The following is a 45,365-nucleotide window of genomic DNA, read 5'->3' on the forward strand; positions in this document are numbered from 1 at the left end:
AAAGAATTCATAGAAATACTCACCAGACACAAAGACCGGCCTATGGAAGAAATCAAAGATCTGCTCAGGATAGAAGCCTGTCAGGCACCTCAGCGCCAATCTGTCTATGAGCCTCTGGCCGCACAGGTAGAAGAATACCAGGCCCTCTTTGCCTAGAAAGCGAGTATGAAATGAACATTGAAGCTTACGCCAAAAGGCTGCGCCTGCCTTTTATCCGCCAGAACTATAAGGAACTGGCTGCCCAGGCGAGAGAAGATCACCTTGATTACGAAGAATTTCTGGAAAAGGTCCTCAAAGGCGAAACGATCAGCCGCAATGAAAACTGTATTCAGAAGCGGATCCAGCTGGCGCATTTCCCAAATCGGATGTCTCTGGAAGACTTTCAAACGGAACATTTGAGAATCGAAATCCAGCAGAAAGTAAAAGAGCTCTCAAGTCTGGACTTTATAAAAAATGGAGAAAACGTAATCCTGATTGGAAATCCAGGAACGGGAAAAAGTGCCTTGTCTATCTGTCTGGGTATGGAAGCCTGTCTGAACAATATGAGCGTTCTGTTTATCGGGGTGTCCGATCTGTTGATCGAGATCCGTGAAGCCATGAGCCAGAACCAGCTGCTTCGATATAAGAAACGTTTTGAAAGTTTTGACCTCGTGATATTGGACGAACTTGGATACTGCTCATTCGATCAGAAATCTGGTGAGATTCTGTTTAACTTGATTTCGAGTCGCAATGGCAAGAAGTCCTTGATCGTCACAAGCAATCTGGAGCTCAACCGCTGGAGCGAGATTTTCAAAGATGAAGTACTGACGTCAGCGATGATTGATCGACTGGCTTATAAGGCCTACATGATCAATATGACCGGCCAGAGTTACAGGCTTCGTGAAACCAAGAAATGGGTTGAAGAAAAATCAGGCGGAAAAAATCAGAAAAAGCGCGTCACCCCCCTAGGGGGTGAAGGGAGAAGGAACTGCTCTGGAAAGAGCAGTCTTCTATAACCCAAAGTGGACCAGTTTTCAATTGACAAAAACAGCTCCTTCTGCTCATAGCGGATTTCAACTTTTTCAATGCCATCCATCAGCTTTTTGGTCAGCCGGACGTATTCGCCCTCGCTCCGGCTTCGGCTTCTGGCTGCCTTTTGAACATAATCTTCGCAAAGAAGCGTACGAAGCGTATGTTCGAACATGCGAATTTCCTTGATCTGAAACCGTTCTTTGGCCTGTCGGTCCGGCGAGTCGTCCGCATTCAGTTCCAGAATGCGCTTTACCGTATCGTAGGATGCGGTCACAATCGACGGAAAATCGACGATATGAAGCGTATCGGCGGTGAGGAGGTACTGAAAGTTCAGAGGCCGAAAGCGCGCCTGTTCGATCCGGGCCGGACTGAAAATAGGATCTTTCCCCAGGAATTCTCGGACATCTTCCGTATGCAGAGAAGAGGGAAGCAAAATGTGAATTTTCCATGCGCCCTGGGAAATCAGCGTTTCGGCTATGTGCTGATCTTCGGGTTTAAAGATCGGGGGTTCGTCCAGTTTCTCAATCAGACGGAAGACGAAATTGCGCATGTAGGAAACTGCCAGCGCATTGGCCGCTCCGATGACCATCGGTGCCGTCACATCGGTCGTCTGTTCAATGTAATCGTGGATTCCGTCGATCGAACGATTCGTCCGTTCAATGATTTCATGAATCCGTTTTGCGGTCAGCTCCATCTCCTCCGTGTTCCAGGGATCAAACCGAAAAGCCGGCAGTGCGATTCCTCCGTTTACACCGGACAGATCTTCGGGCAGACGGACCGATTCGTCACTGAGCAGGATGACTTTTTCCGGACCGAGGGCCATGACACAGAGACCGATCTCAAAGAGCACGTTGTCCCGCATCGTCTTTTCCCGGATTTCTTCGCCGTTTCGAATGAGTGTCGTTTCATCATGCCCTTCGCAGATCAGAATGGCGTAGTCAAACGACGGAATCTTTTTGATGAGCATCGGCAGAAGCGCGATCTGCTCTTCGTTTACGGCCTGCGCGAACAGATCCCTCCATTCGCTGACCTGATAGTCATATTCTTCCAGGCGGTATTTCAAATGCTGAAGAATACCGCTTTTTTCGGAAAGACCGCTTGAAAACAGAACAATAGAAATGCCGTTCGCAGAATTTGTCATCTTTCCTCCCCGTCTATGCCTTTTCTTCTTTGGACTGTCCTAAAATAGGAATACATTCCCATACAAAAGGCCTGCCTTTATTATAAAGAGATTCCCGGAAGGAAAATCCAGAGGAGGAAAACGGGTACGTTTGCGTGTGCAGTCGGGATTCTTTCCTCACTTTTGCGTCCAGTATTCGGGGTACACCAGACGGCCAGAAAACATGGAGCAGGCCAGAACCCGTATAAAAAGCTAGACACTCATCTAGCTGGAAATCCACATAGAAAGAAGGAAAGAACAGAATATGATCACTTCAAAACCGATGACGCTTGCCGAAGTTTCCGGTATTGTGCTGGAACAGCTGCCCAAAGGCATTCTTCTGACGACGCAGGATGGCGATGTTCGCGATACCATGACGATCGGCTGGGGCGGCCTGGGAACCAACTGGGGAATGGATGTCTTCACCGTGTATGTGCGGGAAAGCCGCTTTACCAAAACGCTTCTCGATGCCAACCCCGTCTTTACGATCAGCTGCCCGATGCCCGGCATGGATGTCCGGTCGATTTTAGGCTTCTGCGGAACGAAATCCGGCCGGGACGTAGACAAGTTCGAAGCCTGCCATCTCCACACCGTTCCGGGCGAGGAAGTGTGTACACCGGCGATTCTGGAGTTGCCGCTGACGATTGAGTGTCAGGTGCTTTACGCCCAGAAGGAAGATCCGGCCAGCATTCCTTCCGAAATCCGGAAGCACTATTATCCAGAAGGGGACAATCATACAATCTATATCGCACACATTAAAGCGGTTTATCTCCTGCAGAACGACGAACAGTAAAACGGGTCTTCCGCGCGATACTGCACATTTCCATATACAGACAGACAAAGGCGGATCCTCCAGATAAAGGGAGGATCCGCCTTGATTTGTAAATTGAACGTTATTCGGCAAGTCCGGGAAGAAAAGGATCGGACTGCGGATTCATGGACGCAGCCAGTTCGCACCAGTCGCCAAGCCGTCTGGAAATGCCGGTAAAAAACGGGTCTGGCGGCGTATTTTCGGGACGGTGATGTTTCAGCATGTGTGCAGCTAGAGAAGCGATCTCGTCGTTTGTACGGGCGTAGCAGGCATAGCCGTGACGTTCGAAAAACTCCGCGTTCTGTGTTTCACATCCTGGAATCGCAAACGCAAGCAGCAGCGGCGTTCCGGAAGCGGCCGCTTCGGTAATGGAAAGGCCGCCTGGTTTCGTAATAAACAGATCCGCCAGCTGCAAGTACTGAAAAATGTTTTTCGTAAAGGCCACCGGGGAAATGGATGGATCGTTGAACTTTTCGATGCGGCGATACAGTTTCCGGTTGTTGCCGCAAAGCACGAGAATGTGCAGATCCGGCTGGTCTTCAAGCAGCGGCTGCAGGGAAATGAGCATGGGCCAGAGACCTTTAATGCCCATCGATCCGCCGCCGACTAAAACGTAGCGTCTGGAAGGACTCAGCCCTAATGCCTTGCAGGCTTTATCCCGGCTGGTGCGCAGATCGAACTTGCGATCGACGGGAATGCCGCAGGGGATCATGCGGGAGTGATCGACGCCTTCCTGAAAGAAGGTCTCCACCAGATCGGGATGGGGAATGGTCATCCAGTCCGTCTGAACGTCGCTTTCAAAGGGAATGCACGTATAGTCGGTGGGAATCATTACGCTAGGCGGAACGTGCAGACCATGGTTTTTCAGCCAGGTGAGCATGAGTCCCGGATACGGATGCGAACACAGGATAAGATCGACTGGATGTTCGCTCAGCCAGCGATGCAAAGCCAGAGCGGTCTTTTTCTGGACCGCCAGAACGGGATTGGGCAGGCTGAAGTTTCGCTCGCCTTCTTCGTACAGGCGGCCGAGCTGATAGACGGCGCCAAAGAGATGCGGCGAAAGCTGCACCATGGAAACGTAGGCGCTGCCGACGCGCCTGGCCATCTGCGGCGAGCGCAAAGAATACGGGTCGAAGAAATGTACGGTCCAGCCGCGCGCCGTGAGTTCGTGGACCATAGCGTGTGCGGCGGAATTGTGACCGCCGCCGGTCGAACAGGACAGAATCAGCGCTTCCATAAAAAGCTTACCTCCATATCCGGCCGGGCTTCTTTGGACAGGCCGAGTCTTGCGAGTACAGAAACTGAAGTCAGAGCCGCTCCACCGACTAAAACGGAAGCGGCCTGCAAAGCCAGACACATGGGGGCGTAAAGAATAAAGACAAGCCCCGTCATGTAGAAATTCGGACGAATTCGAATGACCAGCGTAAAGGTCAGAAAAAGCACGATTAAAGCCAGCGTGGGCAGAAAGCTCACCTGACCGGCCCATACGCCAAGGGCGGAGCCAAATGTGGCGGCGATGCCTTTACCGCCGCGAAAACGATAGAAAATGGGGAACAGGTGTCCAAAGACCGGCGCCCACATGACCAGCATCAGACTGCAGGGGATCAGGGCGCATTCTGGCGTGCGGGTGTACAGATAAACCGGAAGGAAGGCTTTGCCCAGATCGCCGAGCAGAACGAACAGACCGCACCAGAACCCGCCTTTTTCAAAGGCGTTGAAGGTGCCGGGATTGCCGTCCTCGGTTCCCAGGGTGGCGTCTTTTTTCGAAAACAGTGCCGAGTAAAGGTGAATATAGAGAATGCTCCCGGAAAGATAACCGAACAGCAGATAGGCGAATAGTGTCATCATGATTCTCTATATTATATCGAAAAGCCCTTCAGGACCTTTCAATCATGCCAAACGATTTTGTGAGATTGCCTATCGCATTGGATTTACAAAAAAGTTACGCACGAAAAAGGAGAAGCCAAAAGCTTCTCCATCAAAAAATCGCATAAAAAAAGCGGAGCGTTAGCTCCGCGATTGATCAAATGGCGCCTGAAACAAGACTCGAACTTGTGACCTGCCGGTTAACAGCCGGATGCTCTACCGACTGAGCTATTCAGGCATTTGATCTTGGCTCATCAGCGGCTTTTTCAACCCGCTCCCTGAGCGCAAAGATAATTTATCATTTTCCCCTAACCCCGTCAACAAATTTCATTCAAAAAATTTTAAATTCAGATTTAAAAGTATATGTGGGTCAATCAAAAACCGGAAAAATCCGATGGGTATAAGGGATTTCGCCATAAACGCTCCTCAGAACAAACCAGAAAAAAGTTTTCCACAAGGTCCGGATAAAACAGAAATGAGGCTCTCTGGACTCTATACGGGCATCCAAATGCAGAAGAAAATTTCAAAAAATGGAAATTTTCTCCCGAGAAACGCGTTCCACTTCAGAAAAAAAAGCCGATCCGGGCGGTTCAGGAACAAAATCCGGCTGCAAAACCAGACGCTTGAACCGTCTGCAGCACCGAGAGGAACAATGCAAGCGTTAAACCGAACCTCAGCAGAAAGGGAACAGGCTTCAAAGTTCGGTCGCTTTGGGAATGCGATAAGATGATCAGTGTATTTTGATATTGGATCCATCGCCTTAACCCCCATGCGTTTTTCTGGAATGGCTGCACATAGAATGAACCGCGAGAAGCAATACCAGAGAAGCAATACCAGAGAAGCAAAATGGGAAAAACAAAACGGGAAAAGCTGTGCAGAAAACACGGCGGGAGGCGACAGGCAAAACAGTACGTGATGGAACAGAAGCCGTACGGGACGAAATAAACGAAACAAACAGCACGAGATAATACAAGAAGGCAGGGGGAAAGTATGTTCACAAACACAGACAGCACAAAAATGAAGGATGCAAAGACTTTAAGCGAGACGTCTTCTCTTTTGAACAATTTGAAAGAGATCCAGACACTCGCTGCATCCTTGCCCGCAGACCGTCCCGATCCGTCGCGGATTCGGGCCGTTATTATGGATATGGATGGCACGCTGCTCAACGCGAAAGAAGAAATCTCCCCCAAAACCCGTGCGTATCTCATTGGGCTGGAACAGGCGGGCATCCGTCTGATTCTGGCTTCAGGGCGCAGCTATAAGCGGCTTCTTCGCTATGCGAACGATTTGAGAATGGACGAATACGGAGGACTGCTCATTGAAGTGGACGGCGTCGCTCTATACGATCTCTCTGCAAAGGAACGTACCAAATACCACGAGATGTCTTCGGAAGAAATCCGGGAGATCTACACGTGGCTGATCGGACAGAACGCGGAAAGCCAGGCCGTATTTGACGACGGCATGTTTGTCTATTTTTCTCCGGCGATACGGGAACATAAAATTTTGCTGCGCGGGGAAAATCATCTGGATGACGACTATCCCTGGACGGCAGGGCCATGGAAATGGCTGGCGGACATGCGCGACGGCTATCCGGAAATTCATTACGTAAAAAGCGCCGAGGAAATTTTCAAGCCCGTCAACAAGCTGCAGATCATGCAGGAAGAACAGCCGCTGATCGAACTCTTCGAACGGATGCAGGCGCGCTTTGGCGATCGGTTTTCGATTTATCGAACGACGCCGCGTCAGCTTGAAGTGCTGCCTCTGGGCTTTTCGAAAGGCGAAGGCCTTCGCCGGCTGATGGAACGGGAAGGCTGGCAAAGCGATCAGGTCATCGCGTTTGGCGATGGGGAAAATGACGTCTCCATGTTTGAAACCGTGCCTTTTTCCTTTGCGATGGGCAATGCGAAAGACTTCGTAAAACAGCAGGCGTGGGCTGTAACGGATTCCAATACGCAGGACGGAATTCGAAAAGCGCTTATGGCGCTCGGCCTGCCCGCAAACACGAAAGCCCATACCAAAAAATGAAAGCGAACTCTGCGTCTGCGCACGCAAATCGGCTTTGTTTTAAGCCTTTTTGAATTGTGTACTTCCCGATCGGAGTAAACGCGGACAAATCATTTGAACGATCGAGAACGACACGTTCGAAGATTTCGTGGGGTATAATATTCCGGCTTAGCCTTCCTGCCGGACAGTTCTGGCAGAGTGGAAAAGACGGTCGGCAATTTCAAAACGGAAAGAAGGAATTACATGAATCTGGTAACGGTCATCATTATGTCTGCGGCACTTGCCATGGACGCCTTCGCTGTTTCGATTTGTAAAGGTCTGGCCACAAAGCATGCCGACGGGAAAGTCATGCTCGCCTGCGCCTTGTGGTTTGGTCTGTTTCAGGGCCTCATGCCGGCTCTTGGCTACTTCTTCGGCGCGATGATTGTCGGCGCCGTACAGTCGTTCTCGAGCTGGATCGCCTTTGGCCTGCTGGCCTTCATCGGGATCAATATGATCCGTGAATCCGGAAAGGAAGAAGATACCGATTCTTCCATTGAAACCGGAGAAATGTTCATGCTGGCGATTGCGACGTCGATCGACGCGCTCGCTGTCGGCGTTTCCTTTTCGATGACGCCGGTAGAAATCGTCGCCGCATGGCCGGTCTGGGCGAATGCGATGCTTGCCTGTGTGATCATCGCGATTGTCACCGGAATCTTCTGCGCCTTCGGCGTATGGCTCGGTTCCGCCGCCGGAAGTCACTTCCAGAAAAAAGCCAAAATTGCGGGCGGTCTGGTTCTGATTCTGATCGGCATACACATTCTGCTTTCTTCTTACGGAATTCTCTGATCGCTTCGCAGGACCTCGTCCGACGGGCATCCAGGCGGAAGAAGAGGCAATTTGAAAAGAGAGTAGAAAGTTAAGAGCGTTGAAATGGCAGAACGGAAACACCGCAGGCGCGGCAAACCGAAATCTGCCGTTTTTACGTCGTATGACAGTACATACAACAGTACATACGACAGACCTGCGTCCAAACCGGAGCATGGTTTTTAAGAAAGGGTATCTATGGCTTATTTATGGCTTATCGTCGGCTTCGTCCTGCTGATTAAGGGCGCCGACCTGTTTGTGGACGGCGCAAGTGCCGCCGCACTGAAAATGAAAGTTTCGCCGGTTATTGTCGGTCTGACGATCGTCGCACTGGGCACCTCGCTTCCCGAAGCGTCCGTGTCCATTTCGGCGTCCATTGCCAACAGCAACGCTCTGGCAATTTCCAACGTACTGGGATCGAATATCTTCAATACGCTCGTCGTGGTCGGCGCCAGCGCGGCAATTACCCCGTTTGTCATCCATAAAACGGTTCTTCGCCGGGATATGGGGGTCAACATTTTCTGCTCGCTGCTTCTGCTTCTCTTCCTTCTCGGAGGAAACCTCAGCCGCGTAGAAGGCATTCTTCTTCTGATCATCCTGGCGATTTATCTTTACGTGCTGATCCGGGACGCGAAAAAGAACCCGGTCGAAGAAGACAGCAATGAAAAGCAGATGCCGACCTGGAAAATTCCGGTTCTGCTTCTGATCGGCATTGCGGCCATCGTTCTTGGCGGCGACATCACCGTCGACAGCGCCAAGGAGATCGCGGCGAGTCTGGGCATGTCCGAAAACCTGATCGGTCTGACCGTCGTTTCGGTCGGAACGTCGCTGCCGGAACTGGTTACTTCCGTGACCGCGGCGAAAAAAGGCGAAAGCGGCCTTTCGATCGGGAACGCCATCGGCTCCAACATTCTCAACATTCTTTTCATTCTCGGCGCTTCCGCGACGATCTCGCCGCTTAGTGCAGACATGTTTAACGTGATCGATTCCGCCATTCTTCTGGCCGTCGCCATCGGAATGTTCGCACTGTGCTGGTTCTCTCCAAAACTCAATCGAACCAAAGGCATCTGCATGATCCTGGTTTACTGCTGTTTTGTGGCCTATACCATCCTGCGCTGATCCATTCTTCTCGTTTTGCATCGAATGAAATCGAGATCCTGCTACAATTTCTGGTAAAGCAGGATCTTTTTTTCGCTCCGCACTTCGGTGTCTGAAGGAAAAGACATCATGCAGCAGCGGCCTAAAAATACAGGCGCCAGTACGGCTATCCTGCATCAGAGGAGAATTTTCCATGAAATTTGATAAAGTACTCGAAAATCGTCGAGCAATCCGCCGCTATAAAAACGAACCGATCGACCATGAGGACATCCGCAGAGTTCTCAAGGCCGCCATTCTTGCGCCAAGCTGGAAAAATTCGCAGTGCCCGCGCTGGTATGTGGTCACCAACGATCAGCTGCTCGCAGAGCTCCGGGAAAACGGTCTTCCGGCTTTTAACGCGAAAAACACGGAAAACGCCCCGTGCCTGATCGTCGTATGCTATGAACCGCGAAAAAGCGGCATGGGCAATGACGGCGAATACGCCAATGCGATCGGGGAAGGCTGGAGCTGCTTTGACTGCGGCCTCGCGGTAGAAAACCTCTGCCTCGAAGCGAAGCGTCTCGATCTCGGAACGCTCATCATGGGGATTTACAACGAACAGGCCATTCGTCAGGCGCTCTCTATTCCAGGAGAGCTCAAAATCATGTGCGTCGTCGCTTTAGGAAAACCGGATATCGATCCGGAAATGCCAAAGCGAAACAAGCTGAAGGATGTCGCTGTCTTCAAGGACTGATTCCTCCCGGACACTTAATCCTGCCCATTCCAGCCGCTGAATCCGCTCGTTCTACAGAAAACACACCAGCAGAAAACACAAATGGACAAGGCAGCCCGCGCGGAACGCTTCTCGTTTGGCACGGAACGGCTTTGTCCTTTTTCGTGTTCTGCGCTTTCTGGATCTGAGCTTTTTTCCTTTCTTTTTCATGATCAGGTGCTGTCCAGGCTTTGTGTGCGTCGTTTCAAACAGGGATAGGGAATAGACGAGATTCCCGCTACAATAGAATGCACAGGCCCGCAGAACCCTTTAACCGGAGAAAGGAGGCGAGGAGCGCGTGAAGAAACAGAACGTTCTGAAACGGACCGCCCAGTCGATTCGTCATTTTTTTGAACATATCCATTCGTATTGGGAACTCTGGAAAAATCGAAGAGAGTACGGGGCGATTGAGTCCAACGCGACGATTCGAGAAATTCACGCGTTTGATCGCGTTAAGCCGGGCGATCTCGTCTACTGTGAAATGCCCATGAGCGACTGGGCACTTGCGGATGTCCCCAAAGGCCATCGCTGCCGTCCTTACCTGATTCTGGCCAAAACCGAAGACGGCCTGATCGGCTGTCCTTCCTCGCACAAGCGCCGAAAGAAAATTTCCAGCTGGGTCCAGATGGAACTGAAACCGGAAGATTACGATCAGTTCATGCTGTTTGGATCCCGTTACCACGCGCAGGGCAGCACGTTTGTGGATCTGAGCCACTGGGAGGAAATCCCGGCGCGTAAAGTGCTCTCTCTTTCCACCAGCCTGAAAGAATCGGATCGACGCATTGCCGATCGAATTCTGCGCATGGTCGGCACTCGAAAAGTCAGCACGCAGAAAAGAAAAGGAAGTCCGAAAGAGGAAGAAACCGTCTGGCAGATTTCCGCGCGTCCCCAGTCCAGAATTCCAGGGGATATTGTTTCGCTTTCTTCCGGGGAGCCGTTTCTGATCAGTACGGTGGATCAGGATACAGCCTGGGGCTATCGGCTTTCTTCCCCCAGACAGTCTCAGCCCGATTCCAAGGTGCTTTCCGTCGAGAGCATCAATCATTACTTCTTCCCGTTCGCGTCCCTTCAAAAAGAGAAGCTCGAGCAGCCGGAGCAGTATCCGCTGATCAGCTTCTGCAAAACCTCTACGCTCCTGCAGAAAGAAAAGGAGCTCAAAGCGCGCAAGGCACAGGACGAGCAGAACGAAAACCCGGCTCGCAAAAAGACCGGTGCGGCTCCCGCGTTTGCCCGCAAGGAACGAATCCGGATCACCCGTCAGTGCGGCGGGATCTTTCAGGATTTCTTCAGCGAAAACGAATACGTGTACATGTGGACGTATAAGCAGAGCGAAAAGTATCTGGATCTCGACGAGTTTTATGACGGCAACGTGGTGATTCGTGAAATCGAACGAAATCGTCTGACCGAACTGGGAATGCTCATTGCGGACGACATTTTTGAAGAAGTACTCGATACGCTTGTAAAGCGCCGCTCACTCAGTGAAGACGAGGCACAGCTGCTGCGCGAAAACTTCTACAATCCGCCAGAAGCCGAAGAAGAGGCGCCAGCGGATTTAACCGACCTGACGGAAGAGAAAACGGAAGATGGCGTAACGGAAGAGCCAGGGATAGCGCAGGCCGAAGCACAGGAGATTCCAGAACCAGAGACAAATCCAGATCCGGATACGCAGACCAAACCGCAGCCAGACAATAAGATATGAAAAAACGGACAGATCGCAGAGATCTGTCCGTTTTGATTTAATGCGTTTGTCTTTGGCGACGGGTTTCTAGAGCATCGCTCTCTGACTGCGTTTCAGGAAAAACTTTGGATCCGCCGGCGTGAGCGAGGAAATCTCAAAGGTCAGCGCACTGTTCGCTTTGTGGCCGAGCGTCTGATAAAACGTTCCGCGGGCCGCATAGGCGGTACCGTTTGAGGATGTCGTGCTTTGCGGAGCTACATCCGGGGTGTCCGTTGGCGGAACCTGCGTTCCAGGATCATTGCCCGGATCATCTGGCGGCGTGCCTGGATCCGTTGGCGGGGTCGGAATGCTGGGATCATCGCCCGGATTCTGACCTGGAGGCGTCTGATTGCCGGGATCCTGATTGCCGGGATCATCAATTGGAAGATCCGGATCTTCGGAAGGTACTTCGGATTCTACATCCGGTACGCAGGCGTTGTTGTTGAGCTTATAGCCGTCCGGGCAGGAGCAGGCTCCGTTATCAAAGGAACCGCCGCTGGCGAGGCAGGCTTTACGGTTGGCTTCAAGAAGCTGGTTGGTGTAGCTGTCGCCGGCATCCGGATCGCCTTTTTCAAGGAATTCGGTTTTGATCAGACCGCCTTTGTAGTCGGAAATCTGATCCGGACGCTCGATTTCATGGTAGTTGCCGTTTGGCGCCAGGTAATCGAGCATGTAGCGGTTGATGTGGAAGGCCGGTGCGGCTTCGAGTTCGGTCCAGCCCATGTAGTAGCCCTGCATGAAGTAGGCAGGCAGATAGCCGGACCATGTCGCAATCGAATACGTTGAGGTGTAGCCGATGGACCATTCGTCTTTCATAACTCCGGCCGGGATGCCGTACTGGGCCCCTTCTTCTTCCCAGGAGGATGTACCGGATTTCGCGTAGGCCACATAATCCGGGCTGCCGAGGATTTCGTTGTAGTTCTGATAGCCGCCGTAAACAACTTCCTTGAGCAGCGTGCTCATCATGTAGGCGGCCTGTGTGGAAATCAGTTCGTATTCAGTCGAATCGCCGCTGATTTCCATGTTGTCGGAACGGCGGATGATTCGTCGGATCCGGTGCGCGTTGATTCGGGTACCCTGGTTGGCAAACATCGAGTACGCCGAAGCCATCTGGGTAGGGGAAGCGTACATGTCGGCACCGCCGATCGAATACTGCGGGGCGAAGAGTTCGGCGGTTCGCTCATCGAAGCCGAGCTTCTTACAGAAGTCTACCCAGTAATCCGTACCGGTCGCGTCGACAAGATCGATCATCGCTGCGGCGGCGGTGGTGTTTTTCGAAACGCCCAGCGCTCTGGCCAGCGACATTTTCCCATCGTATTTTCCGTCGGAGTTTCGCAGGTTGGATCCGCTGTGCCAGTAGTCTTCCGGTTTGTCGTCCACGATATGGGCGGTTGACCAGCCGAGAATATCAAAGGTTGAGCTGTAGGCGAGCAGCGGCTTCATGGCGGAACCCGGCTGACGGGTGTTCATGGAGTTGTCCTGCTTAACCGATACCGAATCGGAATGGTAATGACGGCCGGCACCGACGGCGATAATTTCACCGGTGCTGTTGTTGATGATCGTCGTACCGAAGTCCATCATCTCGTTCGGGAAGGCGACGACTTCGCCGTTCATGATCTTATCGAGCTCGCTTTGCGCGCCCTGATTCAGAGCGGTGTAAATGTCCATCGGGATAATGGCCGGGTCCTGACCGGTCAGGCTCTGTGCTTCCTGAATGACCTGGTCAATGTAGGCCTGGTTCGGGTCAACGGAAATGGTTTCGTGATAGTTCAGCGCGAACGCCAGATCTGCGTTCTTTTCGAGGTTGTATTCCTCTTCGGTGATGTAGCCGTGGTTGAGCATCAGCTGAAGCGTCGTGTTTCTTCGCTCCTGTCCGGCGGCGAGATGGTCGATCGTATCGGTTTCATCCGACGCGTTGTGGATGTTGTTGAGCGGGTTGTTGGTAAACGGCGCGTTGATGCTTCCGGCAAGGAAGGCGGCTTCGCCAAGGTTCAGCTGCGAGACATCCTTATCGAAGTAGTAGCGCGCGGCTTTCTGTATACCTCGTGTGTTGTTTCCGGAACCAAACCAGATTCGGTTCAGGTAGAACTCCATAATGTCTTCCTTGTCGATGGTCTGTTCCGCAATGAGAGCCAGGTAGATTTCCTGGATCTTCAGCTTGATTTTATCGAGGGTGGAAAGCGAACCTTTTTCCGCTTCCAGCTTGGCTTCCTGGTTTTTGGTGAAGGCGTTGTCGATCATCTGCATGGTCAGTGTCGAACCGCCCTGGCCAAGACTTCCGCTCTGCAGGTTGGAAAGAGCGGCTGCCGTGAAACGCGGAAGGTCAAAACCGTTATGAGTAAAGAAACGGGAATCCTCTACCGCCAGGAAGGCGTCGATGACATTTTGCGAAAGCTGATCGTACGTAATGTCGTCGCGGATTTCGGAACCAAATTCATAAAACATGTTTCCGGAATCATCAAAGATTCGGGAGTTGGATAATGTGGACAAGCCGTCCTTGGAAAAGCGCATGCCTTCCGGGTCGTTAATAATATTGACGAGCACGAAGAAGACCGAAACGCATCCGACCAGAAACAGGGTCAGAACGGCGATCGCGATCTTGTTCCAGGCATCGAGCGTCTTTCGCGGCTTGCCAGTAGGGCGGGCGGAAGGTTGGCGCCCGTGTTGCTGCTGTGCCATTTTCTATTTGTCTCCTTTCAAAGGGGTTTCCATATAATAAGCTGCATATTTCTCGTCGACTGCAGACAGGTAGTCGACTCTTGGATAAAGTCCTTCTTTAAGCAGAATCCCATTCTGTTCAAACCATGAAACAGGAATGGATTTCGCCTGCGTCTGCTGGTGTGCGGCGATCAGATCGCCGGCATCGACCAGATACGTTTGCATCAGACTTGTAAAGCGTACAATAAAAAAACCGATCCCGCCCTGTTCCTGAACACGCTGAAGGTGTTCAATCTGATGTTCCTGGACGAGATATTTAGGAAAGCTTGTACGGTTCTGCGTCTGTTTGGCTTCAAAGTCTACGTATCTTCCTCGATAGAGACCGTTGTAGTCGGTCGTGGAGGGCGTTCGATAGTAGGCTTCCGTGATTTTCGCACGGCCCCGGCTGGGGTAGTCCACATGGACGACCTGTACAGGGGTCGGCTTTTTATAGATCAGGGCCCGCTTCATCTCCCGGTAGTACAGATTGGAAGCGTTGAGATCGTCTTCCAGACTGGACCCCCGGTCTGCATGGTTGTCGCTCATGCGGCGCACGCCCTGCGCCTTGTGCATTCCGGCGGGATATTTTATCTGACTCATCGTCTGAATTATATAGAAAAACCATGGCGCTTTCAACGAACCAGACGGCTCGTCCCGTTCCATGCAAAAAGACATATTCAGGATATTCCCGCTTTATTTAAAGGATATTAAGTGTTTGTTTTCGTTTTCTTAAATTCGGCTTTCACGAGCGTAAGACGATGGAGTCACATATTGTGAAATTATACTATAAAATCACAAGAAAGGAACCTTAAGGATTGAGGTGTTTCTTTTCATTTGATATAATGACAAACGCAATGGAGGAAGTTCACATGGCATTCAGATTAACCGCCCAGCAGATTTACGATAAGGAATTCCCGTCCAAGGAAAAAGGCTACGACGCCGATCAGGTTGACTCGTTCCTGGACGATATTATTGAAGATTATCAGGATTTTGATGATCAGAGCAGAGAACTCTCCTCCGCACTGATTCATTCCAACGAACGCGTGGTCCAGCTTGAACAGGAAAACAAGGACCAGGCCGCAAAACTCGCCGACCTTCAGGAACAGCTGAAGGCGCTCACGGAACAGGTGGCAAACCTGACCGCGGAAAACGAAGCGCTCTCCAGCCAGGCCCAGGAAGCCAAAGAGCAGGCGGAAGCCAGCGCCAAGGCGCTTGAAGAAGCTAAAGCGGCAGCCGAAGAAGAAAAAGAAGAAGAGAAAGCCGAACCGCTCACGCTCGAAGAGCGCGTAGCCCGTCTGGAAGCGGCTGTATTCGCTTCGCACTAATTTTAATTTTAATCGATTCTTTGAATCGACAAATGGTTCTGAACAGAACGACGCAGCTGCTGGCAGCCTGACTGCCAGAGGAAAGTCCATGCTCGCACAGTCTGCGATGACTGTAGTGTTTGTGCCAGCCGAATCAATAAGACTGGGGTGTTCGCAAGAACATACGGCTGTACGGAAGCCTAAAAAAGGAATCCTCCTTTCATGGCCGACGTCTTTAAAAGTGCCACAGAGACGAAGCTTTTTCGGAAACGAAAAAGGTGGAACGGGTAAACCCCTCAAGCGAGAAACCCAAATTTGGTAGGGGAACTGTCCGAGGCCAACTGAAGCCAGAGACAGATGCGTACGCATAGATAAATTGCTGCGGCTTTTTGCTTTCGCGAAAAGAACAGAACATGGCTTATGACTTTTGCTCAGACGTTTGTACGTCCGGATTCGTCCGGGCGTTTTTTTATGCCTTCTGCATCGAACAAAGAAAAAGGCCAGAACGGATCGGGAAGATCCGTCCTGGCTGTCTGCAGACCATGGGTAAGTTTGAAACGCCGGGTCTGCCGATACCGTTTTTCTAAACGTGGAAGGAAACTCGTTTGGACAGCGCGCGAACGAGCAGCGGAACGAGAATCAGATCGACGATCAGGGTCGGAATCATATAGGAAGACTGATAGACGATGGATCCCCACCAGGTAACGCCGTAGAAGACAACGCCGGAAATGGTCGAGGACAGAAAGCGGATCAGGTTGGTGATCAGCACACCGGAATAAAAGTACTTCCAGTTTGGGAACAGGCATGCGATGCCGTACACGGAAAAGGCGATGAAATAATCGAGCAGAAACTGTGTAAAGCCCAGAATATACATCTGTCCGGTAACAAACTGAATCAGAACCGAAAGCATGGCGGTAATCAGACCAAGCTGCCAGCCGAGATGATAGCTGGCCAGAAGAAGCGCGATAGTTCCCAGACCGAGCGTTCCGCCCTGCGGCATACGGAAGAGCGGCAGGGTATTGCTCAGGTAGTCGAGAACAAAAAACAGCGCCAGATACATGGCCATGTAGGCGATGCTTCGGGTGGTAAATTTGCTGTCCTTGCGGACACTCGTTTTTGAACGATCAGACATTTTCGTTTTCTCCTTTTTATACGCAGAAGAAAGCCGGATTTTCATGACTGCACGCCGTTCGTGCACCAGAGAGCGAAATACCAGAAGAAGGCTGAACGCTTTTCCTTTGCGCCTGAAAAGAATTCTCTTCCTTATTCTGGACCATTCAATCGAGCAGCGAACGAACAGACGTATTGTAATACGCAAAGAGGACGGGCGCCTGAAATTGGACACGTTCGCATTCAATTCTTCCTTTTCTCTGTGCGTTTTCCTTCTCTATGCGTTTTCCTTCGTTTACACTGCCGCTTTTCGGCCGAATCGAAACGCTTCCCCTCGTCTGAGTTATTATTTTTGGCTCATTTTCACTAGAAAAATGGTTCGATGAAAAATTTTGTGGAATTTGGGATTCTTGGTTGATGGGTTTCTTGAAGCATCGATGATCTTAAGAAAGAAATACCCATCATCCTTGAAACCATAAGCCTGTCGTCTGACGGTCTTGATCTTGTTATTGATTCCTTCAATCTTTTCTGAAGATATCCCGTAAATGGCATGCGAAAGGATCCCTTCATAATGGTTCTCGCTGAGTCGCGCAAACCATTTAAAGTGCTTGTTTTTCGTTCCTTTGCACGTGTCAATCAGTGAATTCAGCAGCTGCGCCATCTCCTCTGGATCTGAGCGTTTGAAGGCTCTTTCCAGCTGGTCTTTTACCAGATCGCAGGTCATGAAGAGAGAGTTCACCTTGAGCAGTTCGTTATACCGTTTGACAAAACCTGTTTTGGCAAGAACTGGCTTTAACCCAAACAAGGTGTTCTCGCCACCCATCATGGCTCCAGCCTTCCCTTTTGCATCTTTGGAAGCCAGCGTTGCCTTAGAAGACATCAGAATATACTTCGACCCTTTGAGAAGCCTGGCCTGCACGATTTCACCGCTTGCGATCAGCTCTCTCTCTGAGCATCCTTCCGGACTTCAGAGACCACTTTATCGTTAAAATTCTTAACGATATGAAAATAGTCAAATACGATAGAAATCCATGGGCATCGATCTTGAAATGCTTCCTGAAAATCAGAGTTCATGTCACAGGCAACAGCTTGAACATGACTCATCCATTCAATACCCGCATGATCAATAAAATCGTATACGACCTGTTTCTACTTGCCTCTGGCAATCCAAAGAACATGGCCGGTTTCCAGATCGATGATATGGGTGGCGTATTTATGGCCGTTATGAAGCTTGAATTCATCGATAGCCAGATATCGACTGCAGGTATCGGTTTTCTTCAGCACTGGTCCGAGTTCCGTCTGATCCGTATAAAGCCTGCTCAGCCTGGCTTTATCAATCTCGCCAACGAGATGAGCTCCGACACCAGTCCGCTCAGCGATTTCCTTCAGGGTATAGCGGCCGCTTGCCAGCAGATCTTCAATGTACGATTCGAGAGCTGTAGTAATCGTATGCTTCTGTGCTCTGAATGGAATAGATCGCATTTGTGTATGATGGCCGTTCTCGCAGAAGAGGCGCTGAACCTTCACGGTGACATGGATATAAGTCAAGCCAAAGGGAAGGTGGCGTAGTGTGATTGAACGAGATGATTTGATGTGCATCTTCTGACCGCAAACGGGGCAGATTCGTTCTTCATCAGTGACTTCACAGAGTACTCCGTCACACTGATAGATGGAATGATTTCCGGAAGCATCGATCCGGGAATAAACACCTGACTGGGTAAAGCCCGGCAGCGATGAGGGAATGAAAAGCAGACCGTTATTCGATTCATTGGAAACTTGAAAAGCAGCTGAAGAGTTAGTAGAGTACATACGGGATCTCCTGTATCTGGTAGTCTTGATCGACTTTTCCAGCTTACGGAAGACCCTTTTTATTTTCTATATGAAGACATTGGCTCGGAGGATCCCACAAATATTTTCGTAGAGCCATTATTTTTCGGAGGTGCGAATCATGTCTTCAGGAATCATGGATGGATCAAACATGACCTTGGAATGGTTGTTCCAGATCAGCTCGCGGTTTAGGAGATAACCGTCAGCATCGCAGACTTCCTTATAAATTTTGCTGATGCGGTAATAGGTATCGCCTTCTTTTTCAAAATGATGATCGTCTTCCGTGATGCGATAAGTCTGATCAAATGGATGGATGCTGCGAAGTTCCGCCGTCAGGGTGTCGTCCGGGCAGATGATCACCAGCTGGAAATCCGCATCCGTTTCGTTTTTGAAACGGTAGTCCACATAGTTGTAGGCAACCGAGGTTCCGTTGGCCATGGGAATGCGATGGTCGAGATCGCACGCCAGCGCATCGGAATGCTGGTGGAATTCGGTAATGGTTAAAGGACTGCGTAAAACCGCGTTGCAGATCACGTTGGCCAGATTGCACAGACCGCCGCCCACATCCACGATCAGACGGTTGTCCTTAATGACACGTCCTTCACGGTAGCCTTTCTTACGAGAAATGGAACCGACGGTTTTCCAGAAGGAGAAGGTTTCGCCTGGATGAATGATCATGCCGGTCAGCTTGCTGGAAGCGATGTGGACATTGACTGCTTTGTTTTCCTGCGTGACGGGATCGATTCCCGGTCCCTTTTTCATCATGGGAACGGAATAGGAAGCCACCACATACGGAAGCGGTTCCTCCTGCCGTGTTCTGGAGATGGTTTCTTTCGAGACCAGGTCCTGTATGTTACGAACCAGAATGCCTTTGTTTACCGACAGCTGCCATAAAAACGGATAGCGTTCGGAAAGAGGTCTGCGCTCACTCATGCCTGTTCTCCTTTCTTCAGACGGATATGACCTAGCCGATGATCGTATCGGCCGTTTTGAAACAGTTTCAGAAGAGCGGCTTCTACATAGCGGGTTTTTCCGATCTTCTGTCCCGGAACGGTAATGTAGTGGACCAGAATACTGGGGATACCTGCACCATTGGCACAGACAATATCCTTGAAAATCTGATCGCCGATGACTACGGCCTGATCCGCCTTCAGATTCAGCATCTCCAGGGACTTCCGGCAGGCAGCGGGATCGGGCTTGCCCGCTTCGGCAACGTATGGCGAATCGATATTTTTCAGAAAATCCAGAATACGCTCTTCGCTGTTATCCGAGAGGATCAGCGTCTGAAAGCCGAGCTGATGCAGTCTGGCAAACAGCCCGTCCACTTCGGGTGTGGATGGAGCGCCATGATGAACGAGCGTATTGTCGAGATCAAAAATCAGCCCGCGAATGCCCTGAGCGTAGAGCTTTTCATAATCGATCGCAAAAACCGAGGGGACGTATTCATACGGATAATACTTTTCTAGCATGTCGTCTCCTTTTTCGTTTCAGCCGCCCTGTCTTCTGCAGATTTGTCTTTCGCTGCCGGGCGTGCCGTATCCCCAGTATTCTCCGTGTTTGTCAAAGGCGTCTGCATATACTGGCAGACCGTTTCAATCTGCTCATTGATCGGGCCGCCAAAATGATTTTCGAAAAAGGCGCTGCCGATCGTAAAGGCCCAGGGCCTGCAAGCGCGCAGCGTGTCGAGACGGCCATAATCGTTAATGCTTCCCGCAACGCATACCGGAAGCGGGCAATGGGCGACGAATTCACGAATCAGCAAGTCTGCATCTTCGGGACTTCGATAGCCAAGCAGATCGATGCCGTCCACGCCGGCTTCGGCCAGGGCTCTGGCTTCTTCAAGCATCTCCAGGGCGCTTCCATATAAAATGGAAGGCCGCTCTTCCACTCTTCCGACAAAAGGCATGTACTTCAGACCCGCTTTTTTGCAGATGGCGTGAATGGCCGGCGAGTACTTCGTACCCATCATCATTTCAAAGCCGCATTCCACGGCAAGAAGGGCGCCTTCGAGTCCTTCTTCTTCGCTGTAGGCGACGACTTCAAGCGCCGTGTGCTTGCCGCAGTCTTTCATGCGATGACACAGTGCCTTCATCTGTTCAAGCGGCAGCGGTTCTTCTTTAAAGCCAAACCATGCCGCGGGGCTGTTTCTGCACTGTTCAAAGACAGCCTCTGCGTCGGGAATGGTCAAATCGTTATGCGTAAGCATGACAATCAGCTGGGGAAAATCTTCCATTCAGGAGCTCCTTTCTGCGTTGAGACGGATTCAGATCCGTATCCATAAATCTATAGAACGGTCAGCCGCTGGAATCGAGAAGATCCCGATCCCATAGGCTTTAGACAACCGGTTTTAGACAATAGGGGTAGACAAAATGGAAAAAAACAGGCTCTTTGTACAGATGAAAAATGTATAGAACCTCTTACAATCTTCAAAAATAAATCATTTTTCCAGCCCTGTACAGAAAGAGCTCCTGCAAAAACCAGGGATCGTCTTGGGATCAAGCAGGAAAGAACCATTCAGAAGAGCTTTCTCTATCGGGAAATACGCGATTTTCGGGGATCCGCTTACGTTTTGGAAAGTCAGTTCAGCCGCATCTTTAAACGGCAGGAGACAGAGCCAGACAAGGAACCCAAACTTGGGATCTTCTCGCCGCCAATCGAAGCGCTGCAGTCGAAGAATAGACAATTTTGACGATCAAGATAAATTGGATTGGACCTCGCATATTTTGATGTTTCTTCTTTCCAGCGCACGAGCGATTCAGCGCGCTCTGTCCGGGACGTTTGTAAGGTGGTATGGTATTAGGGCAAAAAGAGGACACCGGCTGATTTTGGGCTTGCGTACGCTTGAATATCGACAGAAATCGGTCGAAATCAAAGCGGAGCACAGCCGCTCAGAAAAGCTTTTCTGTGTCTTCTTTTCAAACTGAGTTATGGAAAATACAAATTGATTTTCAGAAATCGGGATAGATTTGTCCGTTTTTTTTGACGCTTTTAAACGGACGCTCAAAGGGGTCAGCAAAAGAGGCTAAAACGGATCGCACAGCGCATGGAAGCGTTTCGGTTTTCCAAATTTGTCTCTTCGAGATCCGTCCAGAATCTGTCCGGGTCTGATCAATATCCTTTTGGTGTTGGAATCGAGTTCGAATCGCCGCTTTGCCCGAAACGAAATCCAATTTGTATAGAACAGAAAAATACGGCAGTCCGACCAGGATTCTTTTCCGGCATCCGGAAAACTGGACGGCGGATCCGTTTTGAACAGGAAGGGTACTATGGTTTTTTCCAGTCTGTTATTCGTCTTTGCTTTTCTCTCGATCAGCATGGGCATTTACTTGTGCGTTCCCAAACGCTATCAGAATACCGTTCTGCTCGTATCGTCACTGATCTTCTATTCCTGGGGCGGTCCGATGTATCTTCTCCTTTTATTAGGAGAAACCGCGATCAGCTGGGTGTGCGCCCTGCGAATCGGAAATCTCAAAAGCAAAAAGAAAAAGAAATTCTGGATGACGGTGGAATGCGTCGCCCTGCTCGGGCTGCTCGCCATTTTCAAATACACCGGCTTTATCGGCTCTACTATGCAGGCGCTCACCGGCTTTCCAGAACACGTCGCGCAAATCGTTTTGCCGATCGGCATTTCCTTTTATACGTTCCAGCTTCTGTCCTATGTCATTGATGTGTACCGCGGAGAAGTGAAGGCTCAGCGAAACTACGCGCGCCTGCTTCTGTATTCTTCGCTGTTTCATCAGTGCATCGCCGGACCGATCGTTCGCTACAAAACCGTAGCCGATGAAATCGAACATCGTTCCGTCACGATGAACGATGTGTACGCCGGCATTCGCCGCTTCAGCATCGGTCTGGCCAAAAAAGCCATTCTTGCCAACGGCATCGCACAGGTCGCCGATCAGCTGATGTCTACCAACGCGCAGACGCTGGCCGCAACGCCGGTGCTTGGCGTCTGGATCGGCGCGCTGGCCTTTACGCTCCAGCTGTATCTCGACTTTTCCGCCTATTCCGACATGGCGATCGGCATGGGCCGCATGGTCGGTTTCCATTATCTGGAAAACTTCAACTATCCGTACATGGCCGTTACCGTTCAGGATTTCTGGAGACGCTGGCACATTTCCCTGTCTTCGTTCTTCCGGGATTATGTGTACATCCCGCTTGGCGGAAGCCGCGGCGGTACTCTCATTTACGTACGCAATATGATCGTCGTCTGGTTTCTGACCGGTCTGTGGCATGGTGCCTCCTGGAACTATGTTCTGTGGGGCCTTTACTACCTCTGCTTCCTGCTGCTCGAACGCTTTGTCATTCGTCAGCGGATTCCCAACGGCTGGAACCGCCTGTATACCTTATCCGTAGTCCTCTTAGGAACGGTGATCTTCCGCTTTGAAGATGCGAACACGCTGCTTCTGGCATTCAAAGGTCTGTTTGGACTGAACGGTGCCGGCTTCTTCAGCTGGTCCGTATGGTCCGTCTTCCTTTCCAATATTTTCCTCATCGCCGCCTGCATGATTGGATGCACGACGCTGAGCGTCTGGATCGAACGTCTGTTTTCGGTTTGGGCCAGCAATAATTCCGTCGGCTTCGCCCTCTATTCCATTGAACAGGTCGCTCTGCCGCTGTTCCTGCTTGCTATATCCGTGCTTGCGCTTATCGGCAACGCCTATAACCCGTTCCTGTATTTCCAGTTCTGATCCGTTAACCCAAGTCGTGTGAAGCGGTCTTTCCGCTTCCTAGAAAGATTGATATGAAAAAACGATTTTCCAGAAAGCAGCGAAAAATTCTTTATTATTCGAGAGCGCTGGCGGTGGCCCTGTTCTGTCTTTGCATGGCCATCGGGACGATCAACGGACTGCTGCTGCCGCTGCGTCCCAATACTTCCGCGATCGAAAAGCGCGATCTGACCCCGTTTCCGACGTTCAGCCTGACCTCCTTTATGGATGGATCCTGGTTTTCGCAGATTTCCACGTGGTACGCGGACAGCTATCCTGGCCGCGAAAAGCTCGTTGCGATGAACAACGACCTTCAGAAGCTCAAAGGCATTCCGCAAAACGAGATGGTCATTGGCGGCAATGTCACTGCCGATGAGATCGGCGGCAAGGAAAAAGCCAGTTCCAGCGCCGCGAGCAGCGAACAGGGACAGTCCGCCGACAGCCAGTTTGAAAAGCGCACTGAAGCGCCGGAAACCAATCAGCTGGCCGCCGATATTGAAGACTCCATCATGGAAGGTCTGCTGATTAAAGACGGCGGCGCCTATGGCGGCTTCTACTTTGTACAGGAAGCCTGCGATACGTATACTTCCGCTCTCAACCGCGCAGCGGAGGAGCTGAAAGGGATCACCAACGTCTACTCGATTCTCGCTCCGGTAAACGCCTCGATCATGCTCGATGACGAAACGTACAAAAAGCTCTCCGGTTCCGATGCCAAACAGGGCATTGAATACTTCTATTCCCGCTACAACGATCTGGTCAAACCCGTTGGCACGTACGACATCCTGAAGGAACATTCTTCCGAACCGCTCTATTTCCGTACCGACCATCACTGGACACAGCTTGGCGCCTATTATGCCTATCTCAACTTCTGCAAAGTCAAAGGGATCGAGCCTGTGAACAAGGATGAACTCGAACGTCTCGAATACTATCCGTTCACCGGTTCCTATACCGGCATGGTGCCGACCGCTACGTTCACACCCGATACGTTTGAAGCCTGGGTGCCCAAAGGCGGCAACACCATGAAAGTATTCACCGGCGACTTTGGCAACCCCAACAGCGATCAGTACTACGATGCGCAAGTCGTAAATACGTCCGAAGCCATCGACCAGTACAACCATTACATGCGCTTTATCGCCGGCGACCAGCCCTTCATTGAAATCGACAACAACGAAATCAACGACGGCAGTTCCGCCCTGGTCATCTCCGAATCCTACGGATGTGCGTTCGTCCCCTGGATCGTCAACAACTACGACAAAGTCTATGCGATGGATGAACGCTATGCGGAAGGCAACTTTGTAACCTTCTGCAAGGAAAACAACATCACCGATCTGATCGTCGTCAACAACATCCAGCTGGCCAACACCACCACACTGGCAGCTGCCATCGACGAAAAGCTCCACTAATTTTCAAAATAGCGAAAGGCCAGTCCGAATCAAAACGGACTGGCCTTTTTCAAGGGTCGAGTTTGTATTTGGCTCAAAGCGGCTGAACCGGATGAGAGAAGTCTGCGAAGAGTCTCTCCAAAAACAGAAAAAATGGATTTCTTGTCAATCCGGATTGGCTGTATCCCTTAGTTTTCCGCAGGAGCGGCTTCTGGATTCTCCACTGGCATTTCAGTTTCCGCAGATGGAGTTTCGCCCTCCATAGGCTGATCCGTACCGGACTGCGCATCTTCTGCAGGTGCGTCGGTTTGAGAAGAGGCATCGCTTTGCAAACTGGATGTGAGCAGCGGCGCCTGCGCTGGAGCATTGTCGTCGGCTTTGGAGCCGGAGACGAGCGTGAAGTAAGAATATTCGACGGGGGAATTGATTTTGGCGGGAACATCCACGCAGCCGATGCCGCTGGAAATGGTGTACGGGAAAGAAAGCTTCTGAGACTTGGATCGGTTGATCTGGGTGCTGCCTTCCACCGTCCGGTAATTGCCGAAAATCGGCCATTTCACCTGCGATCCGTGGGAGTTTCCGCAAAGCGCAAGATCGGGACGAAGCGAAGAATTTTGTACCGCAAGCAAATTGTCGGGGAAGTGGGAAAGCATCAGACAATACGTGTCGCCGGGAATGGTGGACGCAATCGCTTCCGGGTCGGGCTGCAGGCCCAGACCGGCGAGGCGAATGCCGCTGCCCGAACCGTTGGAAAGAAGAACCGAAGCGTTGTCGAGCATTTCGACCTGGCTTCGACCGTAGACGTCATTGACTTCGAGAAGACGGTTCATGGACGTCTGATCCTGTTCGCCATAGACGGCGAATTTTCCGCTCGGCGCTTCGACGCGGCTGATCCAGTTCACCATCTGATCGCGCATTTCACCGCTGACTTCCGCATTTTTCGAGAAGAGATCGCCGCCGATCAGCAGAACGTCCGGATCCAGAGAGGCGATTTCATCAAAGAGTTTATCGCCTTTTTCAACGGGGAAATTCTCGCCGTATTCGATGTCACTCAGATAGACGATCGAAAGCTGGTTCAGAGAGGCGGGAATTTTCGTCGAACGGATTTGCGAAAAGTTCGAGTGCACCTGGTAGGGGGCAACGAAAATGCCGTTGTAAAGGGTCAGGGTCAGGCAGGTCATGCAGAATACGGCAATGCCGATCACCCACATGGAAATTGTCAGCCACAAAGGCTGTCTTCTTTTTCGGGAATGTACGCGATGCGCGGTTCGTCTGGCCATAATCCTGCTCCTTTCGCCTAAAAAATGGGTTCATGGACAATCTATTATAAATCATTGGCTTCCATAGAGATATCCTCTTTCTTTTTCGAGCAGTGTTCCCGCGGGCGGCGCGTGACCGGCTGGACTAGACGGACCGGGACCGGGATTCCTGCTCCAGATCGAAACGATGCGGAGAAGAAAAGCTTCAGAGGTATGGAAAAGGCGGTCTGTGCAGACCGCCTGGTAAAAATCAGAATGAATTTGTGGATCGGCTAAAACCGAGGGCTGGATTCTCTCGATCAGCTGTTTTCCTGCGAAGCCGGTTTGGCGGCGGGTGCAGGTTTGTTTTCCGCCGATCTGGATCCGTGCACTGCGGCATGGGTCTGGGTATGACCGGCGTTTTTTCTGGCCTGCTGTCTTGCACGATGCTGCGCGGCGAGTTCTTCCATGGCTTTCTTGGAGTTCAGAATAACCGGAATAACGATCGGGTTGCGGTGCGTCTTTTTATAGAGGAAAGGCTCCAGAGAAGAACGGATGCAGTTTTTGATGTCCGCGAACGTCGTTCTTTCTTTCAGTCGGGCCTGCAGGTTGGTCGAAACGATGAATTCGGCTTCCTTGAGCAGCGCCTGCGCGTCTTTCAGGAAGACGAAGCCGCGGCTGACGATAACAGGTCTTGCCAGCAGCTTGTTGGCGCTGGAATCGATCGGAACGATGACAGCCACCAGACCGTTGTCGGCCAGGATGCGGCGGTCTTTGAGAACCGCGGTAGAAAGACCGGAAATGTCGTTGCCGTCGACGTAAATGTCGTCACCCTGGTAACGCCAGTCGGACTGGATCACTTCGTGGTTGCGCAGCAGCAGAACGTCGCCGTTGGCGCAGACGAAAATGTTCGATTCCGGAATGCCAAGTTCCATGGCGGACTGACGATGCTGCATTAACATTTTGTGTTCGCCGTGAATCGGCATGAAGTAACGCGGCTTGATCAGCTGCATCATCAGCTTCTGCTCCTGCTTGGACGCGTGGCCGGTCGTATGCAGGTTGTTGAGCACGGATTTGTTCAGAACCGTTGCGCCGGAGCGGAACAGCTTGTCGACAATCTTGTTTACGGAAGCGTCGTTGCCTGGAATCGGGTTGGACGAGAAGACGACGGTATCGGTCGGTTTCAGGTGAATGAAGCGGTGGGTACCGTTGACGATGCGGCTGAGCGCGGCGAGCGGTTCGCCCTGGCTTCCGGTGCAGAGAATGCAGATTTTGTTATCGGGGGTGGTGCGCAGTTCTTCTGGAGACAGAAGATCTTCGTTGCGGATTTTGATAACACCCATTTTGCGTCCGATGTCGACTACATTTTCCATCGAGCGGCCAAAGACAGCCACTTTGCGTCCGGTTTTGAGCGCGGCTTCAATAATCTGAGCCACACGGTAAACGTTGGATGCGAACGTCGCGACGATCATACGGTGCGGTGTGCTGGCCATAATGCGCAGAATTTCGTTGGAAACGTCCTTTTCCGAAATGGAGAAGCCGTCGACGCCAGAGTTGGTGGAATCCGACATGAGCAGATCCGGCTTGAGCGCGCCGATGTACGCCATTTTCTGGTAGTCCGCGTTCTGACCGATCGGGGTCAGGTCGAACTTGAAGTCGCCGGTGTGAACGATCGTGCCGTTTGGCGTGGTGATCATGACGCCGAGCGAATCCGGAATGGAGTGGATCGTGTTGAAGAAGCCGATGTTGAAGTACTTGGTCTTGATGGCCGAGTTTTCGTTGATTTCAATAATTGGAACTTTCGGCGCGTCCTTGTGTTCGGAAAGCTTTTTCTCAATGAGGGCTTTCGCGAAGCGCGGTGCGTAAATGGCATCGATGTTGACTTGCTTGATCAGAAAGGGAATGCCGCCGATATGGTCTTCGTGACCGTGGGTAATGACAAGGATTTTTCGCTTGTTATTATTGCGGATGAGGTGGTGATAATCCGGGATGACGTAGTCAACGCCTAACAGATCATCATCCGGGAACAGGACGCCGCAGTCGACGATGGCGATTTCATTGCCCTGTTCGTAGCAGTACATGTTCTTGCCGACTTCGCCCAGTCCGCCAAGCGCGTAAATCTGCGTATCCGTCGGGAGAACTTTCGTTCGAGTGGACGGACTGCCGATGGCGGGGACAGGGGAGTGGACAAAAGGCTTGCCGACACCTTTTGAATTGCGGCTGTTTCCGGAATGGCCGGAAGATTTGTGATGCGCCGGATTATTCGATCGGGGCGCAGAAGTGCTGCGGGGTGCCGGTTTCTTCTGCGCTGCAGGCGCCTTTGGGGCGCGTTCTGCAGAAGAAGGAGCAGCCGCAGTTGACGTGTTGTTAACTGGTTTTTCGTTCATTGGAATGGTAGAACAGATCCTTTCTAAAACGGGGCTAAGTCTTAGCCGTCAGGGGGAGTATTCGAAGGTTCTGCGCTCCAGCCGGTTTCATTCACTCTGGTATCCATAAAATATGGAAACCAAAAGAAAGGACGAAAGGGCAGGGCAGCAGCCGGAAAAGAAAGGAAAAGATTTCCCGTCTGCTTAAAAAGACGGGAGGATTCGATCCTGATCAACTGGGGTGAATACTGAAAATGCGCAGGCAGGGGGTTCAGTCCTGCAGGCGTGCGCGCAGCGTGCGGGCAGGGAAGAGGGGTTCTCTTCAGTATGCCGCTTCTTATCTTCTATTTTAGCATAAGGGCAGCCGCTTGCCGGACTGACGAAAGATTTACTAAAAGAAGAAAAGCGTTTTTGGATTCCTCTTCTTATCGCCTGTTTGATCGCCGGTTCTTTCATCTTCCTAAACGGTTTTTTTCCAGACCATATTTCCGATCCGGTCTTCCTGTTTTCCCACGCAGAAAGAAACCGGTCCGGCCGGTCTTCTGGAAATCTTTGGATATTGTTGCACAGAATCATTGCTTTTATAGAATTATCGCTCACGATCCGGACAGGAAAGACAACCTGAAGTGTTTTTCGACAAGGGCTGTTATGAAATGGATGTTCTCGCATGCAAAGACGCTGCCTCCCCGTCGGTCCAGAAAAAGCCAGAAAGAGGGAATTTGCAGTCGAGCACAGTGCCCGTAAGGGGAGAGGAAGGAGAAAGTAAGGAGGACGGCGGCAATGAAAAAAGAGTACTCTGATCGACAGAATACTCCTGGAAAAGACGGTTTTCGAAATTTGACGGGCTCTGCATCGGCGCGGAGGCTTCATCGTTTCTGTTTAACTTATTCCACAACGGTATAGGCTGCCGGTGCGGGATCGTTTAAATGATCGTAGTAGAGAATGCCCGACAGATGATCGATTTCGTGCTGGAGCACGATCGCCGCATAACCGGTTGCCTGAATGACCACGTTGCGGTCGGTGAGCAGATCGTAGCCGCGCACTTTGACCCGGTCGTAGCGGAAGATTTTTCCTGGATGGGCTTCCGGCACGGACAGGCATCCTTCGCCGTCCGGCAGACACGTCATCATCTTGGAGCGGGAAATGATTTTTGGATTGGCGAGCGCCCATTCGAGGGTCGTGCCGTCATCCGCGTCGACGACAACGGCGATCATTTTCTTGGGAACGCCGACCTGAATGGCCGCAATGCCGACAGCGGGCGAGAGATTGTTTTTCTCGCACAGTTCTTCATCCTGACTGTCTTTTACGTAGCGATGCATCGCGAATAACAGTTCGCGGTCTTCCTCGCTGAGCGGAAGCTCGACATCCGCCGACAGCGAGCGGATTTCGGGCTGATCATCGTGAATAATGGAATCATTGGAAAGTACCATATTTATGCCCTCCGTTTCCTAAACGGTATTCTAATGGTTTTCTATGGCCCTTTCAAATGCGCAAGAGCCGGTGTCCTGACGGTATGATAAAATGAAAGTCCATTTAAGGGGGAGTAACTCCAATGAATTCAACAACGGTTTCCCCATCTTCTGCCAAAGGCAGAAAAAAGGGGAAGTTTGATATAAAAGACTGGCTCGTACCCGCCGGCGGCAGCGATCGCTGGCTGATGGGAGCCGTTATTGTTCTGATGATTTTTGGATCCATGATGGTCCTCAGTTCCAAACAGGGAACGACCGTGGGCATGACGCGTTCCTACGTTCAGGAAATCCTCAAACAGATTGGATTTGTGGTCGTATCCTGGGGAGCTATGGTCTTCATCTCCCGCAAGTTTGACTGGATGAAGCTCTTCAATGCCAAAACGCAAATATTTCTGTGTCTGTTCTATATCCTCCTGCTGTTTGCGGTTCAGCTTGTCGGTATTGACGTGAACGGTTCGAAGGCGTGGCTTCGTCTTGGGCCTCTCACGATACAGCCATCGGAATTTGGCAAGCCGCTGCTCATTTTGCTTCTGGCGTCTTCTGCACGAAACGCCGGGAAAAAACATTCGGAACCCATTCCGTTTGGACAGCGATTCTTTCTGCCGCTTTTTCTGCTTCTGATCAGTGTGTTCTTTATCGGGGGCGCGCAGAAAGACTTTGGTTCGCTGATCATCACGCTGGGCATCGGTCTGGTCGGCCTGCTGGCGACGGCGGATGCGGATCTGACGAAAGTACAGCGCTATATCGTGATCTTTCTGTTTGTGGTGCTTCTTCTGCTGCTCGTCGGCATTTACTTTTCGGACTGGTTTGTGACGCTGTTTCGAAACGTCCCGCTGCTTCGCCACATCGCCGTTCGAATCGAGAATATGAAAAATCCTTATATCAATATTCATTTTGAAGGGTATCAGCCGGCCAACGCGCTGTATTCTCTGGGCGATGCCGGATTTTTCGGCCGCGGCTTTGGCGGTTCGGTTCGTAAATACGGCTTTCTGACGCAGGCGGAATCCGACTACATCCTCGCGATTGTCATTGAAGAGTTCGGCTTTTTCGGTCTGCTTCTGATTACGGTCTGCTACTGCATTCTTCTGTGGCGTCTGCTCCACTGGGCTCTGGCGACCGCAAAGCCGCAGTTTAAAGTCATGCTGCTGTGCTCGGCAGCGTATTTCCTGCTCCACTTCTTCATCAACATCGGCGGCGTCAGCACGCTGATTCCAATGACCGGCGTGCCGCTGCTCTTTATTTCGGCCGGCGGTTCCGCTCTGCTTGCGGTCGGTATTGTACTCGGTCTCGATTTTTACGCGATCAGTCAGATTCAGATCGAACAGGAAATCGAAGCGCAAAAAGAAGCCGAACAGGCCGCGCTTGCAGCCCGCGCGCTCGAAGACGATCTGCAGCTGCAGGCGATGATAGGTATGGGCGAGACAGCTGGACAGGAATTTGCGTACACTGAGCCGGAACGCACGAGCGGCGTGCTTCACGCGCGTTCGGTACGACGGAGTGTCACGCACGATTCGCCTGCGGCGAAAACCGGAACTTCAAGAGGAAGAAACGCGGGAACACGCAGCCGGAAAAAGAGAACGCGCTAGGCAGGGCGCAATCTGTGCTCGGCACGAGACGGTGAGCGGCGCAGCCGCAGCGCCATTTAGACAAAAATTAATAGATACGAAAATCGAATAGAAGATAAGCAACTCGAATCGATAAGAAGGCGGTCTGGGAAAATCATTCCAGACCCCGGAAAGGATACGCGTATGATCGGAGCCTTTGCCGGATCGTTTGATCCGCCTACCGTAGGGCATGAAGATACGATTCGCCGCGCCGCGGCGGTTTTTGAAGAAGTGATCGTTCTGGTCGCTTCCAACTCCCTCAAGCACAATCTGCTCGAACCCGAACGGCGCGTGGAACTGCTCAAAGCCATTTGCGCGGATCTGAAAAATGTCCGTGTTGAGCTCTGCCCCGGACTGACGGTGGAGAGCGCCAAAGCAGCGGGGGCCAATGTGCTGATCCGCTCGATGCGCAATCCTTCCGATTACGAAGGGGAAGCGGCCAACGCCTGGGCCAACACAAAACTGGATTCAGGAATGGACACCGTCTTTCTGCTTGGCGATCCGGCGTATTCGATGATTTCCTCGACGACGGTGCGCGAGTTTCTGAAATACCATCAGAGCATTGAATCGATGGTTCCGCGCTGCGTATTCGAAGCACTTCAGCCCGAACTGGCGCATTCGCAATCGGCCAATTCGGACCTCCAGATCGGATAGAAACCGCCGGACAAATCGGGGTACAAAAACGAGGTCCATTTGTCCTCCGACAAAATGGGCGTGCAAGCTGCAGGCTTTCGCACTTTGCGATGCGCCTCAAAACTCGCTACACTCAGTTCAGTGCCTTCTGTTCTTTCTGTTTTTTCCATTAAAATTGAAATGAATCTTCACAGCGGTCCATGATCGCTGTTTCTTCCTGTCGGCCGTGCATGCAGCCGGCAGATTTTTCGAAAGCACCTATTGTATAAAGAAGAAACTTTGTGCATTTTACAAAATCCCAAAATAAAATATGCCGCACAAATATGCGGCTTGACTGAAAGGAGCATCCCGAATGAGAACACTGACCGACTGGGTTCGAGAACGCGGCTATGAACCGCACAATCTGAAACTCTACTATGAGGCGTGTACGCATTCCTCGTATATCAACGAAAACGACACCGATGTCGAATGCAACGAACGTCTGGAATTCATGGGCGATGCGGTGCTGCAGATCTGGAGCTCCGATACGCTGTTCAACATGGTTCCGCCGCTCAACGAAGGAAAAATGTCGATGATCCGCGCGCAGACCGTCTGCGAAAGCGCGCTCGCCCGTCTGAACAAGCAGCTGGGCTGGTACGAATTTCTTCGCCTCGGTCATGGCGAAGAGAAAAACGGTGGCCGCCATAAACCGTCCATTCTCGCGGACCAGTTTGAAGCCTGCATGGGCGCCATTTACCTCGATCTTGGCTACGATGCGGCCAAGGATATTCTCGATGAATACATGAAGCCGCTCATTACGGCGAAGAAGCCGGATGATGTCACCGACTTCAAGACACAGCTGCAGGAATATGTGCAGACCGATAATAACCGCCAGACGATTCAGTATCGTCTGCTCGAAGAAAGCGGACCGTCCAACGCTCCGAAATTCCGCATGGGCGTGTTCCTGGATGACATCTGCATGGGCGAAGGCGAAAGCAGTTCGAAAAAGCGCGCAGAACAGAAAGCGGCCAAAGAAGCGCTTGGAAAGCTGGCCTGCTGATGGGAGTGCGCGTCCTTGAACTGCTGGGGGATGTCGCGTTCGAAGAAGAACTTGGATCGTTTCTGGAACAGGCGTCGCTCTGCAAGACGCCCTGCTTCCATTCGAAGACAAAAAAACTGGAAATGTACTGGAAGGTGGATCGAATTCCGCCTTTCCGTCTTTACAGCGCTGTCGTCCACGATCTGAAGCTCGCTTTGCATACCGATATTTTCCTTGGCTTTGAACCCGAATCGAGCGAAGTCAATCTCGTGCTGATGGAACCGTATCTGCGCGATCTCGTTTCCAGAAACCGCGATCTGAAAGTTTTCGGCGACCATACGCCGTCCATGAAAGAAGACGGCACGCTTTCCTATACCGTCTACACGCCGGATGCGCAGGACGCCATCGAAGCCAGTAAGGCGACGCTCGAAGACGAACTCAAAAAGATCGGCTTTTCGTGCGCCGTTGAAGGGGTTTTGCGCGAGCGGACGTACGAAGAAGAAGCCGTCCCCAGCGTAGCGGTCCAGATGCCCGCGCATAAACCGCAGCCCCGTCCGGAAACTCCCCAGAACGGTGGCAAGTCATCCTGGCGCCGCCGCCCGGCCTCTCAGGCGGAAAAAGTCGCGATCCGTGAACTCGAAGAAGGCATGGATAACGTGGCGATCGAAGGCCGCGTGTTCGCCGTCGAAGTGCGTGAACTCAAAGGCGGCTCCAAACTGCTCGAGCTGTATTTGTCCGACGATGACGACGCCATGTTCTGCAAGACGTTTGAAAGCCGCTCGATGACGCTCGAGATGATGGAGTCGTATCACGTCGGCCAGTATCTGCGCATCGTCGGCTCGCTCGCTTACGACAACTACAAGCACGGCATGGCGTTCCGGATCCGCACGATCGAAGAAATCAGCGCCCCGCGCATTCTCGACCAGGAACCGGAAAAGCGCATCGAATGGCACGTTCATTCCACGTTCTCGGAAATGGACGGCGTCAGCCCGATCGAATCGTACATTCAGCAGGCCTGGGACTGGGGCATGGAAGCGATCGGCCTCTGCGACCATAACGTCGTGCAGGCGTTCCCGATGGCCCAGCACAAAATCGAAGCCCTGAAGAAAAAAGCGCCGGAGCGCGAATTCAAAATGCTGTACGGATGCGAGATGACGATGGTCGACGACGAATACACCGTCGCCTGGAACCTGCGTGATCAGCGTCTCGATGAAGCGGAATACGTTGTATTCGACCTGGAGACGACGGGTCTCTCCAGCCGCCTCGACAAGATCATTGAATTTGGTGCCGTCAAAATGAAAAACGGCGAAATCATTGACCGCCGCCAGATGTTCATTAACCCGAAGCGCCAGATCCCGGCATCCATTACCGAACTGACCCGCATTCGTCAGTCGGATGTCGATGACGCGAAACCGATGGAAGAGGTTTTTGATGACATCCGCGCCTTCATCGGCGACGCGATTCTGGTTGCCCATAACGCGAAGTTTGACTACGGCATGCTGAACGCGGCCGCCAGAGAACTCGGCAAGCCGGAATTCGACAACCCGGTCATCGATACCCTGCCGGCAGCGCGCGCCATGTTCGAACTGCGCAGCTACCGTCTGGGCGCGCTCTGCCGCCATTACGACGTCAGCTATGACGGCGAAGGCGCGCACCGTGCCGACTACGATGCCGAAGTTCTGAGCCTGGTTTTCCTGTACCTGCTTCGCGACTGGGGCATGGACGCCACGCTCGAATCGATCGCCCATCCCGATCCGACAAGCGCTCTGCGCAAAAACTTTGCCTATCACGTCACCGTCTATGCGAAAAACAAGCAGGGCCTGAAGGAACTGTTTGAACTGATTACGCTCTCGCATACGAAATATCTCAAATACAATCCGAACTCCACCAACGTTACCGGCGAGCCGCGCATCCCAAGACGCATCCTGCAGGAATACCACGGCAAGCGAAACCTGCTCTTTGGATCGAGCTGCCAGAACGGCGAAATTTTCGATCTGGCCCATACGCGCAGCGAAAAGGAACTTTGCGACGCGATCGGTTTTTACGACTATCTCGAAGTGCAGCCGCTTCCCGTGTATAAAAACCTGCTCGACAGCCAGACCATTCACGGTGTGGACGAACTGAAGCAGATTCTGACGTTCATTCTCGATGGCGGTCAGAAATGCGGCGTTCCGGTCATTGCGTCCGGCGACTGCCATTACGTGTCGCCAAGACTTAAACGCGTTCGGGACATCTTTATCAACTCCAAACTGGCCGGCGCTACCCGTCATCCGCTCTACATCCGCGATGAATCGCTGCGTCTGCGCACTTCCGCTCCGGATCAGGCGTTTCTCAATACGCGCCAGATGCTCGATGCCTTTGACTGGGTGGACGACAGGCTGCGCCATGAAATCGTTCTCGACAATCCGAAAAAACTGGCCGCGCAGTGCGAAGAGCTGTTTCCGATCAAGGACCGGCTGTATCCGCCAGCCATGGAAGGCTCGGATCAGAAGCTGCGCGACATCTGCATGCAGACGGCGGCCGAATGGTACGGCACGCCGCTGCCCGAACCGGTCGAAGCCCGGCTGACCCGCGAGCTCGACGCGATCATCGGTGCCGGCTACTACGTGGTTTACTACATCTCGCATCTGCTCGTGAAAAAGAGCAACGAAGACGGCTATCTGGTCGGTTCGCGAGGATCGGTCGGTTCGTCCTTCGTCGCGACGATGTCCGGCATTACCGAGGTAAACCCGCTCAAGCCGCACTACCTGTGTCCAAAGTGCAAGCATCTCGAATGGATCGAAGATCCGAATATCCATTCTGGATTCGACTTGCCGGACAAGAACTGTCCGGAATGCGGCACCCCGATGAAAGGCGACGGCCAGGACATTCCGTTTGAAACGTTCCTGGGCTTCCACGGCGACAAGGTTCCGGATATTGACCTGAACTTCTCCGGCGAATATCAGCCAAACGCCCACGCCTTTACCAAAACCATTTTCGGAGAAGACCACGTCTTCCGTGCCGGAACCGTAGGTACCGTGCAGGAAAAAACCGCCTACGGCTACGTCAAAGGGTACGAAGAAGAAATGCACATGGAAGACCACCCGTTTTCGGAATACAAGCGAACGGACCTTGCCCAGGAATGCGCCGGCGTCAAGCGGACGACCGGCCAGCATCCAGGGGGCATCGTCGTCGTACCGCTCGATATGGACGTGCACGACTTCACGCCAGTGCAGTATCCGGCCAACAATCCGTATGCGGAGTGGAAAACAACGCATTTCGACTTCCACCAGATTCACGACAACATTCTGAAGTTCGATATTCTCGGCCACGTTGACCCGACCGCCATGAAAATGATGGAACGGCTGACCGGGGTCGATGTCCGCACGATTCCGATGAACGACCCGGCGACGATGTCGGTGTTCTCCTGCTGCGACGCGCTCGGCCTCGATACTACCCGCTACAAGGAAACGACCGGCGCGGCCGGTCTGCCGGAATTTGGTACGCCGTTTGTTCGCGGCATTCTCGAACTGACCCGGCCGACGACTTTCGCCGAGCTGGTTTCCATTTCGGGTCTGTCTCACGGTACGAACGTCTGGCTGAACAACGCCAAGGATCTGATCGACAACGGTACATGTACCCTGCGTCAGGTTATTGGATGCCGGGACGACATCATGGTTGATCTCATCCGCTACGGTCTGCCTTCCGCCGACAGCTTCAAAATCATGGAAAGCGTGCGAAAGGGAAAAGGCCTCAAGCCGGAATGGGAAGAGCTCATGCACGAGCACAACGTTCCGGACTGGTATCTCGATTCGTGCCATAAGATTAAGTACATGTTCCCGAAGGCGCATGCCGTTGCCTACGTTATGATGGCGGTGCGCATCGCCTGGTTTAAAGTTCACATCCCGCGGGCGTACTACTGCCAGTTTTTCTCCATCCGTGCCGATGCCACCGATCTGGCGGTCATGACCAGCGGTCTGACCGCCGTGGAAAAAAAGATGTTTGAAATCGAAAGCATTCGCCAGCAGAAAACCCGCAAACTGGAAAAGAAGGAAGAAGATCTGTACGACACGCTCGAGCTGGCGTATGAAATGTACATGCGCGGCTACCGCATTTCGCCGCTGTCCATTACCCGTTCGCACGCAACCGAATACATCTTCGATCCCGATGACGATCACGCAATCATTCCGCCGTTCTCGGCCGTCGACTCGCTGGGTGAAAACGTAGCCCGCTCGATCGTACAGGCAAGAGAAGAACGTCCGTTTATTTCCAAGGAAGATCTGCTCCGCCGTACAGGCCTTTCCAAAACGCTGATTGAACGCCTCGATTACCTCGGCGCCCTCGAAGGACTCGCCGAACAGGATCAGCTGACGCTGTTCTAAATCCGGTTTTATCCGGCTTTCAAGGGCACTCTGGATCCTTCTGAAAAATGCCTGCTCAGCCTCGTTTTCCATTTTCAGAATTTTGACAGAGCGTGTTTCAGACGCAGTTGAAAAGACGGCTTTCGGGCCGTCTTTTTCTTTAGAACGTTATGAGACATTGCCTTGCGTTTGCACAGATGGTCCGGCATGTCCGTCTCGAGGGGAGCGGGGCCCATGGTATAATCGGGGAAAAGCGAGGTATCGAGAATGGCAACAACGAATGTAAGCTTTGAAATGAACGAAAAGCTCAGAGACGAAATGGCTGAGCTGTGCGAAGAACTGGGCATGGATATCGACGATGCATTCCAGCTGTTCGCAAGAAAAATGGTCAACGAACAGGAAATTCCGTTTGAAGTCACCGAAAAGGATCTTCCTGTATCTGAAACGAAAGAAACGATCCGTGTCATCGTAAAGTGGAGCGCCATCTGCGCAGCGGCTGCCGCCAGCGTGGCTCTCATCGTGCGTCTGATTCGCGCCATCCGTCGCCGCTAGACGATCGGTCTGTGCGTCTTTGAATCGACGCGAGCTGGGCGTGCTCCAAACGCCCTCTACTTGAAATCGAAACGAAAGCCGCCCTTTTTTCTCCAAAAAGCCGCGGCTTTTTCTGTGCCCGGATCGGCGGTATGCATTGCGCAAACCGGATTTTGACATTCTCTTTTTCCGATGCGCCTTTCTGCCGGGTTGGGGAAGACTGAACGCTCTGAAATCGCGCAAGTTCTGCAAAAGTGACTGTGCTGGACAGGCACTGTCTTTGTGTGGTGCTACATTTGTAAAGCCGGAACGAATTTCAGAGATTTTGATCGAAACTGTGAATTTTTCGGGCAAAGCGCAAAGGGATCCGAGAAAGAATGAGCACGCCTTTTGGTTTCTGTTATCCTATGAGACATGACGCGCAGGCGTCATGACACAAAAGGAGACATATATGAGAGATCTTGAAATGTTTGAAATTATCTCCCGCGAAGAAAAACGTCAGAAACAGAACGTTGAACTGATCGCTTCGGAGAACTATGTGTCGAGCGAAGTCCGTGAAGCTCAGGGCTCTGTCCTCACAAATAAATACGCAGAAGGCTATCCTGGCAAACGCTACTACGGCGGCTGTGTCTACGTTGACCAGGCCGAAGAACTGACCCGTCAGCGCGCGAAGGAACTGTTTGGTGCCGAACACGCTAACGTACAGGCGCATTCAGGAAGCCAGGCCAACATGTCCGTTTACAACACCGTCCTTGAACCCGGCGATACCGTACTCGGTATGGACCTGACCAGCGGCGGCCATCTCACACACGGTCACCCTCTGAACTTCTCCGGTCGTACGTATAACTTCATCCCTTACAATGTGGATCCCGAAACGGAACGCATTGATTACGATAAACTCGAAGAACTTGCTATGGAACACCATCCGAAACTGATCGTTGCCGGCGCTTCCGCTTACCCGCGCATCATCGATTTCGAACGTCTTGGCGAAATCGCGAAAAAATCCGGGGCTCTGCTCATGGTCGACATGGCGCACATCGCCGGTCTGGTTGCAGCCGGTCTGCATCCATCGCCGGTTCCCTATGCCGATTTTGTAACGACAACCACGCATAAAACACTGCGCGGCCCGCGCGGCGGCATGGTTCTCTGCAAGGAAGAATACGCGAAGAAACTCGATTCCCGCACGTTCCCTGGCATGCAGGGCGGACCGCTCGAACATGTCATCGCCGCAAAGGGAATTGCCCTTTACGAAGCCAGCCAGCCCGAATTCAAAGCCTATGCGCAGCGCATTCTCGACAACGTGCAGGCGATGGCCCGCGTCTTTGACGAAGAAGGCATCCGCATGGTTTCCGGCGGAAGCGACAACCACCTGCTTTTGCTCGACACCCTGTCTTCGCTGAACATGACCGGCAAGGAAGCCGAACGTCTGCTCGACGCAGCTGGCATTACCGTCAACAAGAACACCATTCCGTTCGATACTCAGAAACCGTTCATCACATCCGGTATCCGTCTTGGCTCCGCAGCCATGACCAGCCGCGGTCTGGGCGAAAAGGAATTCGAACAGATTGCCCGCTGGATCGTTCAGGTTCTCAAAGCCGGCGACGATGCGACCGCAGAAGCCGTTCGCGAAGAAGTACGTAAGCTGACCGCGAAATACCCGGCTGAGGCCGTTCTTGATTAAGCTGTTCTGTATAGGCAAAAACAAGGACAAGGCGCTTCGTGCTTTAGAAGCGGAATACGTCAAGCGCATGAGCGCGTTTGATCGCATGGAAGTGCTGGAATTCAAGGACGAACCCGATACGAAATCGCAGTTTGAAAAGGAAGCTGTCCGCATTAAGAAAGCGGAAGGCGACCGGGTCCTTGAAAAGATCCGCCCCGATGATTTTGTGATTCTTCTCGACCTGCACGGAAAAAGCTGGTCCTCCGAAGAATTCGCGAAAGAGCGGGCATCCTGGACGAATGCCGGCAAGCCGCTTGTCTTTGTCATTGCCGGATCGCTTGGTCCCAGCGAAGAGCTAATGAAACGGGCGAATGTGCGATGGAAGCTTTCCGATCTGACGTTTACGCATCTGATGTGCCGGGTGCTGACGCTAGAGCAGATTTATCGCTCGTTCATGATTGAAAAAGGCCGCTCCTACCACAAATAGGGCAGCCGGAATAAATCGATCGTTTTCTCTTCTCTTCTTTTGAGAGAAAAGAGAGCGGATTGAAAAAATTACCGAAACGTTTGGCGGCATCTGTCCAGTATCCGGATGGGTGCCGCCTTTTTGTGTCGTATAATGAGAAACAGATTTCTGCCCTGCTTTTTTCTCTGACTGTCTGGTCCGATTTCTATATGCGAACAGGAAACTGGATCCGTTCGAAAAGACGCAGAGAAAAAGAAACGGGCAGCATTACAAGGGGATTTCCGGAAACCGGCCGGTTCTGGAAATCAGATTCAGGGGGACTTTCATGAAAAAGAGAGCCATTCGCTACATTTGTATCGCCGGAACGATTCTGTTTGCGTACTTCATGTTCGTCGGCATTCTTCAGGCCAGCGAAGCGCAGAACGCACTGCTCAGCGCCACCGGCGGCACACAGTCCAGAGTCAGCATCGGCCTGATTGTCTGGATTGTCTTTTGCGGGATCGCCAGTTTTCTGTTTCTGGGCTATGGGGTAATGTCCAGAGGCGGCAAAAGAAACTGGCAGGAAATGATTCATTCGAAAAGAATGGAACTGAGCATGCTTGTGACCGGACTGACCGGCGCTCTGTTCTCGCTGCTTCTGTCGGCTGTACTCATTCAGTCGCTGCCGACGTACAAGTTCAGCAGTTCCGCGATCGCCTCGGCACACAAGCCGCCAAAAACGGAAACGATCGCCTCATCCGCTTCTTCTTCAACCGCTTCTTCGCAGGCACCCGCCTCGGAACAGCCGGCTTCTTCGGAAGAGCAGAATGAGCCGGGTGTGCTCGATCAGGCTTCTGGCGTCAACACGATTGAAGACGCGCAGACGCTGACCGCCAGACTCGACAGCGCGCAGCCTGATCAGAGCGTGGTGCTGGCCAAAGGTCTGGCTTCAGCGACCCTTTCGCAGTCCATTCTCAACAAAACCGGAAACTCCACAAACCTCGACAATACGATGCGCTATGGCATTAACGCCGCCATCCTTGGTACGCCGGGATCGACGATCAACATCCTCGGTACCGTTCTGAACACGAACGCGGTCGGTGCGCCTGCAGTAGCAGTCAGCGGCGAAAACGCCACCGCTTCGGTAACCGACTCGGATGTCACCGCTCTGGGCGACAGCTCGCCGCTTTTCATGGCACTTGATCACGGTTCGGTTTCCGTTTCCAACGGTCTGCAGAAAACGCTCGCTAACAGTTCGCCGATTTTTTACGTCGATGCAAACGGCAGCGTGACTGCGGATTCCAGCGTTACGGAAACAAACGGTCTGGCTTCGCCGACGCTGCTCAACGCGGGCACCTTTAACGGCAGCCGCCTGAGCATGGCGTCCAACACGTCTTCGGCAGCCGTTCTGATTCCGGGATCAAAGACAACGCTCGCCAACTGCGCGATTACCATGAACGGACTGGACAGCGATTCCGGCATGGAAGGCGCCTTCGTGGCCCGCACGGACGGACGCTGGGAAAAGGCGCAGGGTCTGACAGAACTGACGCTCAACAGCTGCTCGTTCAGCTACATCGGCCGGGCTGACCATCCCAATGGAGCGGCGTTCGCGGTACGCGACAGCGACTTCGTTCTGAACATGAACGCCTCCATGCAGCTGACCGGATTTACAACGCTGGTGCAGGCGGAACGCTCCAAAGTTACGATCAATGCCGTAACCCAGGTTGTGTACGGCAATATTAACGGCGACGAAAACAGCGAAGTGAACATTACCCTGACCGGCGCATCCGGACTTGGCGGATCAATCAATTCCGATCAGCGCATGAAAACCGCTGTTCTGCACATGGACGCCTCGTCCACGCTCGCTCTGAGCAGCGATATTTATCTCACCGAATTCGTTAACGAAAATCCGGCGGGAACCAACATCATCACCAACGGTTTTCACATTTACGTCAACGGACAGGCGGTCATCTGACCCCTGTCCGTTTTTTCAACCTGCACCGTTCTGGTCTTTGCGTCGGATCTGCTCCATTTCCCAGCGGACCAGAACCTGGACGCGTGAAGATCGTTCCGCCCCTGGGCTTTTCCAGCGCCGCTTCAGATATTCTGTCCGCGTTCATATATCTTTCTCTCATGCCGGCATACTTCCGGTACGCCGGGCGCTTTGCGGACCCGGCCTTTTCCATTGGATCGGCAAAATAAGGCTGTCTGAGCGAAATTCATGTAAGCGGTTAACACTTCGATGTTTGCGTAAGAATTCACAAGCTCACTTTTGGAAATTTCAAAGCATCCCGGCCGGTGATATACTAGAAAAGAACGTACGTAAGTACATGATTAAAGGAGGAAACACTGCATCCATGGCAAAGAAAACTGTCAAAGATCTCGATGTGAACGGTAAGAAAGTCATCGTCCGCGCTGATTTGAACGTACCGCACAAAGGCAGCGAGATCACCAATGACAATCGCGTTAAAGCCGCTATTCCTACACTCAAATATCTCACGGACAACGGCGCGAAGGTCATCCTGATGTCCCACCTCGGCAAAGTAAAAACAGACGAGGACAAAGCGAAAAACGATCTCGGCATCGTCGCTCCGCGTCTGCAGGAACTGCTTCCTGATGTAACTGTAAAATTCTGCCCCGTTACACGCGGCGAAGAACTTGAAGCAATGGTTGACGCCCTCAAACCAGGCGAAATTCTGCTCATGCAGAACACTCGCTACGAAAAAGGCGAAAGCAAGAACGATCCTGAGCTCGGCAAATACTGGGCTGGTCTTGCAGACATGTTCGTAGAAGACGCGTTCGGTTCTGTACACCGCGCACACGCTTCGACCGTCGGCATTCCTTCCAACCTGCCGGATAATGCACTCGGCTTCCTGGTGGAAAAAGAAGTAGACATGCTGGGCAAGGCTGTAGACGATCCTGTTCATCCATTCGTAGCCATTCTTGGCGGTGCAAAAGTATCCGACAAGATCGCAGTTATCGAAAACATGCTCGACAAAGCCGACAGAGTTATCGTTGGCGGCGGCATGGCCTACACCTTCGAAAAAGCACTCGGCCACAATGTCGGCAACTCCCTGCTTGAAGAAGACAAAATTGATCTTGCAAAACAGATTCTGAAAAAAGGCGAAGGCAAGCTGGTTCTCCCTGTAGATACCGTAATTGCGGACGCATTCTCCAATGATGCCAACACCCAGATCGTCGGCGAAGACATTCCTGATGGATGGATGGGCCTCGATATCGGACCAAAATCCATCGAACTCTTCAAGAAAACCCTTGAAGGCGCGAAGACCGTTGTATGGAACGGCCCGATGGGCGTATTCGAAATGCCAAAATTCGCAAACGGCACACTCAAAGTCTGCGAAGCCATTTCGGAACTGCCAGGCGCTACAACCGTAATCGGCGGCGGCGACTCTGCAGCAGCAGCTATCCAGCTCGGATTCGAAGACAAGTTCAGCCACATCTCCACAGGCGGCGGTGCTTCTCTTGAATACATGGAAGGCAAAACGCTCCCAGGCATTGCGATCATCGCAGAAAAAGACTAGTGAGAGACTGAGGATTGAATCATGAGAGACCAGATTATTGTTGGAAACTGGAAAATGAATAAGAACAACGCAGAAACCAAAGCGTTCTTTGAAGAAGTTGACGCGAAAGCCGTCAGCGACAAAGGACTCTACGGCGTAGGCGTTCCATTCACGGACCTGAAAACCGCACTCGATGAAGCGAAAAACCTCATCGTAGCCGCTGAAAACGTACACTTCGAAGATGCCGGCGCTTTCACTGGCGAAGTATCCGTTCCCATGCTCGAAGAACTCGGCGTGAAATACTGCATCATCGGTCATTCCGAGCGTCGTCAGATGTTTGGCGATACCAACGAAACCGTAAACAAGAAAGCCAAAAAGCTTCTTGCGGCAGGCATCACTCCAATTCTCTGCATCGGTGAAACAGAAGAAGAATACGACAACGGCAAAACCAAAGATGTCATCACGGAAGAACTCCAGGGTTCCCTGAAAGACATCCCGGCTGAAGAATATGCCAATATCGTTCTTGCCTATGAACCAATCTGGGCAATCGGTACCGGCAAATCCGCTTCGGTTGAAATCGCGGAAAACTGCTGCAAACTCGTTCGCGACGTCGTTCGTGAAATCGCAGGCGACAAGGCTGCGGAAGAAGTTCGCATTCAGTACGGCGGAAGCGTTAAGCCCAACAACATCGTTGAATACATGGCTCAGCCCGATATCGACGGTGCTCTGATCGGCGGTGCCTCCCTCAAACCGGATTCCTTCATCGAAATCATCGAAAAAACGAAGTAGTCCAAAATAACAAAGTAATCCCGGAAACAAGCCTGGCCATTGCGGCTGGGCTTTTCTTCTGCCCGCATTTCCAGTGCAGCGTCCGGAGAAAACGGGCGGCCGATAGCCAGCGTCCATTTCGAAACATTTTTTTCGGGAAGAGGGAGCGCTTTCTAGGCACAAAGCAGGAGTGTACGTGCCCCTTTTACGATTCGCGGACGATCTAAAAAAAGTGCGCTACAATATTAACAGTTCATAAGCAAACGGACATTACAAAGCCAGTTCGTTAAAACGAGAATGAAATAATTCAACTCGAGTAAAGAAAAGAGCCTGTCCTGATTTGCTAAAATGTGTCCTGAATCGCAAGAAAAAACACAATACGGACAAATGGGTCGCCGAACTTGTCGGTATGAGCACACAATGGCGTAGAAAGCGAGGAATCTTTCTGCTTAACATAACCAAAAGAGACTTTATAAAGCTGATTGAAAGACTTCTGATGCGTGTTCGCCAGGAGAACATCGATTCGTTCGAGATCTCTCAGGAAGCCAGACGAATTTATCAGGAAGCCATGCCCAGCGTCGGCGGATCGATCGACCGGTTCATCCTGTACGGCTACACCGTATTTCTGGAAAAACGGGAAGAGTGCGACGGTCTGGCGAGCGTGGAGGAACACATGGATCTTTCATTTGTCATCCCGCGGCGCTCCCTTCTTCTGTTTCTCGAACAGGTGGCTATTTTGCAAAATGCGACGCCCGAAGAGGCAAAACGCAATGCCGAAGCCGTAGTCACCTGGTTCGAAAAATGGCAATTCAAGTTTCCAAACTCATTTGTATAAAAAGTCAGCTAAACTTTCCGTGAAGTGAAAAAGTAATTTCCACTTTTTCGCACCAGATATGGAATTTGCTTTTTCACTTCCCAGACATTTTTCCAAAGGTGGAGGTATAGATAAAAGGTGGAGGTATAGATAATGGAAAAGGAAAGCAAAATCATTGTTGGCTTTAAGACCGTCGTTTTGGGGCTGTGCCTTTATATTATTGAACTGCTGTCTTTACCTGTTTTCGGTATACTGCAAAAAATGCAGACAAACGGCGATGGGTTTTACAGTGATTTTTGGAAGTACGCAGGAGTACAGCCTTACCCCGTAATCTTTATATTGACCGGCATTGTGATTGTGCTGGGAATTGCGTTAATAATTCTGGGATACAAGGACAAGAAATAAATCGCTGTTTACAAAATGGCAACAGATGAAAAATGCTGTTCCTGTATCCATCGTGAAGCGAAAAAGGAAATTCCATATCTTAAGCGTTTTTTGATCCACGAGAATTTTGTCTTGCAAGAGTCGATATTTATTTTGAGTAGAACTTTCCCAACGAGCTTAACTATACAAATCGCTCGTTTTTGAAATTTTATCTCATTAGAGAGCCTTTTTTTCGAGGCTCTCTTTTAATTCTGCCTGGCTTCATGACCAGACATGCGATTAACA

At 51.8% G+C, this 45,365-nt stretch carries 37 protein-coding genes, 1 tRNA gene, 1 other RNA gene and 2 pseudogenes; 23 read left to right on the top strand and 18 right to left on the bottom strand.

Features of this window, described 5'->3' with window-relative positions; genetic code table 11:
• The first annotated feature begins 170 nt into the window (after positions 1–170).
• Complete coding sequence (gene istB / locus Afil_RS05185) at positions 171–995, top strand: IS21-like element helper ATPase IstB (protein ID WP_230267507.1); 825 nt, start codon at positions 171–173, stop codon at positions 993–995.
• On the opposite strand, the gene Afil_RS05190 is transcribed toward istB, so the two are convergent.
• A complete protein-coding gene (locus tag Afil_RS05190; RefSeq protein WP_230267508.1) occupies positions 923–2,152 on the bottom strand; it encodes a TIR domain-containing protein in 1,230 nt (409 codons plus the stop codon). The genes istB and Afil_RS05190 overlap by 73 nt on opposite strands.
• A gap of 283 nt (positions 2,153–2,435) precedes the next feature.
• On the opposite strand from Afil_RS05190, the gene Afil_RS05195 reads away from it, so the two are divergent.
• Positions 2,436–2,963, top strand: a complete 528-nt coding sequence (locus Afil_RS05195; RefSeq protein WP_230267509.1) for a flavin reductase family protein — start codon at positions 2,436–2,438, stop codon at positions 2,961–2,963.
• A gap of 100 nt (positions 2,964–3,063) precedes the next feature.
• Here the strand turns inward: Afil_RS05195 and Afil_RS05200 are convergent, their stop codons facing one another.
• From Afil_RS05200 to Afil_RS05210, 3 genes are all read right to left on the bottom strand, one after another.
• Positions 3,064–4,218, bottom strand: a complete 1,155-nt coding sequence (locus Afil_RS05200) for an MGDG synthase family glycosyltransferase (protein ID WP_230267510.1) — start codon at positions 4,216–4,218, stop codon at positions 3,064–3,066.
• Entirely contained in the window at positions 4,206–4,829 is a 624-nt protein-coding gene (locus Afil_RS05205) for a glycerol-3-phosphate acyltransferase (RefSeq protein ID WP_230267511.1), read from the bottom strand. The genes Afil_RS05200 and Afil_RS05205 overlap by 13 nt, the downstream gene beginning before the upstream one ends.
• 180 nt (positions 4,830–5,009) lie before the next feature.
• Positions 5,010–5,085, bottom strand: a tRNA-Asn gene (locus Afil_RS05210).
• Between the two features lie 752 nt (positions 5,086–5,837).
• On the opposite strand from Afil_RS05210, the gene Afil_RS05215 reads away from it, so the two are divergent.
• The 5 genes from Afil_RS05215 to Afil_RS05235 all read left to right on the top strand — a co-directional run bounded on the left by Afil_RS05215 (position 5,838) and on the right by Afil_RS05235 (position 11,245).
• The gene (locus Afil_RS05215) at positions 5,838–6,872 is read left to right on the top strand and encodes a Cof-type HAD-IIB family hydrolase (RefSeq protein WP_230267512.1); all 1,035 of its coding nucleotides are present in this window, start codon (positions 5,838–5,840) and stop codon (positions 6,870–6,872) included.
• A gap of 222 nt (positions 6,873–7,094) precedes the next feature.
• A complete protein-coding gene (locus Afil_RS05220) occupies positions 7,095–7,679 on the top strand; it encodes a manganese efflux pump MntP (RefSeq protein WP_230267513.1) in 585 nt (194 codons plus the stop codon).
• Between the two features lie 216 nt (positions 7,680–7,895).
• Positions 7,896–8,816 (top strand): calcium/sodium antiporter, encoded by a 921-nt coding sequence (locus Afil_RS05225; RefSeq protein WP_230267514.1) that lies wholly within the window; start codon positions 7,896–7,898, stop codon positions 8,814–8,816.
• Positions 8,817–8,988: 172 nt separating this feature from the next.
• Positions 8,989–9,528: a nitroreductase family protein gene (locus tag Afil_RS05230; RefSeq protein WP_230267515.1), complete on the top strand. Its 540-nt coding sequence runs from the start codon at positions 8,989–8,991 to the stop codon at positions 9,526–9,528.
• Between the two features lie 316 nt (positions 9,529–9,844).
• Positions 9,845–11,245, top strand: coding sequence for a hypothetical protein (locus tag Afil_RS05235; protein WP_230267516.1), 1,401 nt, complete (start codon positions 9,845–9,847; stop codon positions 11,243–11,245).
• Positions 11,246–11,311: 66 nt separating this feature from the next.
• On the opposite strand, the gene Afil_RS05240 is transcribed toward Afil_RS05235, so the two are convergent.
• A complete protein-coding gene (locus tag Afil_RS05240) occupies positions 11,312–13,942 on the bottom strand; it encodes a transglycosylase domain-containing protein (RefSeq protein WP_230267517.1) in 2,631 nt (876 codons plus the stop codon).
• 3 nt (positions 13,943–13,945) lie between these two features.
• Entirely contained in the window at positions 13,946–14,560 is a 615-nt protein-coding gene (recU, locus tag Afil_RS05245) for a Holliday junction resolvase RecU (RefSeq protein ID WP_230267518.1), read from the bottom strand.
• 269 nt (positions 14,561–14,829) lie between these two features.
• Here recU and Afil_RS05250 point away from each other — a divergent pair, with 269 nt between their 5' ends.
• Both Afil_RS05250 and rnpB read left to right on the top strand, forming a co-directional pair.
• Positions 14,830–15,285, top strand: a complete 456-nt coding sequence (locus Afil_RS05250; RefSeq protein ID WP_230267519.1) for a DivIVA domain-containing protein — start codon at positions 14,830–14,832, stop codon at positions 15,283–15,285.
• Positions 15,286–15,329: 44 nt separating this feature from the next.
• Positions 15,330–15,690, top strand: an RNA gene (gene rnpB, locus Afil_RS05255) — RNase P RNA component class B.
• Positions 15,691–15,847: 157 nt separating this feature from the next.
• Here rnpB and Afil_RS05260 read toward each other — a convergent pair.
• The 8 genes and pseudogenes from Afil_RS05260 to Afil_RS05285 form a co-directional block, all read right to left on the bottom strand.
• Positions 15,848–16,396, bottom strand: a complete 549-nt coding sequence (locus Afil_RS05260; RefSeq protein ID WP_230267520.1) for an energy-coupled thiamine transporter ThiT — start codon at positions 16,394–16,396, stop codon at positions 15,848–15,850.
• Between the two features lie 324 nt (positions 16,397–16,720).
• Positions 16,721–17,293 carry a transposase gene (locus Afil_RS05265; RefSeq protein ID WP_256460724.1) on the bottom strand — a complete coding sequence of 191 codons (573 nt, stop codon included), beginning with the start codon at positions 17,291–17,293 and terminating at the stop codon, positions 16,721–16,723.
• A gap of 17 nt (positions 17,294–17,310) precedes the next feature.
• Positions 17,311–17,508 (bottom strand): annotated as a pseudogene (locus Afil_RS11355) (transposase); the annotation flags it as partial.
• A 15-nt stretch (positions 17,509–17,523) separates the two neighbouring features.
• Positions 17,524–17,856, bottom strand: coding sequence for a transposase (locus Afil_RS05270; protein WP_230267521.1), 333 nt, complete (start codon positions 17,854–17,856; stop codon positions 17,524–17,526).
• A gap of 27 nt (positions 17,857–17,883) precedes the next feature.
• Positions 17,884–18,183: pseudogene (locus Afil_RS11360) on the bottom strand (transposase family protein); the annotation flags it as partial.
• 117 nt (positions 18,184–18,300) lie between these two features.
• Positions 18,301–19,134 carry a VanW family protein gene (locus Afil_RS05275; RefSeq protein ID WP_230267522.1) on the bottom strand — a complete coding sequence of 278 codons (834 nt, stop codon included), beginning with the start codon at positions 19,132–19,134 and terminating at the stop codon, positions 18,301–18,303.
• Entirely contained in the window at positions 19,131–19,670 is a 540-nt protein-coding gene (locus Afil_RS05280) for a YqeG family HAD IIIA-type phosphatase (protein WP_230267523.1), read from the bottom strand. Before Afil_RS05280 ends, Afil_RS05275 begins: the two co-directional genes overlap by 4 nt.
• Positions 19,664–20,434, bottom strand: coding sequence for a beta/alpha barrel domain-containing protein (locus tag Afil_RS05285; RefSeq protein WP_230267524.1), 771 nt, complete (start codon positions 20,432–20,434; stop codon positions 19,664–19,666). Before Afil_RS05285 ends, Afil_RS05280 begins: the two co-directional genes overlap by 7 nt.
• Before the next feature lie 1,033 nt (positions 20,435–21,467).
• On the opposite strand from Afil_RS05285, the gene Afil_RS05290 reads away from it, so the two are divergent.
• Both Afil_RS05290 and Afil_RS05295 read left to right on the top strand, forming a co-directional pair.
• Positions 21,468–22,889, top strand: coding sequence for an MBOAT family O-acyltransferase (locus Afil_RS05290; protein WP_230267525.1), 1,422 nt, complete (start codon positions 21,468–21,470; stop codon positions 22,887–22,889).
• 53 nt (positions 22,890–22,942) lie between these two features.
• Complete coding sequence (locus tag Afil_RS05295; RefSeq protein WP_230267526.1) at positions 22,943–24,310, top strand: DHHW family protein; 1,368 nt, start codon at positions 22,943–22,945, stop codon at positions 24,308–24,310.
• A gap of 167 nt (positions 24,311–24,477) precedes the next feature.
• On the opposite strand, the gene Afil_RS05300 is transcribed toward Afil_RS05295, so the two are convergent.
• The 4 genes from Afil_RS05300 to def all read right to left on the bottom strand — a co-directional run bounded on the left by Afil_RS05300 (position 24,478) and on the right by def (position 29,323).
• Positions 24,478–25,569 (bottom strand): metallophosphoesterase, encoded by a 1,092-nt coding sequence (locus tag Afil_RS05300; protein ID WP_230267527.1) that lies wholly within the window; start codon positions 25,567–25,569, stop codon positions 24,478–24,480.
• A gap of 278 nt (positions 25,570–25,847) precedes the next feature.
• Positions 25,848–27,914: a ribonuclease J gene (locus Afil_RS05305; RefSeq protein ID WP_255658232.1), complete on the bottom strand. Its 2,067-nt coding sequence runs from the start codon at positions 27,912–27,914 to the stop codon at positions 25,848–25,850.
• Between the two features lie 183 nt (positions 27,915–28,097).
• Positions 28,098–28,562, bottom strand: a complete 465-nt coding sequence (locus tag Afil_RS05310) for a hypothetical protein (RefSeq protein WP_230267528.1) — start codon at positions 28,560–28,562, stop codon at positions 28,098–28,100.
• Positions 28,563–28,777: 215 nt separating this feature from the next.
• Entirely contained in the window at positions 28,778–29,323 is a 546-nt protein-coding gene (def, locus tag Afil_RS05315) for a peptide deformylase (RefSeq protein ID WP_230267529.1), read from the bottom strand.
• A gap of 122 nt (positions 29,324–29,445) precedes the next feature.
• On the opposite strand from def, the gene Afil_RS05320 reads away from it, so the two are divergent.
• The 12 genes from Afil_RS05320 to Afil_RS05375 all read left to right on the top strand — a co-directional run bounded on the left by Afil_RS05320 (position 29,446) and on the right by Afil_RS05375 (position 45,101).
• Positions 29,446–30,948 carry an FtsW/RodA/SpoVE family cell cycle protein gene (locus tag Afil_RS05320; protein WP_230267530.1) on the top strand — a complete coding sequence of 501 codons (1,503 nt, stop codon included), beginning with the start codon at positions 29,446–29,448 and terminating at the stop codon, positions 30,946–30,948.
• A 162-nt stretch (positions 30,949–31,110) separates the two neighbouring features.
• Positions 31,111–31,620, top strand: coding sequence for a pantetheine-phosphate adenylyltransferase (gene coaD / locus Afil_RS05325; RefSeq protein ID WP_230267531.1), 510 nt, complete (start codon positions 31,111–31,113; stop codon positions 31,618–31,620).
• A gap of 331 nt (positions 31,621–31,951) precedes the next feature.
• Entirely contained in the window at positions 31,952–32,638 is a 687-nt protein-coding gene (rnc, locus tag Afil_RS05330) for a ribonuclease III (protein WP_230267532.1), read from the top strand.
• Positions 32,638–36,978, top strand: a complete 4,341-nt coding sequence (locus tag Afil_RS05335; protein ID WP_230267533.1) for a PolC-type DNA polymerase III — start codon at positions 32,638–32,640, stop codon at positions 36,976–36,978. The genes rnc and Afil_RS05335 overlap by 1 nt, the downstream gene beginning before the upstream one ends.
• A gap of 246 nt (positions 36,979–37,224) precedes the next feature.
• Complete coding sequence (locus Afil_RS05340; protein ID WP_230267534.1) at positions 37,225–37,509, top strand: type II toxin-antitoxin system RelB/DinJ family antitoxin; 285 nt, start codon at positions 37,225–37,227, stop codon at positions 37,507–37,509.
• A 430-nt stretch (positions 37,510–37,939) separates the two neighbouring features.
• Complete coding sequence (glyA, locus tag Afil_RS05345; protein ID WP_288876217.1) at positions 37,940–39,169, top strand: serine hydroxymethyltransferase; 1,230 nt, start codon at positions 37,940–37,942, stop codon at positions 39,167–39,169.
• Positions 39,162–39,635 (top strand): 23S rRNA (pseudouridine(1915)-N(3))-methyltransferase RlmH, encoded by a 474-nt coding sequence (locus Afil_RS05350; protein WP_230267536.1) that lies wholly within the window; start codon positions 39,162–39,164, stop codon positions 39,633–39,635. Before glyA ends, Afil_RS05350 begins: the two co-directional genes overlap by 8 nt.
• Positions 39,636–39,939: 304 nt before the next feature.
• A complete protein-coding gene (locus Afil_RS05355; protein ID WP_230267537.1) occupies positions 39,940–41,568 on the top strand; it encodes a hypothetical protein in 1,629 nt (542 codons plus the stop codon).
• 382 nt (positions 41,569–41,950) lie between these two features.
• Positions 41,951–43,135 carry a phosphoglycerate kinase gene (locus Afil_RS05360; protein WP_230267538.1) on the top strand — a complete coding sequence of 395 codons (1,185 nt, stop codon included), beginning with the start codon at positions 41,951–41,953 and terminating at the stop codon, positions 43,133–43,135.
• 21 nt (positions 43,136–43,156) lie between these two features.
• The gene (gene tpiA, locus Afil_RS05365; protein WP_230267539.1) at positions 43,157–43,903 is read left to right on the top strand and encodes a triose-phosphate isomerase; all 747 of its coding nucleotides are present in this window, start codon (positions 43,157–43,159) and stop codon (positions 43,901–43,903) included.
• A gap of 475 nt (positions 43,904–44,378) precedes the next feature.
• Positions 44,379–44,717, top strand: coding sequence for a hypothetical protein (locus Afil_RS05370; protein ID WP_230267540.1), 339 nt, complete (start codon positions 44,379–44,381; stop codon positions 44,715–44,717).
• 132 nt (positions 44,718–44,849) lie between these two features.
• Positions 44,850–45,101 carry a hypothetical protein gene (locus tag Afil_RS05375; RefSeq protein ID WP_230267541.1) on the top strand — a complete coding sequence of 84 codons (252 nt, stop codon included), beginning with the start codon at positions 44,850–44,852 and terminating at the stop codon, positions 45,099–45,101.
• The last annotated feature ends 264 nt before the right edge of the window (positions 45,102–45,365 follow it).

Origin of the sequence: Allobaculum fili (genome assembly GCF_020969955.1) — a bacterium.
GTDB classification, from domain to species: Bacteria; Bacillota_I; Bacilli_A; order Erysipelotrichales; family Erysipelotrichaceae; genus Allobaculum; species Allobaculum fili.

Coding starts and splice junctions, on each gene's coding strand:
- istB (WP_230267507.1), top strand. CDS start 171: ATGAACATTGAAGCTTACGCCAAAAGGCTGCGCCTGCCTTTTATCCGC.
- Afil_RS05190 (WP_230267508.1), bottom strand. CDS start 2,152: ATGACAAATTCTGCGAACGGCATTTCTATTGTTCTGTTTTCAAGCGGT.
- Afil_RS05195 (WP_230267509.1), top strand. CDS start 2,436: ATGATCACTTCAAAACCGATGACGCTTGCCGAAGTTTCCGGTATTGTG.
- Afil_RS05200 (WP_230267510.1), bottom strand. CDS start 4,218: ATGGAAGCGCTGATTCTGTCCTGTTCGACCGGCGGCGGTCACAATTCC.
- Afil_RS05205 (WP_230267511.1), bottom strand. CDS start 4,829: ATGATGACACTATTCGCCTATCTGCTGTTCGGTTATCTTTCCGGGAGC.
- Afil_RS05215 (WP_230267512.1), top strand. CDS start 5,838: ATGTTCACAAACACAGACAGCACAAAAATGAAGGATGCAAAGACTTTA.
- Afil_RS05220 (WP_230267513.1), top strand. CDS start 7,095: ATGAATCTGGTAACGGTCATCATTATGTCTGCGGCACTTGCCATGGAC.
- Afil_RS05225 (WP_230267514.1), top strand. CDS start 7,896: ATGGCTTATTTATGGCTTATCGTCGGCTTCGTCCTGCTGATTAAGGGC.
- Afil_RS05230 (WP_230267515.1), top strand. CDS start 8,989: ATGAAATTTGATAAAGTACTCGAAAATCGTCGAGCAATCCGCCGCTAT.
- Afil_RS05240 (WP_230267517.1), bottom strand. CDS start 13,942: ATGGCACAGCAGCAACACGGGCGCCAACCTTCCGCCCGCCCTACTGGC.
- recU (WP_230267518.1), bottom strand. CDS start 14,560: ATGAGTCAGATAAAATATCCCGCCGGAATGCACAAGGCGCAGGGCGTG.
- Afil_RS05250 (WP_230267519.1), top strand. CDS start 14,830: ATGGCATTCAGATTAACCGCCCAGCAGATTTACGATAAGGAATTCCCG.
- Afil_RS05260 (WP_230267520.1), bottom strand. CDS start 16,396: ATGTCTGATCGTTCAAAAACGAGTGTCCGCAAGGACAGCAAATTTACC.
- Afil_RS05270 (WP_230267521.1), bottom strand. CDS start 17,856: ATGCGATCTATTCCATTCAGAGCACAGAAGCATACGATTACTACAGCT.
- Afil_RS05275 (WP_230267522.1), bottom strand. CDS start 19,134: ATGAGTGAGCGCAGACCTCTTTCCGAACGCTATCCGTTTTTATGGCAG.
- Afil_RS05280 (WP_230267523.1), bottom strand. CDS start 19,670: ATGCTAGAAAAGTATTATCCGTATGAATACGTCCCCTCGGTTTTTGCG.
- Afil_RS05285 (WP_230267524.1), bottom strand. CDS start 20,434: ATGGAAGATTTTCCCCAGCTGATTGTCATGCTTACGCATAACGATTTG.
- Afil_RS05290 (WP_230267525.1), top strand. CDS start 21,468: ATGGTTTTTTCCAGTCTGTTATTCGTCTTTGCTTTTCTCTCGATCAGC.
- Afil_RS05295 (WP_230267526.1), top strand. CDS start 22,943: ATGAAAAAACGATTTTCCAGAAAGCAGCGAAAAATTCTTTATTATTCG.
- Afil_RS05300 (WP_230267527.1), bottom strand. CDS start 25,569: ATGGCCAGACGAACCGCGCATCGCGTACATTCCCGAAAAAGAAGACAG.
- Afil_RS05305 (WP_255658232.1), bottom strand. CDS start 27,914: ATGAACGAAAAACCAGTTAACAACACGTCAACTGCGGCTGCTCCTTCT.
- Afil_RS05310 (WP_230267528.1), bottom strand. CDS start 28,562: ATGCGAGAACATCCATTTCATAACAGCCCTTGTCGAAAAACACTTCAG.
- def (WP_230267529.1), bottom strand. CDS start 29,323: ATGGTACTTTCCAATGATTCCATTATTCACGATGATCAGCCCGAAATC.
- Afil_RS05320 (WP_230267530.1), top strand. CDS start 29,446: ATGAATTCAACAACGGTTTCCCCATCTTCTGCCAAAGGCAGAAAAAAG.
- coaD (WP_230267531.1), top strand. CDS start 31,111: ATGATCGGAGCCTTTGCCGGATCGTTTGATCCGCCTACCGTAGGGCAT.
- rnc (WP_230267532.1), top strand. CDS start 31,952: ATGAGAACACTGACCGACTGGGTTCGAGAACGCGGCTATGAACCGCAC.
- Afil_RS05335 (WP_230267533.1), top strand. CDS start 32,638: ATGGGAGTGCGCGTCCTTGAACTGCTGGGGGATGTCGCGTTCGAAGAA.
- Afil_RS05340 (WP_230267534.1), top strand. CDS start 37,225: ATGGCAACAACGAATGTAAGCTTTGAAATGAACGAAAAGCTCAGAGAC.
- glyA (WP_288876217.1), top strand. CDS start 37,940: ATGAGAGATCTTGAAATGTTTGAAATTATCTCCCGCGAAGAAAAACGT.
- Afil_RS05355 (WP_230267537.1), top strand. CDS start 39,940: ATGAAAAAGAGAGCCATTCGCTACATTTGTATCGCCGGAACGATTCTG.
- Afil_RS05360 (WP_230267538.1), top strand. CDS start 41,951: ATGGCAAAGAAAACTGTCAAAGATCTCGATGTGAACGGTAAGAAAGTC.
- tpiA (WP_230267539.1), top strand. CDS start 43,157: ATGAGAGACCAGATTATTGTTGGAAACTGGAAAATGAATAAGAACAAC.
- Afil_RS05370 (WP_230267540.1), top strand. CDS start 44,379: ATGCGTGTTCGCCAGGAGAACATCGATTCGTTCGAGATCTCTCAGGAA.
- Afil_RS05375 (WP_230267541.1), top strand. CDS start 44,850: ATGGAAAAGGAAAGCAAAATCATTGTTGGCTTTAAGACCGTCGTTTTG.